The sequence below is a fragment of the Bradyrhizobium sp. LTSP885 genome (assembly GCF_000938305.1).
Taxonomy (GTDB): Bacteria; Pseudomonadota; Alphaproteobacteria; order Rhizobiales; family Xanthobacteraceae; genus Bradyrhizobium.
Window position 1 is genome coordinate 86033 of record NZ_JYMT01000002.1, and the last position, 57671, is coordinate 143703.

Annotated in this window: 45 protein-coding genes and 1 other RNA gene (1 of these 46 cut by a window edge); 32 read left to right on the forward strand and 14 right to left on the reverse strand. The window is 65.1% G+C overall.

Features of this window, described 5'->3' with window-relative positions; genetic code table 11:
* On the forward strand, nucleotides 1-1125 hold a 1125-nt coding region (locus tag UP09_RS38365; protein WP_044536032.1), incomplete at its 5' end, for an alpha/beta hydrolase.
* Nucleotides 1126-1297: 172 nt separating this feature from the next.
* Here the strand turns inward: UP09_RS38365 and UP09_RS00475 are convergent.
* Nucleotides 1298-1939, reverse strand: a complete 642-nt coding sequence (locus tag UP09_RS00475; RefSeq protein ID WP_044536033.1) for a TetR/AcrR family transcriptional regulator — start codon at nucleotides 1937-1939, stop codon at nucleotides 1298-1300.
* A gap of 191 nt (nucleotides 1940-2130) precedes the next feature.
* On the opposite strand from UP09_RS00475, the gene UP09_RS00480 reads away from it, so the two are divergent.
* The 4 genes from UP09_RS00480 to UP09_RS00495 all read left to right on the forward strand — a co-directional run bounded on the left by UP09_RS00480 (nucleotide 2131) and on the right by UP09_RS00495 (nucleotide 8709).
* Nucleotides 2131-3444 (forward strand): HlyD family secretion protein, encoded by a 1314-nt coding sequence (locus UP09_RS00480; protein ID WP_044536034.1) that lies wholly within the window; start codon nucleotides 2131-2133, stop codon nucleotides 3442-3444.
* A 51-nt stretch (nucleotides 3445-3495) separates the two neighbouring features.
* Entirely contained in the window at nucleotides 3496-5085 is a 1590-nt protein-coding gene (locus UP09_RS00485; RefSeq protein ID WP_044536035.1) for a DHA2 family efflux MFS transporter permease subunit, read from the forward strand.
* A gap of 342 nt (nucleotides 5086-5427) precedes the next feature.
* Nucleotides 5428-7230, forward strand: a complete 1803-nt coding sequence (locus tag UP09_RS00490) for an ABC transporter ATP-binding protein (RefSeq protein ID WP_044536036.1) — start codon at nucleotides 5428-5430, stop codon at nucleotides 7228-7230.
* A gap of 75 nt (nucleotides 7231-7305) precedes the next feature.
* Nucleotides 7306-8709 (forward strand): MATE family efflux transporter, encoded by a 1404-nt coding sequence (locus UP09_RS00495; protein ID WP_044536037.1) that lies wholly within the window; start codon nucleotides 7306-7308, stop codon nucleotides 8707-8709.
* Here the strand turns inward: UP09_RS00495 and UP09_RS00500 are convergent.
* Together UP09_RS00500 and UP09_RS00505 are read right to left on the reverse strand one after the other, a co-directional pair.
* Nucleotides 8654-9565: a DMT family transporter gene (locus tag UP09_RS00500; protein WP_044536038.1), complete on the reverse strand. Its 912-nt coding sequence runs from the start codon at nucleotides 9563-9565 to the stop codon at nucleotides 8654-8656. The two genes, UP09_RS00495 and UP09_RS00500, sit on opposite strands and share 56 nt — an antisense overlap.
* 74 nt (nucleotides 9566-9639) lie before the next feature.
* Nucleotides 9640-10383, reverse strand: coding sequence for a sulfite exporter TauE/SafE family protein (locus UP09_RS00505; RefSeq protein ID WP_044536039.1), 744 nt, complete (start codon nucleotides 10381-10383; stop codon nucleotides 9640-9642).
* A 209-nt stretch (nucleotides 10384-10592) separates the two neighbouring features.
* Here UP09_RS00505 and UP09_RS00510 point away from each other — a divergent pair, with 209 nt between their 5' ends.
* A complete protein-coding gene (locus UP09_RS00510; protein ID WP_044536040.1) occupies nucleotides 10593-11309 on the forward strand; it encodes an alpha/beta fold hydrolase in 717 nt (238 codons plus the stop codon).
* 87 nt (nucleotides 11310-11396) lie between these two features.
* Nucleotides 11397-12251, forward strand: coding sequence for an SDR family NAD(P)-dependent oxidoreductase (locus UP09_RS00515; protein ID WP_245301720.1), 855 nt, complete (start codon nucleotides 11397-11399; stop codon nucleotides 12249-12251).
* A 183-nt stretch (nucleotides 12252-12434) separates the two neighbouring features.
* Here the strand turns inward: UP09_RS00515 and UP09_RS00520 are convergent, their stop codons facing one another.
* Both UP09_RS00520 and rnpB read right to left on the reverse strand, forming a co-directional pair.
* Nucleotides 12435-14090: a tetratricopeptide repeat protein gene (locus UP09_RS00520; protein WP_044536042.1), complete on the reverse strand. Its 1656-nt coding sequence runs from the start codon at nucleotides 14088-14090 to the stop codon at nucleotides 12435-12437.
* A 200-nt stretch (nucleotides 14091-14290) separates the two neighbouring features.
* Nucleotides 14291-14719, reverse strand: an RNA gene (gene rnpB / locus UP09_RS36180) — RNase P RNA component class A.
* A gap of 147 nt (nucleotides 14720-14866) precedes the next feature.
* Between rnpB and UP09_RS00525 the strand changes: the two genes are divergently transcribed.
* Both UP09_RS00525 and UP09_RS00530 read left to right on the forward strand, forming a co-directional pair.
* Nucleotides 14867-15220 carry a YciI family protein gene (locus UP09_RS00525; RefSeq protein ID WP_044536043.1) on the forward strand — a complete coding sequence of 118 codons (354 nt, stop codon included), beginning with the start codon at nucleotides 14867-14869 and terminating at the stop codon, nucleotides 15218-15220.
* Between the two features lie 123 nt (nucleotides 15221-15343).
* A complete protein-coding gene (locus UP09_RS00530) occupies nucleotides 15344-16579 on the forward strand; it encodes an RNA polymerase sigma factor (RefSeq protein WP_044536044.1) in 1236 nt (411 codons plus the stop codon).
* Between the two features lie 110 nt (nucleotides 16580-16689).
* On the opposite strand, the gene UP09_RS00535 is transcribed toward UP09_RS00530, so the two are convergent.
* Nucleotides 16690-17547 carry an N-acetylmuramoyl-L-alanine amidase gene (locus UP09_RS00535; RefSeq protein WP_082069914.1) on the reverse strand — a complete coding sequence of 286 codons (858 nt, stop codon included), beginning with the start codon at nucleotides 17545-17547 and terminating at the stop codon, nucleotides 16690-16692.
* Between the two features lie 471 nt (nucleotides 17548-18018).
* Between UP09_RS00535 and rsmH the strand changes: the two genes are divergently transcribed.
* The 20 genes from rsmH to ligA all read left to right on the forward strand — a co-directional run bounded on the left by rsmH (nucleotide 18019) and on the right by ligA (nucleotide 44570).
* Nucleotides 18019-19011 (forward strand): 16S rRNA (cytosine(1402)-N(4))-methyltransferase RsmH, encoded by a 993-nt coding sequence (gene rsmH / locus UP09_RS00540; RefSeq protein WP_197082576.1) that lies wholly within the window; start codon nucleotides 18019-18021, stop codon nucleotides 19009-19011.
* Nucleotide 19012: 1 nt separating this feature from the next.
* Nucleotides 19013-19450, forward strand: a complete 438-nt coding sequence (gene ftsL / locus UP09_RS00545; RefSeq protein WP_044536047.1) for a cell division protein FtsL — start codon at nucleotides 19013-19015, stop codon at nucleotides 19448-19450.
* An 11-nt stretch (nucleotides 19451-19461) separates the two neighbouring features.
* The gene (locus tag UP09_RS00550) at nucleotides 19462-21231 is read left to right on the forward strand and encodes a peptidoglycan D,D-transpeptidase FtsI family protein (protein WP_044536048.1); all 1770 of its coding nucleotides are present in this window, start codon (nucleotides 19462-19464) and stop codon (nucleotides 21229-21231) included.
* Nucleotides 21232-21307: 76 nt separating this feature from the next.
* Entirely contained in the window at nucleotides 21308-22768 is a 1461-nt protein-coding gene (locus UP09_RS00555; RefSeq protein WP_044536049.1) for a UDP-N-acetylmuramoyl-L-alanyl-D-glutamate--2,6-diaminopimelate ligase, read from the forward strand.
* Nucleotides 22765-24198 carry a UDP-N-acetylmuramoylalanyl-D-glutamyl-2,6-diaminopimelate--D-alanyl-D-alanine ligase gene (locus UP09_RS00560; RefSeq protein ID WP_044536050.1) on the forward strand — a complete coding sequence of 478 codons (1434 nt, stop codon included), beginning with the start codon at nucleotides 22765-22767 and terminating at the stop codon, nucleotides 24196-24198. Before UP09_RS00555 ends, UP09_RS00560 begins: the two co-directional genes overlap by 4 nt.
* A gap of 10 nt (nucleotides 24199-24208) precedes the next feature.
* A complete protein-coding gene (gene mraY / locus UP09_RS00565) occupies nucleotides 24209-25315 on the forward strand; it encodes a phospho-N-acetylmuramoyl-pentapeptide-transferase (RefSeq protein WP_044536051.1) in 1107 nt (368 codons plus the stop codon).
* A 7-nt stretch (nucleotides 25316-25322) separates the two neighbouring features.
* Entirely contained in the window at nucleotides 25323-26723 is a 1401-nt protein-coding gene (murD, locus tag UP09_RS00570; protein ID WP_044536052.1) for a UDP-N-acetylmuramoyl-L-alanine--D-glutamate ligase, read from the forward strand.
* Between the two features lie 345 nt (nucleotides 26724-27068).
* Nucleotides 27069-28223 (forward strand): putative lipid II flippase FtsW, encoded by a 1155-nt coding sequence (gene ftsW, locus UP09_RS00575; protein WP_044536053.1) that lies wholly within the window; start codon nucleotides 27069-27071, stop codon nucleotides 28221-28223.
* Nucleotides 28224-28258: 35 nt separating this feature from the next.
* Nucleotides 28259-29389: an undecaprenyldiphospho-muramoylpentapeptide beta-N-acetylglucosaminyltransferase gene (gene murG / locus UP09_RS00580; protein WP_044536054.1), complete on the forward strand. Its 1131-nt coding sequence runs from the start codon at nucleotides 28259-28261 to the stop codon at nucleotides 29387-29389.
* A complete protein-coding gene (locus tag UP09_RS00585) occupies nucleotides 29386-30213 on the forward strand; it encodes a class I SAM-dependent methyltransferase (protein ID WP_044536055.1) in 828 nt (275 codons plus the stop codon). The genes murG and UP09_RS00585 overlap by 4 nt, the downstream gene beginning before the upstream one ends.
* A gap of 179 nt (nucleotides 30214-30392) precedes the next feature.
* Nucleotides 30393-31796, forward strand: coding sequence for a UDP-N-acetylmuramate--L-alanine ligase (gene murC, locus UP09_RS00590; protein ID WP_044536195.1), 1404 nt, complete (start codon nucleotides 30393-30395; stop codon nucleotides 31794-31796).
* A 2-nt stretch (nucleotides 31797-31798) separates the two neighbouring features.
* Nucleotides 31799-32722, forward strand: a complete 924-nt coding sequence (gene murB, locus UP09_RS00595) for a UDP-N-acetylmuramate dehydrogenase (RefSeq protein WP_044536196.1) — start codon at nucleotides 31799-31801, stop codon at nucleotides 32720-32722.
* Nucleotides 32722-33708: a D-alanine--D-alanine ligase family protein gene (locus UP09_RS00600; protein WP_044536056.1), complete on the forward strand. Its 987-nt coding sequence runs from the start codon at nucleotides 32722-32724 to the stop codon at nucleotides 33706-33708. The genes murB and UP09_RS00600 overlap by 1 nt, the downstream gene beginning before the upstream one ends.
* A 329-nt stretch (nucleotides 33709-34037) precedes the next feature.
* The gene (locus UP09_RS00605) at nucleotides 34038-35039 is read left to right on the forward strand and encodes a cell division protein FtsQ/DivIB (RefSeq protein ID WP_044536057.1); all 1002 of its coding nucleotides are present in this window, start codon (nucleotides 34038-34040) and stop codon (nucleotides 35037-35039) included.
* Nucleotides 35036-36352, forward strand: coding sequence for a cell division protein FtsA (gene ftsA, locus UP09_RS00610; RefSeq protein ID WP_044536058.1), 1317 nt, complete (start codon nucleotides 35036-35038; stop codon nucleotides 36350-36352). The genes UP09_RS00605 and ftsA overlap by 4 nt, the downstream gene beginning before the upstream one ends.
* Before the next feature lie 89 nt (nucleotides 36353-36441).
* Nucleotides 36442-38235, forward strand: a complete 1794-nt coding sequence (ftsZ, locus tag UP09_RS00615) for a cell division protein FtsZ (RefSeq protein ID WP_044536059.1) — start codon at nucleotides 36442-36444, stop codon at nucleotides 38233-38235.
* Nucleotides 38236-38584: 349 nt separating this feature from the next.
* Nucleotides 38585-39547, forward strand: coding sequence for a UDP-3-O-acyl-N-acetylglucosamine deacetylase (gene lpxC / locus UP09_RS00620; RefSeq protein ID WP_044536060.1), 963 nt, complete (start codon nucleotides 38585-38587; stop codon nucleotides 39545-39547).
* Between the two features lie 269 nt (nucleotides 39548-39816).
* Complete coding sequence (locus tag UP09_RS00625) at nucleotides 39817-40731, forward strand: outer membrane protein assembly factor BamD (protein WP_044536061.1); 915 nt, start codon at nucleotides 39817-39819, stop codon at nucleotides 40729-40731.
* 6 nt (nucleotides 40732-40737) lie between these two features.
* Nucleotides 40738-42408 carry a DNA repair protein RecN gene (gene recN, locus UP09_RS00630; protein WP_044536062.1) on the forward strand — a complete coding sequence of 557 codons (1671 nt, stop codon included), beginning with the start codon at nucleotides 40738-40740 and terminating at the stop codon, nucleotides 42406-42408.
* 8 nt (nucleotides 42409-42416) lie between these two features.
* A complete protein-coding gene (gene ligA, locus UP09_RS00635) occupies nucleotides 42417-44570 on the forward strand; it encodes an NAD-dependent DNA ligase LigA (RefSeq protein WP_044536063.1) in 2154 nt (717 codons plus the stop codon).
* 93 nt (nucleotides 44571-44663) lie between these two features.
* Here the strand turns inward: ligA and UP09_RS00640 are convergent, their stop codons facing one another.
* Together UP09_RS00640 and UP09_RS00645 are read right to left on the reverse strand one after the other, a co-directional pair.
* The gene (locus UP09_RS00640; protein WP_044536064.1) at nucleotides 44664-45941 is read right to left on the reverse strand and encodes a multidrug effflux MFS transporter; all 1278 of its coding nucleotides are present in this window, start codon (nucleotides 45939-45941) and stop codon (nucleotides 44664-44666) included.
* A gap of 285 nt (nucleotides 45942-46226) precedes the next feature.
* Nucleotides 46227-48056, reverse strand: coding sequence for an aminopeptidase P family protein (locus tag UP09_RS00645; RefSeq protein ID WP_044536065.1), 1830 nt, complete (start codon nucleotides 48054-48056; stop codon nucleotides 46227-46229).
* 283 nt (nucleotides 48057-48339) lie between these two features.
* Between UP09_RS00645 and UP09_RS00650 the strand changes: the two genes are divergently transcribed.
* On the forward strand, nucleotides 48340-48525 hold the full coding sequence (locus UP09_RS00650; RefSeq protein ID WP_044536066.1) for a hypothetical protein: 186 nt from the start codon (nucleotides 48340-48342) through the stop codon (nucleotides 48523-48525).
* On the opposite strand, the gene UP09_RS00655 is transcribed toward UP09_RS00650, so the two are convergent.
* From UP09_RS00655 to UP09_RS00665, 3 genes are all read right to left on the reverse strand, one after another.
* The gene (locus tag UP09_RS00655) at nucleotides 48526-49050 is read right to left on the reverse strand and encodes a hypothetical protein (RefSeq protein ID WP_044536067.1); all 525 of its coding nucleotides are present in this window, start codon (nucleotides 49048-49050) and stop codon (nucleotides 48526-48528) included.
* 122 nt (nucleotides 49051-49172) lie between these two features.
* Complete coding sequence (locus tag UP09_RS00660) at nucleotides 49173-50057, reverse strand: 50S ribosomal protein L11 methyltransferase (protein ID WP_044536068.1); 885 nt, start codon at nucleotides 50055-50057, stop codon at nucleotides 49173-49175.
* 299 nt (nucleotides 50058-50356) lie between these two features.
* Nucleotides 50357-51958 carry a phytoene desaturase family protein gene (locus UP09_RS00665; protein ID WP_044536069.1) on the reverse strand — a complete coding sequence of 534 codons (1602 nt, stop codon included), beginning with the start codon at nucleotides 51956-51958 and terminating at the stop codon, nucleotides 50357-50359.
* A 178-nt stretch (nucleotides 51959-52136) separates the two neighbouring features.
* On the opposite strand from UP09_RS00665, the gene UP09_RS00670 reads away from it, so the two are divergent.
* A complete protein-coding gene (locus UP09_RS00670) occupies nucleotides 52137-54401 on the forward strand; it encodes a fused MFS/spermidine synthase (RefSeq protein ID WP_044536197.1) in 2265 nt (754 codons plus the stop codon).
* Nucleotides 54402-54414: 13 nt separating this feature from the next.
* On the opposite strand, the gene UP09_RS00675 is transcribed toward UP09_RS00670, so the two are convergent.
* Complete coding sequence (locus UP09_RS00675; protein WP_044536070.1) at nucleotides 54415-55278, reverse strand: alpha/beta fold hydrolase; 864 nt, start codon at nucleotides 55276-55278, stop codon at nucleotides 54415-54417.
* Between the two features lie 263 nt (nucleotides 55279-55541).
* Entirely contained in the window at nucleotides 55542-56378 is an 837-nt protein-coding gene (locus UP09_RS00680; protein ID WP_044536071.1) for a L,D-transpeptidase, read from the reverse strand.
* A 304-nt stretch (nucleotides 56379-56682) separates the two neighbouring features.
* Between UP09_RS00680 and UP09_RS00685 the strand changes: the two genes are divergently transcribed.
* Nucleotides 56683-57015, forward strand: a complete 333-nt coding sequence (locus UP09_RS00685; protein WP_044536072.1) for a hypothetical protein — start codon at nucleotides 56683-56685, stop codon at nucleotides 57013-57015.
* A 10-nt stretch (nucleotides 57016-57025) separates the two neighbouring features.
* Here the strand turns inward: UP09_RS00685 and UP09_RS00690 are convergent, their stop codons facing one another.
* Nucleotides 57026-57671: the 3' portion of an ABC transporter permease gene (locus UP09_RS00690; RefSeq protein WP_044536073.1), read on the reverse strand. The gene runs 116 nt beyond the window's last position; only the last 646 of its 762 coding nucleotides appear in the window; its start codon lies beyond the right edge, outside the window; it ends in the stop codon at nucleotides 57026-57028.

The window sequence follows — 57671 nt, forward strand, 5'->3', positions numbered from 1 at the left end:
AAGCCGCAGGGCGTGATGCCCTACACCGGCGGTGTCGGTCCGTACCGCAGCATCTGCAACGAGGTCGCGAGCCGCGGCATGCTGGGCTTCAAGCTGAGCGGTCCCGGCGTCGCCGCGCAATGCAATGACGGCGAGGTGGTGCAGCTGCAGCCCGACGTGCGGCTGGTGCTCAACATGCTCGGAGAGATGAACCTGCCGCCGATCGAGACGATGGGTGCGCAGGGCGCGCGCGAGTTCCTCAACGAGTTCAACAAGGGCCGACCCGCCGGACGGCCGGTCGGCGAGGTCGGCACCGGCATGTTGCAGGGCGCCGAAGGCCCGCTGCCTTACAAGCTCTATCGGCCGGCGACGCCGGGGCCGCATCCGGTTCTGGTCTATTTCCACGGCGGCGGCTGGGTGCTCGGCGATGAACTCTCCGACGATCCGTTCTGCCGCGACATCTGCCGGCGCACCGGCATGATCGTCGTCAGCGTCGGCTATCGCCACGCGCCCGAGCATCGCTTCCCGGCCGCGGCCGAAGACGGCTACGCCGCGACGCGCTGGATCGCCGCGCACACCGCCGAACTCGGCGGCCGCGCCGGGCCGGTGTTGGTCGCGGGCTGGAGTGCCGGCGGCAATATCGCCGCCGTCACCTGCCAGCTCGCGCGCGATCGCGGCGGCCCCGACATCGCGGGACAGTTGCTGGTCTGTCCGGTCACCGACTGCACCTATGATCGGCCGTCCTATGTCGACAATGCGACGGGTTACTTCCTGACGCGCGGGCTGATGTTCTGGTTCTGGGACATGTACTGCTCGCCTGCCGATCGCACCGATCCGCGCGCCTCGCCGCTGCGCGGCAAGCTCGAGGGCCTGCCGCCGGCCTATGTCGTGACCTGCGAGTTCGATCCGCTGCGCGACGAGGGCATCGCCTATGCCGAGGCGCTCGCAAAGGCCGGCGTGCCGGTCGAGCAGCTCAAGGCGCACGGCCAGTTTCACTCGTCCTACACCATCGTCGACGTCATCATCACCGGCGTCGGCGGCCGCGTGAAGATGGCGCGTGCGCTGCGCCGCTTTGCGGGGCTGCCCGAGGAGTTGGAGCAGGGCGAACGCAGCGAGGCGCCGAAGATCAACGCGGCGGCGATGTAGGCAACTCTTAGCTCGTCATTGCGAGCCAACGGGTCGCGCGAACGCGCGCCCGATGACAGGCTCCGCGAAGCAATCCATGGCGCCGCAAGCGGAAACATGGATTGCTTCGTCGCTAACGCTCCTCGCAATGACGACTGAGAGTATGCGCATCTCGCGCAATGACGTTGCGAGATCAACCAACCTTCGGCCGGTACGCCGCGAAGAACACGCGCGTGGCGCTGTCGACCACGCTGGAGATCTGTTCGGGCGACGGCGACGGCTTGGCCTGGAAGATGAACGCCTGGAACAGCGTCGCCTGGCACATCTGCATGAACTGGGAGGCTGCGAGTTGGCAGTCATCGATCGCAAGTTCGCCGAGCGTTGTGCGCGCTTCGAGATAGGCGGCGAAGCGATCGATGGTGTGAGCGATCACGTGCTCATAGAACCGGCTGCCGAGCTCGGGCATCCGCTCGGCGATCGCCATCACGGTGCGGACCGCCGAGCCACCGCCGGGACGGCAGAGCACCGCGACATAGGCGCGGCCGAACTCGGGGAGGGTGGTGTCGACGTCGCGTTCCGGATCGAAGTTGAAGGCGGTCTTGCTCTGCTCGAGCTTCTCTTCCTCGACGATCGCCGCGAACAGCCCGGCCTTGTCGGGGAAGTAAACATAGAGCGTGCCCTTGGAGACTCCGGCGGCACGCGCGATCTCGCCCATGCTGGCGCCGTCAAAACCGAGGTCCATGAAGACCTTGCGGGCGCCATCCAGGATCTGGCGGCGCTTCGAGGAGTCTTCCTCGCCGACGAGCTGGAGGGGCTTTGGGGACGGTGCAATCATTGGTTTAGCTTCTCGGGAAAGAATTCAACCCAGAATACGCGGGGTAAGAATCGAAGCATTATAGTGCGCTGCACGGGAATATAGATTGACCGAACCGTTCGGTCAATGCTACCTTTCGACGCGACGATGTCCCGCGAAGCTGGAGTTTCGGCCGTGCGCGCATCGGGATTTATTTTGTGGGGAAGCCAATTATGGCCGCAGCGAGAGACCAGGCCGCGCGCATCGTCCGTTCCGGGCCGGAGACGGCCGAGGACGCGTCGCACCGCGATGCCTCCGCCAGTCCAGGCGAGCAGGCCAAAGCTCAAATTGCGGGTCATGCTGCCGAAGAAGCCAAGCGTGGTCCCGCCGAGGCGCCGACCGTGCCTGCGCCCGACGACAAACCAGCGGCTGCGCCTGCTGCCGTCGCCGCGCCGAAATCCGGCAAGCGCAAATTCGTCATGATCGGCGTGATCGGCCTGCTGGCGCTCGCCGCCGCGAGCTACGCCGCCTATTACCTGATGGTCGGACGCTTCTACATCGCGACCGACGACGCCTATGTCCGCGCCAACAACACCATGCTCGGCGCCCGCGTCGCGGGCCACATCGCCGCGATCCTGCCGGGTGACAATGCGCTGGTGCGTGCCGGCGACGTGGTCTTGCGGATCGATGATGGCGACTATCGCATCGCGGTCGACGCCGCGCGCACCAGGATCGCAACCCAGCAGGCAACCATCGAACGCATCGGCCGCCAGATCACGGCGGCCGAGAGCGCGGTCGAGCAGGCCAAGGCGCAGCTCGTCTCTGCGGAAGCCGGCATGAAGCGAGCTGATCTCGATTTCGATCGCCAGCAGGCGCTAAGCAACAAGGGCTTTGCGTCGCGCGCGACCTTCGAAGTCTCCGAAGCCGGCCGTGACCAGGGCGCGGCCGCGGTGCGGTCGTCGCAGGCGGCTTACGACGCCGCAAACAGCAATGTCGATGTCACCAAGGCGCAGCAGGTCGAGGCTCGCGCCCAACTCGCCGAACTGCAGACCCAGCTTGCCAAGGCCGAACGCGATCTCGGTTTCACCGCGGTCCGCGCCCCGGTCGACGGCACCTTCTCCAATCGCCTGGTCAATACCGGCGACTACGTCACGCTCGGCCAGCGGCTTGGCAACGTGGTGCCACTCGAGGGCGTCTATATCGACGCCAACTACAAGGAAACCCAGCTCAAGCGCATTCGCCCGGGCCAGAGGGTGACCATCAAGGTGGACGCCTACGGCTTCCGCAAATTCACCGGTATTGTGGACAGCATCTCCCCGGCGGCTGGCTCGGTGTTCACGCTGCTGCCGCCCGACAACGCCACCGGCAACTTCACCAAGATCGTGCAGCGCCTGCCGGTGCGTATTAAAGTGCCGGCAAGCGTCGCGAAACAGGGCATGTTGCGTGCCGGCATGTCGGTCTACACCGTCGTCGACACGACCGAGGGCGCGACCGACGCTGACAGCAGCAGCGATCTCGACGCGCCGATGATGATCCATCCGCAGTGATTGCCTTGAAGCTTCGAACCATCGGTTTGAAGCTCGGAGCCCGATGAGCCCATGGCCAACGCGACCGCTGCTTCCCCTTCGATGATGACCGGCGCCTCGGAGTCCGAGCGCATTCAGCCGAAGCGCCTGGTTGCCTTCATCATCATGGTGTTCGGGATGTTCATGGCGATCCTGGACATCCAGGTCGTCTCGGCCTCGCTCAGCGACATCCAGGCCGGCCTGTCGGCAAGCTCGACCGAAGTGTCGTGGGTGCAGACCGCTTACCTGATCGCCGAGGTGATCGCGATCCCGCTGTCCGGCTTCCTGTCGCGCGCGCTCGGCACACGGCTGCTGTTTGCGATCTCGGCCTTCGGCTTCACCGTAGCGAGCCTGTTGTGCGGCTTCGCCTCCTCGATCGAGCAGATGATCCTGTGGCGCGCGCTGCAGGGATTCCTCGGCGCCGGCATGATCCCGACCGTGTTCGCCTCGGCCTACACCATCTTCCCGCGCAGCAAGTTCTACATCGTCGCGCCGATCATCGGCCTGGTCGCGACGCTGGCGCCGACAGTCGGCCCGACGGTCGGCGGCTACATCACCGACCTGATGTCGTGGCACTGGCTGTTCTTCATCAACGTCGTGCCGGGCATCGGGATTACCATCGGCGTGCTGGCGCTGATCGATTTCGACCAGCCGAACTTCGCGCTGCTCGACCGTTTCGACTGGTGGGGCCTGATCTTCATGGGCGGCTTCCTCGGCGCGCTCGAATATGTGCTCGAGGAAGGCCCGCAATATGAGTGGCTGCAGGACACCTCGGTCGCGGTCTGCGCCGCCGTCTGCTTCCTCTCGGGACTCGCGTTCTTCTGGCGCGTGCTGACCGCGGAGGAACCGATCGTCGATCTCTATGCCTTCGCCAACCGCAACTTCGCGATCGGCTGCGTGCTGCAATTCTGCATCGGCATCGGGCTTTACGGCCTGACTTACGTCTATCCGCGCTATCTCGCGGAAATCCGCGGCTACAGCGCGTTGATGATCGGCGAGACCATGTTCGTGTCGGGCGCCACCATGTTCTTGATGGCGCCGGTCGTGGGACGGCTGATGCAGAAGGTCGACCTGCGCTACATCATCGCCTTCGGCCTCGTCACCTTCGCGATGGGCTCCTGGCAGATGACCTGGATCACCCGCGACTACGATTTCTACGAGCTGATGGTGCCGCAGATCCTGCGCGGCATCGGCATGATGTGCGCGATGGTGCCGACCAACAATATCGCGCTCGCCACGCTGCCGCAGGACCGGGTCAAGAACGCCTCCGGCCTGTTCAATCTGATGCGCAATCTCGGCGGCGCGGTCGGGCTTGCCGTCATCAACCAGGTGCTCAACGACCGCACCGACCTGCACATCTCGCGGCTGCAGGACCGCGTCACCTGGGGCAACGCCACCGCGGTCGAGACGCTCAACAATTTCGCCCAACGCATGCAGGGTATGGGCGATTCCGCCGTCATGGCGATGAAGCAGCTCTCGCAGATCGTGCACCGCCAGGCCGCGGTGATGGGCTATGGCGACGCCTTCTTCATGCTGTCGCTGTTCTATGTCGGCCTCAGCCTCCTGGTGCTGCTGGTCAACAAGCCGCCGTCAATGGCCGCAGGCGGCGGCGACGCGCATTGAGTCCTGGCGGCCACACTCGCGCGGTTTGAATCGCGAGATGACGTGCTCACGCCGATGTCATCTTGCAAATCGCGCGTGACGCATTTATAAGCAGCGCATTATCACTCGAACCGGGGAGATGTGCATGATTTCGTCGTTTACACAGATCGCGCGCCCGCGTTCGAGGCTCTTGCTGGACGCCGTCGCGTATTGAGCACCAGCTCTGATCGGGCCTGATCCCCGATCGTCAAGACTTCCAACACGTTACCGATTGTTTTCAACGACGCTCGTGGCCGGATTCCGCCCGCGCGTCACTTCAGATGGGAGCCGGCCGGCGCTGCTGATGCGTGGCCGGAATGTGCCATGACCGTTCAAACCACCAAACGACCCGCCGCGATCCGAATCGTGCTGCCGTTCGTGTTCCGCCACTGGCTGAAGCAGCCGCTGCTTGGTTCCGCGATGATCGCGGGATTCCTCGGCGCGACCGTCGCTGACCTTTTGATGCCGGTCTATTCCGGCCATCTGGTCGATGCGCTGACCTCCGGCGCCTCTGATACCGCCGCGCGCCATGCGGCGACGATCGCGTTCGCCGCGATCGTCGCGCTAGGCCTGATGTCGGTGATCCTGCGCATGTGCGGGCTGCAGGCGATCGTGCCGTTCACGTTGAAGACGATGGCCGACGTCGCACAGCAGACCTTCATGCGCGTGCAGCGCTTTTCGACCGACTGGCACGCCAATTCGTTCGCCGGTTCCACCGTGCGCAAGGTCACGCGCGGCATGTGGGCGCTCGACCTGTTGAACGACACGATCCTGATGGCGCTGCTGCCCTCGATGGTGGTGCTGCTGGGCTCGATGATCCTGCTCGGCCTGCACTGGCCGCAGTTAGGGGCGGTGATCGCGATCGGATCGGTGATCTATGTCACGATGACCGTCACGCTGTCGATCGGCTACGTCGCGCCGGCCGCGCGCATCTCCAACGCGTGGGACACCAAGGTCGGCGGCACTCTGGCGGATGCGTTGACCTGCAACGCCGTCGTGAAATCGTTCGGCGCGGAAGCGCGCGAGGACGCGCGGCTCGGCGGCGTGATCGGGCGCTGGCGCAGGCGGGTGCGGCGGACCTGGTTCCGCTACAACTACACCTCGGCTGCGCAATTGATGGTGCTGCTGTGCTTCCGCGCGTCGGTGATCGGCGGCGCGATCCTGCTGTGGGCGGCGGGCCGCGCCACGCCGGGCGACGTCACCTATGTGCTGACCAGCTACTACATCATCCACGCCTATTTGCGTGACGTCGGCATGCACATCAACAATCTGCAGCGTTCGGTGAACGACATGGAGGAACTGGTAGCGATCCATGGCGAACCGCTCGGCATTGTCGACGTTGATGATGCCGCGCCGATCGACATCCAGGGTGGTCGCATCGTGTTCGACGACGTCACGTTCCATTATGGCGGCCATCGCCTGCCGCTCTATGACGGGCTGTCGGTCGACATCCGTGCGGGCGAGCGCGTCGGCCTGGTCGGGCGCTCCGGCTCCGGCAAGACGACCTTCGTCAAGCTGGTGCAGCGGCTCTACGACGTCTCCGGCGGCACAATCCTGATCGACGGTCAGGATATCGCCAAGGCGACGCAGCAATCGTTGCGCAGCCAGATCGCGATTGTGCAGCAGGAGCCGATCCTGTTCCACCGCTCGCTGGCGGAGAACATCGGCTACGGCCGGCCGGGAGCCAGCATGGAGGCGGTCGAACAGGCGGCGCGGCTGGCCAATGCGCACGACTTCATCATGCGGCTGCCGAAGGGCTACGGCACGCTGGTGGGCGAGCGCGGCGTCAAGCTGTCGGGCGGCGAGCGGCAGCGCGTGGCGCTGGCGCGCGCGTTCCTGGCCGATGCGCCGGTGCTGATCCTGGACGAGGCGACCTCGAGCCTCGACTCGGAATCGGAGGCGTTGATCCAAGAGGCGATGGAGCGGCTGATGAAGGGCCGGACCTCGATCGTGATCGCGCATCGGCTGTCGACGGTGCGCAGCATGGACCGGATCCTGGTGTTCGATCGCGGCGCGATCGTCGAGCAGGGCACGCACAAGACGCTCGCGGCGCGGACAAGCGGCATCTACCGCGGCCTGTTCGAGCTTCAGGTGACCGAGTTCGGTCGGATCGACGCGGCGGAGTGAAAATTATGGCGCGTGGCTGACGATCGCCACGCGCCAGCAATGGATTTTGAGATTGGAATTGAGACTGGAATTGTAATGAAAGACCTGACGCACGGCTCCATCGTGAGCCACATCCTGGCGATGGCGCCACCGATCGTGGTCGGCATGATCACGATCATGGTCTGCCAGCTCGTCGATCTGTATTTTGTCGCCAACCTCGGCGACGCCGCTGTCGCCGGCGTAGCGGCGGCCGGCAACGCCGGATTCCTGATCAACGGGTTCATGCAGGTGCTGGGCGTCGGCTCGGTCGCGCTGATCGCGCAGGCTGTCGGACGCAAGGACCGGTTCGACGCCAATCTGGTGTTCAACCAGGCAATCGTACTGTCGGTGCTGTGCGGGCTGCTGACCCTGGTCGCGGGCGCCATGCTGTCGCGGCCTTATATGCGCGCGGTTGCCGCCGACCAGGCGACGATCGCGGCCGGCACCACCTATTTGCTGTGGTTCATGCCGGCGCTGGCGCTGCAATTCATCACGCAGGTGATGGGCTCGGGACTCCGTGCCACCGGCATCGTGCGGCCGAGCATGCTGGTGCAGGTGCTCGCGGTGCTGATCAATATCGCGCTGGCGCCGGTCCTGATCGCCGGCTGGGGCACCGGCCATCCGCTCGGCGTCGCCGGCGCAGGCTTCGCGAGCTCGATCGCGGTGCTGGTCGCCGTCATGATGCTGTTCGTGTACTTCCACATGCTCGAACGCTATGTCGGCTTCGATCCCGCGCAGTGGCGTCCGCAGCTCCTGGTGTGGAAGCGCATCCTCAATGTTGGCCTGCCGGCCGGCGGCGAATTCGCGATCATCTTCGCCTGGATGGGCGTGATCTATTATGTGCTGCGCGATTTCGGCCCGGCGGCCCAGGCCGGATTCGGTATCGGAACGCGTGTGCTCGGCCTGATCCAGATGCCGGCGCTGGCGGTGGCGCTCGCCGCCGGGCCAATCGCCGGCCAGAACTTCGGCGCCGGGAATTTCGCGCGCGTGCGGGAGACGTTCGTCAAGGCGGCCTTGACCGGCACCGTCGTGATGATCGGCTTCACGATCCTGGCGCAGTGGAAGCCGGAATGGTTGCTCGGCAACTTCTCGAATGACCGCGAGACGATGGCGGTTGCAGCCCAGTTCCTGCGGCTGGTCTCGCTCAATCTGGTGGCGCAAGGAATGGTCTTCACCTGCAACTGCATGTTCCAGGGACTCGGCAACACCAGGCCGGTGGTCATCAGCTCGGCGACGCGCCTGCTCACCTATGCGGTGCCGGCGGTCTGGCTCTCGACGCTGTCAGGCTTCCGGATCGAGCACGTCTGGTATTTGTCGATCGCGACCACGACGCTGCAGGCCACATTGAGCCTGTGGCTGCTGCGCCGCGAGTTCGGCAAGCGCCTGGTGCCGCCGGTGCGCGAGGTTACTCCGGAACGAGCTGGGCCGGAGGCGGCACCTGCTGCGTCCGCGTCCGTGTAGAGATCGCCACCGTCGCCACCACGGCGGCGGCGAACAGCACGATCTGCCAGGTGATGGTCTCGCCATTGAACAGGGCGGCAAGCGCGAAGGTGACGAAGGGCTGCAGCAACTGCACCTGCGACACCCGCGCGATGCCGCCCATCGCCATGCCGGCGTTCCAGGCGAAGAACCCGATCCACTGCGAGAACAGCGCGACATAGAGCAGGCCGAGCAGCGGCTTGAGCGGAAGCTGCAAAAGATCGGCGGGCATGGTGAGCAGGGCGGCCGGCACGGAGAAGGGCAGCGCGATCACCAGGACCCAGCTGATGACCTCCCAGCCCGGCATCGAGGCGGTGAGCTTGCCGGAGAAAGCGTAGCCGACCGCAGCGACCGCAACCGCCGCGAACAGGAAGAGGTCGCCGCTCGACAACGTGCCACCGCCTTGCCGCAGCGCAAAGGCGACGACGAGTGCGGCGCCGACCAGCGATGCGATCCAGAACAGCGGCCGCGGACGTTCATGGGTGACCGCAACGGCGACCAGCGCCGTTCCGATCGGCATGCCGCCGAACACCACGCCGCCATGCGAGGCGTCGACGCGTTGCATGCCCATGGCCATCAGCAGCGGAAACAGCACGACGACGCAGACCATCGTCAGCAGCAGCTGCGGCCATAGCGCGCGCGGCGGCAGCGGACGCCGCAACGCAATCAGCACCGCCAGCGAGCAGACACCGGCGATCGCGGCGCGGATCGCGGTCAGTGCACTCGGATCAATGGCCGAGACCGCAAGCCGTGTGCCCGGCAGCGTGCCGCCAAAGATCACCATGCCGACAAAGCCGAGCAGCAGGCCGAGACGTTCGCGCGAATGGGAAGTGGACATAGTTTAGGTGGTTAGCTGCTTTGTCGGGGCTTCGACAAGCAACGCGCTCGGAGCACATGGCGGCTATGCGCGCGCTATCTCGGAGCAATTCCGCTCCACACCAATCCGATGCCGGACAGGAACAGCAGCACCAGCACGACGTCGGAGAAATTGCGGTCGTTCAGCGCGTGATAGACCCGTGCGCCAAGCCAGGCGCCGAGCAGCGTTCCCGGAAATGCGCAGATCGTCAGCCAGACGATCTCTGGCTTCACCAGGCCGCTGCCAATCTGGACGCAGAGCGCGACGGCGAGGATCGTGAAGTTGAAGGTCTGGAACACGCCGCGGCGCTGCTCCTTGCCCCAGCCGCGCACGCTCGCCCACAGGATCGGCAGCGGGCCGGACAGTCCCGCGAGCCCGCCGAGGATGCCGCCGGCAAATCCGATTCCCGCGTCGGCCCATTTGCCGCCAAGGGTGATCGACATCGGCTTGCGCTGCAGGAACAGCGCGACGGGAAATACCAGAAGGAAGATGCCGATGGTCAGCTTGAAGACGGTCGGGTCGGCGCGGGCGACCAGCAGGATGCCGATCGGTACGCCGGCAAGGCCGCCGACAATAAAGGGCAGGACCAGGCGAAAATCGATCGTCTTCCAGATCGACGGCAGCGTCGAGACCTGGGCGATGACCGAGCAGATCAGCACCAGCGGCACCGCAAGCGTCGGCGGCAGCACATAGAGCCAGATGCCGAGCGCCATCAGTGCGGTGCCGAAGCCGGCGAGGCCGGAGACGAAGCCGCCGGCCAGCGCGCCGAAGAACAGAAGCGCATAGCTTGCCGCGGTCATTCGTTTCTCTCTTTCGTCATTCCGGGATGGTCCGAAGGACCAGACCGCAGGTGCGCAATTGCGCACCGGGGAATCTCGAGATTCCGGGTTCGATGCTTCGCATCGCCCCGGAATGACGGGTGTGTTTGCCGTGACGTTTACACGACGTTGGCAGCAGGTACACTTCGAAATCGCCACTCTTCAACGACAATCGAAATGGAAGCATCCCCATGACTGCGCGTTCGTCCAAAACCTTTCTGGTCTGTCACGGCGCCTGGTCGGCGGGATGGGCCTGGAAGAAGATGCATCCCTTGATGCAGGCCGCCGGCCACCGGCTGGTGAGCCCGAGCTACACCGGGCTCGGCGAGCGGGCGCACCTTGCCAATCCATCGATTGACCTGGAGGCTCATATCCAGGACGTGCTCAACGTCATCACATATGAAGACCTGCGCGACATCGTGCTGATCGGCCACTCCTATGGCGGCATGGTCGCGACCGGCGTTGCCGATCGCGCGCGCGACCGCGTCGCGCAACTGATCTATCTCGATGCCTTCGTGCCGCGCGACGGCCAATCGCTGTTCGACCTCAACGAAGTCGCGATCGACAAGATGCGCGAGGTCGCTCGGAACGGCGACGGCTGGCGCATCCCGCCGATGCCGACGCCGCCGGACACGTCGCCGGTCGACGGCGAATGGCTGACCGCGCGCCGTGTCGACATGCCGATCAAATGCTTCGAGCAGAAATTGAAGCTGCAGCGCGGCGAGACGACTTTGCCGCGCAGCTATATCTACGCCACGCGGATCACGCAGGCAGACACGTTCGGTCAGTTTGCGACGCGCGCCAGGAGCGAGGCCGGCTGGCGCTCTTTCGAGATCGACGCCAACCATTCGCCGAACGTCACGGCGCCGGAGGCGCTGATGGCGCTGCTGGAGACGATCGTCGCCTGACGCTTCCCAATCGCTCGAAAACGCGGTCATATGGCGTCCGGTGACACTTGGCGTTTTGGGGCGAGCGTGTCCGCTTCCACGGGGGGAATGCGCGTGAAGGAACTCGCTGGAAAGACTGTGTTCGTGACCGGTGCAGCGTCCGGCATTGGACTGGGGATCGCGACCGCCTTCGCCCAAGCGGGGGCGAAGGTCATGCTTTGCGACATTGAAGAAGCGGCTCTGTCCGCAGCGCTCAAGCAACTGAGGCTCACCAACGTCGATGTCGACGGCGTGAAAGCGGACGTTTCACTCAAAGCCGAACTCGTGGCGGCCGCCGAAGCCACGACTGCCCGCTATGGCAACGTGCATATCCTCGTCAACAACGCAGGCGTCGGCGGCGGTGGGCCTTATGGCGCCTGGACCGAGGCGTCGTGGAACTGGACCATGGGCGTCAACCTGATGGCGACCATTTGGGGGATCGAGATTTTCGGGCCGTTGATCGAGGAGCATGGGGAGGGTGGACACATCGTCTCCACAGCCTCGATCGCTGGCCTTATTTCAGGGGAGAGCAATGCGTACAACGTTTCCAAGTATGGCGTTGTCGCGCTGTCCGAGGGCCTGCGGCGTGAACTCGCGCCCCGCGGGATTGGCGTATCGGTGCTGTGTCCAGGGTTCATCCGCACTCAAATCATGAACTCAAGACGCAATCTCCCCAAGCGCTTCAAGGGGGCGGTCCGTGCCTTGCCGACTTCGGGCCCACGTGCCCTGCAAATCAATATGGTCCAGGCACGCATCTCTCAGGGCATAGAACCCAATTATGTCGGTGAACTCGTCCGCGAAGGCGTCGAAAAGGACTTGCCATATATCTTCACCGACCTCGAATTTGAGCCGATGATCGAAGCGCGCTTCGCCGCAATCAAGCAGGGCTTTGACCACATCCGCGGGCGCAACCCGAAACGTTGAGCGCGCAGCCCTTCCACCAGCCTGATTGAGTCCGCGTCCTAGAGCACTTTCGGTTCTGATTGAATCAGAACCGAAGCTCTAGATTCTTGTTTTGACGCGTTTTCTTGACGCGAACCGGTGTCCACTTCGCTCGAAAACGCTCTAGTTTGCCGCGAGACTGATTCAACCTGACTTCATCATCGTCTACGCCGCCAACGCTGTCCGGCGACAGAAGCAGGAGGCCTTGATCGGGATCTCCGCGCGCGCTTGCGCGAGATCGAGCCGCTGCTTGATCAGGACGCTCTCGACTTTTTCGCCGCGGCGAACCAGGCATTCATGCAGCCCGTGCAGCGACCACAGATTGTCGGGATGCTGGCAGGCCCGGCTTAGCCTGCCGTCGAGACCGAGATCGGAACGATAGACCGCCTCGGCCTCCGCGAGGCGGCCCTGCTCGAGCAGCAGCGCGCCGAGCGCATGGCGGGGCGGCTGCATCCATCCCCAGGGCTCGTCATAGGGCAAGGCGTCGCTGAGCTCGACCGATTTGCGCAGGTGAGTGAACGCCGTGTCATAATTGCCCTTGCGGTAGTCGAGCTCGCCGTTGAGCATCGCCTCGGCGACGTTGAGCAGGTTCACAACCTTGTTGTTGTGGACCAGCCGGCTGTCTGGCACGCGGGTCTTCGCCGCCGCGAACAGATCCTTCTCGGCCTCGGCCTCCGTGACATTGCCAAGCGCCGAATGCGCGACCGCCTTGGCGTAATGGATCATGGCGGTCACCGAGCAATAGAGGTCGCGATCCTGCGGCAGCTTTTGTTCGATGATCTCCCGCCATTTGCCGAAGCGCACGAGAACGTGCTGCTTCATCGTCAGATAACCCTCGAGGAAATCCGCCATCGGCGGCGATGTAACGCGCAACACCGGCTCGGGGACTGTCGCGATCAACTCCTCGGCTGCCGCGATCGCGGGCGTATACTGGCCGAGGAACATCGCGCCGTAGATCGCGAAGTGGAAGTCGTGGATGACGTAAACCAGGTAGACGCCGGGATCATCGGAATAGGCGAGGAACCTGCGGTCGGTCTTCAGCGCCTTCTGATTGTAGAGCAGGACGTCGTTGTACTGCCCGCACAACACATCGAGATGGGTCGGCATGTGGATCAGGTGACCGCCGTCGGGGACGATCTCGCGTAACCGGTCGCCGACCCGCAGCGCGCGCTGCGGGAACGGCGACATCTCCATCAGGTGGACATAGAGGTGCAGCAGGCCCGGGTGGTCCCACGCCGCCGAAATGCGTTCGAACGCCTGTTCGAGGACCGCCCTGCATTCCTCGGTGCCGGCTCCCGCGGCGGGCTTGCCGGAGGGCAGGTCCCACATCTGCCACGGGGTCTCGTTCATGATGGATTCGGCAAAGACCGCGCGGACCTCGAGATCATCGGGAAAGGCTGCGAAGACCTTGCGCATTTCTTCTGTATAGGCCTTGTCCCACGGCGCCATGTCCTCGACCGCCTCGCGCTGCGGATAGCGCGCCGGCAGTGCCTTGATCATCGCCTGTTCGACCGGACTTGCTTTCGCTGCATGCGCGAGCGCTTGCTGCATGGCGTCCCAGGATGCCGACAGCGCCATCTGCCGGCCCTGCGGGTCATAGCGAACCCAGGGCAAATTGTAGTTCGGTCCCGCGGCGTAGCTGATGCCCCAATGCGCCATCGCGCATCCGGTGTCGTGCCGGAGTGCCTTCTGGAAGCACTTGATCGCCTCGGCATGGTTGAACCCGAACAGCCAGTTCAGCCCTCGGTCGAACCAAAGCTGCGCGTCTGATGACGATGTGGTGACTTTGCGGCTGTGCGGCCCGAGATCAAAATAGGTCATGCCTTTTGTCCTCTTTGGGCAAACGCCGGTTCGGCAATCTACCAAAAAGGCCGGCACCATGACAGCGCGGGAGTGCGACTGTGGCACCGCCAAAAAGGCGAAGGGCTCGGCGTGGTGCGCCGAGCCCTTCATGACTTTTCTAGTAAGACGCGTTTTCTTCACGCGAACCGGAATTCCACTTCGCTCGAAAACGCTTTAGAAGCATCAGCCGGCCTGTAAGCCGGGTTTTGTAGGGCACCATTCTTGCGAATGGTACGTGACGGCCATTCCTCTGGGACAAGGTTTGCACCTTGCCTCGAGCAACCTACCCGGACGGCGAGCCTGACATCGCCCTGCGGTGTTATCGCGCGTTTGCGCGAACTGACCGCGTTGCCGTCCCTATTCGGTTTTGCTCCCGGTGTGGTTTGCCATGCCGTCTCCGTTGCCGGACACGCGGTGCGCTCTTACCGCACCTTTTCACCCTTACTTGCCCTCTCCCTTTCGGGTCGGGGCGAGCGGTTCGTTCTCTGTGGCACTTTCCCTGGGGTCGCCCCCGCCGGACGTTATCCGGCACCGCATGTCGATGGAGCCCGGACTTTCCTCCCCCGCGGCCTTTCGACACTTGCGGGAGCGGCCGTCCGGCCGACTGACGCCCATGGCATGGGGGTTTCCGCGCGATCCGTCAAGCGGATAACGCCCACGAAAGCGCTCAAAATAAACTATCCTGACGATGTCGTTTTGCCTGTCGCCCGTTCGACTGGGTGTCGGCGATCCAGCCGATCACAAGGAGATGTCAGATGCAGTACCTGTTGTTGATCTATCGGAGCGACGCGGAATATGGCGGCATGACCGCTGAAGACCGCAAGCAAGTGACGGCCGAATACGGCGCCTACACCCAGTCCATCATCCAGAGCGGCCATTTCAAGGCCGGTGACGGGCTGCAGCCCGTAACGACCGCAACCACGGTGCGGGTCCGCGACGGCAAGACGTTGACGACGGATGGTCCGTTCGCGGAAACCCGCGAGCAGCTCGGCGGCTACTATCTGGTCGATGCCAAGGATCTCGACACCGCGCTCGGCCTCGCCGCGCGGATCCCCGGCGCCAAGACCGGTTCGATCGAGGTCCGGCCGGTGATGATTTACAACAATTGACGGCCGGCTCGTCATTCCGGGGCGATGCGAAGCATCGAACCCGGAATCTCGAGATTCCCCGATGCGCAATTGCGCATCTGAGGTTCGTCCTTCGGACGCCCCGGAATGACAGTGTGGAAGCCCATGGCTCCGAGCGACATCGAAAAAATATTTCGCGACGAGGCGGGGCGGGCGCTGGCCACGCTGATCCGTCTCGTCGGCGATTTCGATCTGGCCGAGGATTCCCTGCAGGATGCCTTCGCGGTGGCGCTGCAGCGCTGGCCGATCGGTGAACTGCCGTCCAATCCGCGCGCCTGGCTGGTCAATGTCGGCCGCAACAAGGCGATCGACCGTGTCAGGCGCGCGGTGACATTTCGCGGCAAGGAGCAGGAGCTGACGCATCAATTGCTGCTCGATGCGGCACCGTCGGCCGAACCGTCCGATGCGACGCTCGACGACGACATGCTGCGGCTGATCTTCACCTGCTGTCATCCGTCCTTTGCCGTGGAGGTCCAGGTCGCGCTGACCTTGCGCACGGTGTGCGGCCTCACGACCGCGCAGGTCGCGCGCGCCTTCCTCGCCAGCGAAGACGCGATGGCGCAGCGGCTGTTGCGCGCCAAGCAGAAGATCAAGCTTGCCGGCATTGCCTACGAGGTGCCGGAGCGCGAGGCGCTGCAGCCGCGGCTCACCGGCGTGCTCGCAGTGATCTATCTCGTCTTCACCGAAGGCTATGCCGCGACATCAGGCGAGGACCTGATGCGGCCGGATCTGGCGCGCGAGGCGATCCGGCTGGCGCGGCTGCTCGATGCGCTGGTCCCTGCACGCGGCGAGATCAAGGGCCTGCTGGCGCTGATGCTGCTGCATGATTCGCGCCGCGCCGGGCGACAGACCGAAGGCGGCGATATCGTGTTGCTCGAGGAGCAGGACCGCACGCTGTGGGATTTTCAGCAGATCGCCGAGGGCCTCAAGCTGGTCGAGCAGGCGCTGACGATGCCGGGTCGGCCGCAATCCTACGCGGTGCAGGCCGCGATCGCCGCGCTGCATGCGCGCGCGCCTAACTTTGAGGATACCGACTGGCCGCAGATCGCCGGCCTCTACGAGGTGCTGCTGCGGATCAGCCCGTCGCCGGTGATCGAGCTCAACCACGCCGCCGCGGTGTCGATGGTCGACGGCCCGGCGCGCGCCCTCGATCTGATCGATGCGCTGGCCGCGCGCGGCACCTTGAAGGGCTACGACCAGCTTCCCGCGGTGCGCGCCGACCTGCTGCGCCGGCTTGGCCGGAAGCCGGAGGCGCGCGAGGCGTATCTCGCGGCGAGCGACGCGACGCAGCTCGAGCCGCTGCGCCGGCTCTATGCGCGAAGGATCGCGGAGATGGGGTGACGCTTTCCGTCATTGCGAGGAGCGCAGCGACGAAGCAATCCATGCCTCCACTTGCGGCGAAATGGATTGCTTCGCTTCGCTCGCAATGACGGTGGAGAGGCCGCTGTTGCCTACTTCGTAGCCACCACCGGCATCACCGCATCTTCCGGCAGGCTCGCCAGCAGCGCGTGTAGCGTCGCCATGGTGGAGTAGTCGGCGGCGCCGTCGACGCGCTCGGGGCGGAAGTGGCGCTGGAAGGCGGTGATCACCTCCATCGTCGGGCCGTCGAACTTGCCGTGGGTCGGGATTCCGTAGCCGTAGCGCGCGAACGCCGTTTGCATCTTGGCGACGTCGTCGCTGATCGCGCCGAGCTTCAGTGCATCGCCGCGCACGAGCGGCGCTGGCTGCACCCAGTGGCCGACGCCGGAATTGGCCAGCGAATGCCACGGAAATTTTTCGCCGGGATCCTTCTTGCGGCCAGGCGCAACGTCGGAATGGCCGAGCACGCGATGCGAGGGCACCTTGCGCCGCAGCATGATGCCGCGGCACAGCGCGATCACGGCCGCAATCTGGCGCAGCGGAAAATCCGGATAGCCCCAGTCGTGGCCGCGGTTGATGATCTCGACGCCGATCGAGCAGGAGTTGATGTCGTCTTCGCCGGCCCAATGCGACACGCCGGCGTGCCAGGCGCGCTTGCTCTCGGGCACGCTCTGCACGATGCGGCCATCCTCGAGCACGATGTAGTGCGCGGAGACTTCGGTGCCGGCGGTAACGAGCTGCGCGATCGCGCCCTCGACATCGGGCATGCCGGTGTAGTGCAGCACGATCATGTCGGGCTGCCGGCCGCCGGCGCGCTCGCCGAAATTCGCCGACGGAATCACGTCCGAGGCGATCGAGGAATCGGGCGTGAACGTCTTCATGTCGGCAACAGCCCTTGGAATGGGAAGGGCGCGTTGACGCTTCGAATCAGAGTCGGCACCAGATGCCATTGGATAACCTAAACCCGGCAAGAGAGCGGCAATATGAGCGGCAATACGATTGGTAAACGATATGCGTTTACTATTCCTTTACCCTGTGCCCCGCGCAATCGGCCGCCGGTTCCGCAGTGCGCATTTTGGCCGGGGTGTGTGCCGAGCGCATCACCCCGGGGAACGGCTAAAAGGCGCCGGATTTCGCTAACGGATCATCAACGTTTTCTTAACGCTAAGTGCCGTTACTGAGGGGTGAAGAGCCGAACCGGTTTGGGGACGGCGAGGTCCGCTTTTGCGCGAAATTCCATGGAAGCCCAGCAAATTCCGGTCGGACATCAGGGTTTGCCGCCGACGATGGGAACCAGCGCATGCATCTCGCGGCGGCTTTCTGACCGGAACGGCCTGGCAAGGCGCGAGGATTCGAGGCGCAATGAGCCTGCGCGCGTCCATTTTCGATCTGATCCGCGTAGCCCCGGTGGGGGGCGGCGCATGAGCGCCCATGCCCGTCATGTTCCCGTGCTCGGCCGCGAGGCGGTGGATTTTCTCGCGCCGCGCACCGGCGGCATTTATGTCGATGCCACCTTCGGCGCCGGCGGCTACAGCCGTGCGATCCTCGATATTGCCGGAACACGCGTGATCGGTATCGACCGCGACCGCACCGCGATCCTCGATGGATTCGATCTGGTCGACCGCGCGGGCGGCCGGCTGACGCTGGTCGAGGACCGCTTCTCAGATCTCGCCGATGTCTGCGCCGCGCAGGGGTTGGAGGCGGTCGACGGCGTCGTGATGGATGTCGGCGTCTCCTCGATGCAACTCGACCAGGCGGCGCGCGGCTTTTCGTTCCGCCTCAGTGGTCCGCTCGACATGCGGATGGCGCAGAGCGGTCCGACCGTTGCCGACGTGGTCGCGAAGGCCTCCGAGAGCGATCTCGCCAACATCATCTACATCTTCGGCGAGGAGCGCCATTCGCGCGGCGTCGCGCGCGCCATCGTCGCTGCGCGGAAAGAGGCGCCGATCGCGACGACCGAAGCGCTCGCCGGCATTGTCGCCAAGGTGGTGCGTGCCAAGCCGAACGAGATCCATCCGGCAACGCGGACCTTCCAGGCGCTGCGCATCTTCGTCAATGAAGAGCTTGACGAGCTGCATCTGGCGCTGTCGGCGGCCGAGCGCGTGCTGAAGCCGGGCGGCCGGCTGGTGGTGGTGTCGTTCCACTCGCTGGAAGACCGCATCGTCAAGAATTTCTTTATCGCGCGCGGCAAGGCAAGTACCGGATCGCGGCATCGGCCCGAGGTCGCGCAATCAGCGCCGAGCTTCCAGATCCTGACCAAGCGCCCGGTCACGGCAGATGATGCCGAGGTCGCGGCCAATCCGCGGTCGCGGTCGGCAAAGCTGCGCGCCGCCGAACGGACCGACGCGCCGGTGCATGAGGCGGACACCTTGCCGTCATGGCCGCGTCTCGCCGACGTGATGCGGGGAGGCTGACATGCGCATCCTCCATATCCTCGTCATCGGCATGCTGATCTTCGCGGCGTCCTACGTCTATCGTATCAAGATGGAATCGACGGCGCGCGTCGAGCGCGTGCTGCGGCTGAATGCGGAGATCCGCGAGCAGCGCGACGCGATCGCGACATTGCGCGCGCAATGGGCCAGGCTCGATGCGCCGCTCCGGCTGCAAGGGCTTGCCGAGCGGCATCTGCCGCTCAAGCCGGTCAATGCGAACCAGTACGACAGCCTGAAGAACCTGCCCGAGCGGCCGCCGAACTTCACCCGGCCCGGTGCGCGCGATCCGATCGGCGCGATGCTCGACACCATCGAGGCCGTCGCCGAGCCCGACAGCGCGACCGGCTCGATTGCCGCGCCCGCGACGCAGCAGCCGGCACAAGCGGCAGAGCCCGAGCAGGACCCGGGAGACCAGCAATGACCGGATCAGCAATGACCGATCCGGCAGCCGCCAAAAAGCCCGCCGGGAAGCCCACTGAGAAGCCCGCTGAGCCTTGGCGCCAGCGGCTGATCCGCACCTTGCTGTACGGGCGCAATGTCGACCGTGCCGCGAAGGCGCGCGCCCGCGTCGGCTTCGCGATCCTGGCCTTTGCCGCCATCTATGCCGTGCTCGCCGGACGCCTCGTGCTGTTCGCGGTCGGCGCCGACAGCCATGGCGCGCGCCGCGCTGCCTCGCAGGATGCGATCGCGACCGCGCGGCCCGACATCATCGACCGCAACGGCGCGGTCCTCGCCACCGACGTCAAGGCGCCGAGCCTGTTCGCCGAGCCGCGCCGCATCATCGACAAGGACGAGGCGATCGAGCTTCTCACCGCGACCTTGCCCGATCTCGACACCGGCGAGGTGCGCGACCGCGTGGCGTCGCGCAAGGGCTTCGTCTGGCTGAAGCGCGAGATCACGCCGAAGCAGCAGCTCGACATCCATCGCCTCGGCATTCCCGGCATCGGCTTCGTGCGCGAGAACAAGCGCGTCTATCCGACCGGCTCGGAAGTCGCCCATCTGATCGGCCTGGTCAATATCGACAACCAGGGCATCGCCGGCATGGAGAAGTGGCTGGACAATAACGGTCTGGCCGATCTGCATCGCGCGGGCTTCGCCACCGACCGGCTGCAAAAGCCGATCGAGCTGTCGGTCGACCTGCGTGTCGAGCACGCGCTGCGCGACGAACTGCTCAAGGCCAAGGAAAAATTCCACACCAAGGCGGCCTCAGGTCTGGTCTCCAATGTCAGGACCGGCGAAATCGTTGCGATGGTGTCGCTGCCCGACTTCGACCCGAACGATCCGAAAGAAGCGCACGACCCCGATCGCATCAATCGCCTGACCACCGGCGTCTACGAGATGGGTTCGACCTTCAAGGCGTTCACGCTGGCGATGGCGCTGGATTCCGGCAAATCCGATCTCAACTCGCTGTGGGACGCGCGCGGGCCGCTGCACTACGGCAAGTTCACGATCCATGACGACGAGCCGAAGGGTCGCTTCATCAGCATGAAGGAGGTCTTCACGTTTTCGTCCAACGTCGGTGCGGCGCGCATCGCGCTGTCGCAGGGCGTCGAGGCGCACAAGGCGTTCCTGCGCAAGATGGGCCAACTCGATCGGCTGCGCACCGAGTTGCCGGAGAGCGCATCGCCGATCCTGCCGAAACGCTGGAGCGAACTGAACACGGTGACCATCGCGTTCGGCCACGGCGTGGCGGTCGCGCCCTTGCAGGCGGTGATGGGCATCGATGCGCTGGTCAATGGCGGCTATCTGATTCCGCCGACCTTCATGAAGCGCACCGAGCAGGAAGCGATGGCGATCGCCAAGCGGGTCATCAAGCCTGAAACCAGCGAGAAGATGCGATTCCTGATGCGGCTGAACGCCGAGGTCGGCACTGCGCGGAAAGCCGATGTGAAGGGCTATTATATCGGCGGCAAGACCGGCACCGCCGAAAAGGTCATCAACGGCCGCTACGCCAAAAAGAAGGTGCTCACGGCCTTCACTGCGATCCTGCCGGCCGACAATCCGAAATACCAGCTCTTGATCATGCTGGACGAGCCGCAATCGTTGAAGGAAACCTACGGCTTCATCACCTCGGGCTGGAACGCGGTGCCGACCGGCGGCAAGGTGATCGCCCGAATTGCGCCGCTTTTGGGCATCGAGCCGCGATTTGACCTGCCGCCGTCCGACCGCCTTATTCTTGCGACATCCAGGACAACCCAGTAAGGCGTACCCCGGAGCATGATCCGGAAACGTTCATGCTCGAACCACGGCGCCAGCAGCGCCAGCCAACTGGAAGATCATGAGACTTCGCGACCTTTTCAGCGATGACGCCACGATCGATCCGAGAGCCGGCACGGTTGCGGTCGAAGGACTTGCGGTCGACAGCCGTGCGGTGAAGCCGGGCGATCTGTTCTTTGCGCTGGCCGGCAGCCGGACCGACGGCGCGCGCTTCATCGACGCTGCGATCAAAGCCGGCGCGGTCGCTGTCGCAAGCGACCATCTGCCGCAAGGCGAGGCCCATGTGCCCTTCGTCATCACGACGAATGCACGCCGCGCACTGGCGCTGGCCGCGGCCAAATTCTATCCGCGGCAACCGCAAACGATCGCGGCGGTGACCGGCACCAGCGGCAAGACCTCAGTCGCGGCCTTCACGCGCCAGATCTGGCAACAACTCGGCCAGGTGTCGGCAAGCATCGGCACCATCGGCCTGGTGTCGGACAAGCGCACTGTTTACGGCTCGCTGACCACGCCCGATCCAATCGCGCTGCATCGGCAGCTGGACGAGATCACAGCCGACGGCGTCACCCATCTGGCGTTCGAGGCGTCCTCGCATGGCCTCGACCAGTACCGTCTCGACGGTGTGCGCATCGCGGCCGGCGGCTTCACCAATCTGTCGCGCGACCACATGGATTATCATCCTGACGTCGCGCATTACCTCAACGCAAAGCTGCGGCTGTTCCGCGACCTCGTCGCCGACGGCGGCGCCGCGATCATCTCGGCCGATCATGATTGCTCGCAGGCCGTAATCGATACGGCGCGTGCGCGAAAACTTCGCGTCATCGCGGTCGGACGCAACGCCGACGGCGCCGGTGATGGCATTCGACTGGTCAACGCCACGATCAAGGGCTTTTCGCAGACGCTCGTCATCGAGCATCGTGGCCGCACGCACACGATCCGGCTGCCGCTGGTCGGCGAATTCCAGATCGAGAACGCGCTGGTCGCGGCGGGCCTTGCGATCGGCACCGGCAGCGTCGCTGATAACGTCATCGGCAGCCTCGAGCATCTCGAAGGCGCCAAGGGCCGGCTGGAGCATGTCGGCGAGCACAATGGCGCGCCGATCTTCGTCGATTACGCGCACAAGCCCGATGCGCTCGCCAAGGCGTTGCAGGCGCTGCGGCCCTATGCGAAGCGCAAGCTGGTCGTGATCTTCGGCGCCGGCGGCGACCGCGACGCCGGCAAGCGCCCGATCATGGGCGCAATCGCGACCGAGAATGCCGATACCGTCATCGTCACCGACGATAATCCGCGCAGCGAAAAGCCAGAATCGATCCGCGCCGCCATCCTTGCGACTGCGAAGGGCGCGCGGGAGATCGGCGATCGCGCCGAGGCGATCCGCGCCGGCATCGCGCAGCTTGAGCCCGGCGATGCGCTGCTGGTCGCCGGCAAGGGCCACGAGATCGGGCAGATCATTGGCGACAAGACGTTGCCGTTCAGCGATCACGATGCGGTTGCTGCCGCACTCGCAGCGAGGGGCGCATGAGCAAACTACTGTGGACGTCGGATGCGATAGCGCAGGCGATGCGCGCCGCCACCCAAGGCGCGCTGCCGGAGGGCGTCACTGGTCTCTCGATCGACAGCCGCACCATCGGGCGCGGCGAGGCCTATTTCGCGATCAAGGGCGACGTCCATGACGGCCACAATTTTGTCGAGGCCGCGCTGAAGGCCGGCGCCGGGCTCGCGGTCGTCGAGGCCGCGCAACGCACGAAATTTCCTGCCGATGCGCCGCTGCTCGTGGTCGATGACGTGCTCGCCGCGCTGGTCGAGCTCGCGCATGCCTCGCGCGCGCGGCTCGGCGCGCAGATCATCGCGGTGACCGGCTCGGTCGGCAAGACCTCGACCAAGGAGGCGCTGCGCTGCGTGCTGTCGGCGCAGGGCGAAACGCATGTCTCCGCCGCCTCGTTCAACAACCATTGGGGCGTGCCGCTGTCGCTGGCGCGCTGCCCGGCGGACGTACGCTTTGCGGTGTTCGAGATCGGCATGAACCATGCTGGCGAGATCACGCCGCTGGTCAAGATGGTGCGGCCGCATGTTGCCATCGTCACCACGGTCGAGCCGGTGCACCTGGAGTTCTTCGCCGGCATCGAGGCGATCGCCGATGCCAAGGCGGAGATTTTTACAGGCGTCGAACCCGGCGGCGCGGTCGTGCTCAACCGCGACAATGCGCAGTTCGCGCGGCTGCAGCGGCGCGCCAAAAAGGCCGGCATCATCCGCATCGTGTCGTTCGGGACTCACAAGAAATCCGAGGCGCGGCTGATCGACGTCTCGCTGCATGCGACCTGCTCGGCAGTGCATGCCGACATCCTCGATCACGACATTACCTACAAGCTCGGCATGCCCGGCCGCCACATGGCGATGAATTCGCTCGCCGTGCTGGCGGGCGCCTCGCTGCTCGGCGCCGACATCGCGCGTGCGGCGCTGTCGCTGTCGCAGCTCGAGGCGCCGTCGGGACGCGGTGTCTGCCGCGCGCTCGAGGTCGGCCAGGGCGAGGCGACGCTGATCGACGAAAGCTACAACGCCAATCCGGCTTCGATGGCGGCTGCGCTCAACGTACTTGGCCAGGCCCGGATCGGCCCGCACGGCCGCCGCATCGCCGTTCTCGGCGATATGCTCGAACTCGGGCCGACCGGTCCCGCGCTGCACCACGGCGTGCTCGAGGCCATCACCGTCAACCGTATCGATCTCGTATATTGTTGTGGTCCGCTGATGCGGAATCTGTGGGATGCCCTTTCCAGCGGCAAGCGGGGAGGCTATGCCGAGAGTTCGGCGGCGCTTGAGGCGCAGGCGGTCGCCGCGGTCCGCGCCGGTGACGCGATCATGGTGAAGGGATCGCTGGGTTCGAAGATGAAAATCATCGTCAGCGCGCTGGAAAAGCGTTTCCCCGGCAAAGCCGCGCACGAAGAAGCGGTATAGGGCTTTTTGAATGTTTTACTGGCTGATTGATCTCTCCAACACCGTTCCAGGTTTCGGGGCATTCCGCAGCGGTTTGAATGTGTTCCGCTACATCACGTTCCGCACCGGCGGGGCGATGGTGACAGGCGCGCTGTTCGTGTTCCTGTTCGGGCCCTGGATCATCGACCATCTGCGGCTGCGGCAGGGCAAGGGCCAGCCGATCCGCACCGACGGCCCGCAGTCGCATCTGATCTCCAAGAAGGGCACGCCGACCATGGGCGGCCTGATGATCCTGTCGGGTCTGGTGGTGTCGACGCTGCTCTGGGCCAATCCGCTCAATCCCTACGTCTGGATCGTGCTGGCGGTGACGCTCGGCTTCGGCTTTGTCGGCTTCTATGACGATTATTTGAAGGTCACAAAGCAGTCACACAACGGCTTCGCCGGCAAGCTGCGGCTGCTGATCGAGGCGGTGATCGCGCTCGCCGCCTGCTATGCGCTGGTCCGGCTCGGGCGCGACGTGTCCTCGACCTCGCTTGCGATCCCGTTCTTCAAGGATACCGTGATCAATTTCGGCTGGTTCTTCGTGATCTTCGGCGCCTTCGTGATGGTCGGCGCCGGCAATGCGGTGAACCTGACCGACGGCCTCGATGGCCTTGCCATCGTGCCGGTCATGATCGCGGCGGCGAGCTTCGGCATGATCTCGTATCTGACCGGCAACGTGGTATTCTCGGACTATCTGCAGATCAACTATGTCGCCGGCACCGGCGAGCTCGCGGTGCTCTGCGGCGCGGTGCTCGGCGCAGGCCTCGGCTTCCTCTGGTTCAACGCGCCGCCGGCCTCGATCTTCATGGGCGATACCGGATCGCTTGCGCTCGGCGGCATGCTGGGTGCCATCGCGGTCGCGGTGAAGCACGAGATCGTGCTCGCGGTGATCGGCGGCCTTTTCGTGCTGGAGGCGGTCTCGGTGATCGTGCAGGTCGCGTCGTTCAAGCTGACGGGCAAGCGCGTGTTCCGAATGGCGCCGCTGCACCATCATTTCGAACAGAAGGGCTGGACCGAGCCGCAGATCGTGATCCGGTTCTGGATCATCGCGGTGATGCTGGCGCTCGCCGGCCTCTCCACCCTCAAGCTGCGCTGAGCGGCCGATGATCCCCGTCACCTCCTTCGCGGGCAAGACGGTCGCAGTGTTCGGCCTCGGCGGCTCCGGCCTTGCGAGCTGCCATGCGCTGAAGGCCGGCGGCGCCGAGGTGATCGCGGCCGACGACAATGCCGACAATGTCGCCAAGGCCGCCGCGGCCGGCTTCACCACCGCCGATCTGCGCACGGTGTCGTGGGCGAATGTCGCCGCGTTGATCCTGACTCCCGGTGCGCCGCTGACCCATCCGGCGCCGCACTGGAGCGTGCTGCTGGCGCGCCAGGCCGGCGTCGAGGTGATCGGCGACATCGAATTGTTTTGTCGTGAGCGGCGGCGTCACGCGCCGAATGCGCCGTTCGTCGCCATCACCGGCACCAACGGCAAGTCGACCACCACAGCGCTGATCGCGCACCTGATGAAGGTCGCCGGCTACGACACCCAGATGGGCGGCAATATCGGCACCGCGATCCTGTCGCTGGAGCCGCCGCGGATGGGACGGGTGCATGTCGTCGAGATGTCGTCCTACCAGATCGATCTCGCGCCCTCGCTCGATCCGTCGGTCGGCATCCTGCTCAATGTCAGCGAGGACCATATCGACCGCCACGGCACGCTGGAGCATTACGCCGCGGTCAAGGAGCGGCTGGTCGCCGGCGTGCAGGCGGACGGCACAGCAATCGTCGGCGTCGACGACGGCTGGTGCCGCGATATCGCCGACCGGCTCGATCGCAATGGCAAGCGCGTAGTGCGCATTTCCGTGAAGAACCCGCTGCCCGACGGCCTCTATGTCGAGCACGAGACCATCGTGCGCGCATCGGGCGCGGCGCGCAGCGAGGTGGCGCGCCTCGGCGGCATCGGTTCGCTGCGCGGCCTGCACAATGCGCAGAACGCGGCGTGTGCCGCGGCCTGCGCGCTCGCGATGGGAATCTCCACCGAGGTGCTGCAGAAGGGCTTGCGCAGTTTTCCCGGCCTCGCCCATCGCATGGAGCAGGTCGGCCGCCGCGGCAATGTGCTGTTCGTCAACGACTCCAAGGGCACCAATGCCGATGCGACCGCGCATGCGCTGTCGTCGTTCGCCGACATCTTCTGGATCGCTGGCGGCAAGCCGAAGGCCGGCGGCATCACGGGCCTGGCAGGATATTTCCCGCGCATCCGCAAGGCCTATCTGATCGGCGAGGCCGCGCCGGAATTCGCCGGCACGCTCGGTGGCCGCGTGCCGCACGAGATGTCTGTTACGCTCGACGTCGCAATCGCCAGCGCCGCGCGCGACGCGGAGGCCTCGGGGCTCGCCGACGCGGTCGTGCTGCTGTCCCCGGCCTGTGCCTCGTTCGACCAGTACCGCAATTTCGAAATCCGCGGCGCCGCGTTTCGCGATCTGGTCAACGCGCTGCCGGGCGTCAAGCCGGTGGTGTAACGCGCGCACTGCGTAGGATGGGTAGAGCGCAGCGAAACCCATCAATTCATATCCGCGGCACGAACGATGGGTATCGCTGCCCTCCACCCATCCTACGGATTTTTTCCCACCGTCACCCTGAGGAGCGCGCTCTTGCGCGCGTCTCGAAGGGCGATGGCCCGGCTGGTGGCCGTGCATCCTTCGAGGCTCGCTCCGCTCGCACCTCAGGATGACGGAGCTGCTGGCAGCGTTCCCAGCTGGTGAGAGTCCAAAACCCACCTCCCTCAAAAGTTATCCATTCCGTTAACTCCTTGGAAACCAACCTGCGCCACGAATGGACCCCACCTCTGCCATCTGGGGACGCCCATGCTCGCCCGTGACCAACGCACCCCGTTCTCGGACTGGTGGTGGACCGTCGACAAGCTGTTGCTTGCCGCGATCGCCGCGTTGATGCTGGCCGGGGTGATCCTGTCGCTGGCGGCAAGCCCGCCGGTCGCAACCCGCATCGGGCTCGATCCCTTCCATTTCTTCAACCGGCACGTCATGTTCCTGGTGCCGTCGCTGATCGTGCTGATCGGGGTGTCGTTCATGACGCCGCGGCAGATCCGACGCACCGCGGTGATCGTATTCGCGGTCTCGATCGCGCTGATCGTGGCGACGCTGCTGATCGGGCCCGAGGTCAAGGGCTCGCGGCGCTGGATCACGCTGATCGGGGTCAACATCCAGGCTTCCGAATCCGCCAAGCCGGCCTTCGTGATCCTCGCGGCGTGGCTGTTTGCGGAGTCGACGAAGCGGCCGGAGATGCCGGCGACCTCGATGGCGCTGGTGCTGCTGATGACGCTGGTTTCGCTCTTGGTGATGGAGCCTGACTTCGGCCAGACCATGCTGATCTCGATGGTGTGGGGCACGCTGTTCTTCATCGCGGGCATGCGCATGATCTGGGTGCTTGGGCTTGCCGGCGCGGCCAGCGCGGGGCTGTTCACCGCCTATCTGCTGGTGCCGCATGTCGCCGGCCGCATCAAACGCTTCATGAACCCGGCCTCCGGCGACACCTTCCAGGTCGACACCGCGATGGAGGCGTTCTGGAACGGCGGCTGGTTCGGGCTCGGTCCCGGCGAAGGCATTGCCAAACGCAGCCTGCCGGACAGCCATACCGACTTCGTGTTTGCGGTCGCCGCGGAGGAATTCGGCATCATCCTCTGCCTGATGCTGGTGGCGCTGTTCGCCTTCGTCGTGATCCGCACGCTGACGCGGGCCTATTCCACCGACGATATGTTCGCGCGCTTTGCCGCGTCGGGCCTTGCGATCCTGTTTGGCGTGCAGGCCGGCATCAACATGGCGGTCAATCTGCAGCTGATCCCGGCCAAGGGCATGACGCTGCCATTCATCTCCTATGGCGGCTCCTCGTTCGTGTCGCTGGCCTATGGCGTCGGCATGATGCTGGCGCTGACGCGGCAGCGTCCGCGTACCGAAATCGAATCGGCGGAAGGCGCCAGCAGCGCCTTGCGCGCCTACGCGTAGGTGACTGCAATGGTCGCGTCGGCTATCTGGACACCATGGACAACGCGCCCCTGATTCTGCTGGCGGCCGGCGGCACCGGTGGCCATCTGTTCCCGGCCGAAGCGCTCGGCGTGGAATTGATCCGGCGTGGCCTGCGCGTGCGGCTTGCGACCGATGGCCGCGCGCTACGCTACAGCGGCCTGTTCCTCAAGGACAGCATCGACGTGGTGCCGAGCGCAACGGTGCGTGGCCGCAATCCGGTCTCGCTGGCGCGCACCGTGCTGATGCTTGGTTACGGCACCATGGTCGCCGCCAATGTGGTGCGGCGGCTGAAGCCATCAGCCGTCGTCGGCTTCGGCGGCTACCCGACCTTGCCGCCCCTGATCGCGGCGCGCCTGCTTGGCGTCCCCGGCATCATCCACGACGCCAATGCGGTGCTCGGCCGCGCCAACCGCTTCCTCTCCAGCCGGGTCGACGCGATCGCGACGTCGTTGCCCGGCGTGCTCGATCGCGATCCCGCGCTCGCGAGCAAGGCGACCACCGTCGGCACGCCGATGCGCCCGGCGATCCTGGCCGCCGCGGCGGTGAAATATGGGTCGCCCGAAATGGGCGGCTCGCTGCGCCTGCTCGTGGTTGGCGGCAGCCAGGGCGCGCGGGTGATGAGTGACATCGTGCCGCCGGCGATCGAGAAACTTGATCCCGTATTGTGGGGCCGCCTGATCGTCACCCAGCAGGTGCGCGAAGAGGATATGGCGCGGGTGCGCGCCGTCTATGACCGGCTCAAGATCAATGCCGAGCTGGCGCCGTTCTTCCCTGACTTGCCGGCACGGCTGGCCTCGAGCCAATTGGTGATCTCGCGCTCCGGCGCCGGCACCGTCGCCGAACTCGGTGCGATCGGCCGGCCCTCGATCCTGGTGCCGTTGCCAGGGGCGATCGATCAGGACCAGTTCGCCAATGCCGGCGTGCTGTCGCAGGCCGGCGGCGCGATCCGCATCGCGCAGGGCGACTTCACGCCTGATCGCCTGGCGACCGAGATATCGGCCTTCGCCGCTGATCCTGCGAAGCTGACCGCGATGGCGCAAGCCGCGTGCGGCGTCGGCCGGCTCGATGCCGCCGAGCGGCTCGCCGATCTCGTCATGAAGGTCGCCGGGATCGCGGCGGCAGGCAGGGCGGAGTCTTCACCATGACGGGCCTGCTGATTCATTCCGTTTCGGAATTCTCCGATCTGATCATGACGGCACTTCGCCTCGCGGAGGCGCGCGACATCGTCGAGATCGGTGCCGAGTATGGCGGCATGTCGGCGCTGCTTGCCGAGCACTGCCGTGTCAGCAACGGGCAACTCACCAGCATCGATCCCGCGCCGAAGCAGGAATTCCGCGATTGGCTGAGCACCAATCTGCATGTCCGCCATCTCGCCAAGACCAGCCTCGAGGCGTTCGGCGAACTGGAGGCGGCCGACGCCTGGATCGTCGACGGCGACCACAATTGGTACACCGTCTATCACGAGCTGAAGCAGATCGCGGCGATCAGCCGCCGCGCCGGAAAGCCCGTGCTGGCCTTCCTGCACGATATCGGCTGGCCCTGCGGGCGGCGCGACATGTACTACGCGCCCGAGCAGATTCCTTTGGAGTACCGCCAGCCGCATCGCTATGACGCGGGCGCCATCCTGGATCAGCCGTCGCTGGTTCCGGGGCGCGGCTTTCGCGGCATGGGTCAGTCGGCGTTCGCAACGCTTGCCGGCGGCCCGCGCAACGGGGTGATGACCGCGATCGATGATTTCCTCGCGGACGCGCTCCGCGAGGGGACCGAATATGGCTTTGCCGAAATCCCCGCGGTGTTCGGCCTCGGTGTGCTGTTCGACATGAACGCTGTTTGGAGCGAGAGGCTTGCCGAGCTGGTGCTGCCCTTTCACCAGAACAAGCTGCTGCGCGCGCTCGAGACCAACCGGCTGCGCAACTATCTCCGGGTCATCGAGATGCAGGATGAGGCCGCAGCGCGCGGAACGGGGTAGGGCCATGATACGGGCATTTCTGCGTCCCGAAGCTCGGAAAAAGCGCTTGTCATGCCCGGCAAAAGCGGGGCATCCAGTGTCGTGCGGAGCTGATTTTGATGTCGCGCTGCGCACACGAGGAGATCATCCGCCAGGCGCGCAAGCGCGCGCAAGGGGTCGATGACGTCAGGAACCGGATCATGAGACTGCCGCGCGAGATCGGACCTATTCATTTCGTCGGGATCGGCGGCATCGGCATGAGCGGCATCGCCGAGGTGCTGGTCAATCTCGGCTATACCGTGCAGGGCTCGGACGCTTCTGACAATTATAACGTCGAACGGCTGCGCCAGAAGGGCGCGAAGGTGTCGGTCGGCCACAAGGCCGAGAATGTCGACGGCGCCGACGTCGTGGTCGTCTCGACCGCGATCAAGCGCGACAATCCGGAGCTGATGGCGGCGCGCGCGCAGCGCATCCCGGTGGTGCGGCGCGCCGAGATGCTGGCGGAATTGATGCGGCTGAAGAGCTGCGTCGCGATCGCCGGCACCCATGGCAAGACCACGACGACCACGATGGTGGCGACACTGCTCGATGCCGGCGGGCTCGATCCGACCGTGATCAATGGCGGCATCATCAATGCCTATGGCTCCAATGCGCGTCTCGGTGGCGGCGACTGGATGGTGGTCGAGGCTGACGAGAGCGACGGCACCTTCCTGAAGCTGCCGTCCGACGTCGTCATCGTCACCAATATCGACCCCGAGCATCTCGATCACTTCAAGACCTTCGAGGCGATCCAGGACGCATTCCGCGACTTTGTCGAGAACGTGCCGTTCTACGGTTTCGCCGTGATGTGCACCGATCATCCCGTGGTGCAAACCCTGGTCGGCAAGATCGAGGATCGCCGCATCATCACCTATGGCCAGAACCCAGAGGCCGATGCGCGGCTGATGGATCTGACGCCGATGGGCGGCGGCTCGAAGTTCAAGGTCGCGATCCGCAACCGCGCGACCGGCGCCATCCACGAGATCGCTGATATCACGCTGCCGATGCCGGGCCGCCACAACGCATCGAACGCGACGGCGGCGATTGCGGTCGCGCATGAACTCGGCGTTTCCGATGAAATCATCCGCGAGGCGATGGCCAGCTTCGGCGGCGTCAAGCGGCGCTTCACCAAGACCGGCGAGTGGAACGGCGTCGCCGTGATCGACGATTACGGCCATCACCCGGTCGAGATCGCGGCGGTGCTGAAGGCGGCACGGGAATCCACCAACGGCAAGATCATCGCGGTGGTGCAACCGCATCGCTTCACCCGCCTGCAATCGCTGTTCGAGGATTTCTGCACCTGCTTCAACGACGCCGATGCGGTTGTGGTCGCCGAGGTCTATGCGGCCGGCGAGGCGCCGATCCCGGGCATCGACCGCGATCATTTCGTCACCGGCTTGCGCGCCCATGGTCACCGCGAGGTGATGCCGCTGCCGAACGCCGGCGAACTCGCGAAGATCGTCCACGGTCTTGCGAAGTCCGGCGACCTCGTCGTCTGTCTCGGCGCCGGCAACATCACGCAATGGGCCTACGCGCTGCCGGACGAATTGAAGGCGCTGGGGTGATGGTGGCGTTCCCCGACATCACGCCCGATCTAAAAGCCGCGATGCCGGAGTTGCGCGGGCGGTTGCTTGCCAATCAGTCGCTGGCGGAGCTGACCTGGTTTCGCGTCGGCGGTCCGGCGCAGGTGCTGTTCACGCCGGCGGATGAGGACGATCTCGCGTACTTCCTGACAAACCTGCCGAACGAGCTTCCGGTCTATGTCGTCGGCGTCGGCTCCAATCTGATCGTGCGCGACGGCGGCATGCCGGGCGTGGTGATCCGGCTCGCGCCGCGCGCCTTCGGTGAGACGAGTGCGGCCGGCGATATCGTCACCGCAGGGGCCGCTGCGCTCGACAAGCGGGTGGCGGAAACCGCGGCGAGCGCCAATATCGGCGGCATGGAATTCTTCTTCGGCATTCCCGGCACCGTCGGCGGTGCGCTGCGCATGAATGCCGGCGCCAACGGCGGCGAGACCAAGGACGTGCTCGTGGCTGCCACCGGCATCGGTCGCGACGGTGCCAAACATACATTCAGCAATGCCGACATGAAGTTCGTCTATCGCAACAGCGGCGTCGATCCGTCGGTGATCTTCACCTCCGCGCGGTTTCGCGGGACGATCACGGATGCCGATGCGATCCGCGCCCGCATGACCGAGGTGCAGACCCATCGCGAGACCGCGCAGCCGATCCGCGAAAAGACCGGCGGCTCGACCTTCAAGAATCCGCCTGATAACAGCGCCTGGAAGCTGATCGATGCCGCCGGCTGCCGCGGCCTCAAGATCGGCGGCGCGCAGGTCTCGGAGATGCACTGCAATTTCCTGATCAACACCGGCAACGCCACCGGGCACGACATCGAAACCCTCGGCGAAACGGTGCGTGAACGGGTCAAGCAAAGCAGCGGAATCGAGCTACACTGGGAAATCAAGCGGATCGGAATGGAGCAGACCTGATGCGGGCAACCATTCTCTTCGGCGGCACCAATAAGGAACGCCTGGTCTCGGTGGCGAGTGCGCAGGCGCTGCACCGCGCGCTGCCGGATGCGGATCTGTGGTTCTGGAACGTCGACGACACCGTGCATGCGGTGACGTCGGAAAAGCTGCTCAATCACGCGCGGCCGTTCGAGGTCGACTTCAAGCCCGACGATCGCGGCATTGGTCTCGCGGCGGCGCTCGACGACGCGAAGATCGAGGAGCGCGTGCTGGTGCTCGGCCTGCATGGCGGCCGCGCCGAGAATGGCGAGTTGCAGGCGATGTGCGAGATGCGCGGCATCGCCTTTACCGGCTCCGGTTCGGCGTCGTCGAATCTTGCCTTCGACAAGGTCGCGGCCAAGCGGTTTGCTGCGATCGCAGGGCTGAATGCGCCGCAGGGCGTGGCGCTCGAACAGATCGATCAGGCCTTCGCCGCGCACGGCAGGCTGATTGCGAAACCGGCGAAGGATGGATCGAGCTACGGGCTGATCTTCGTCAACGCGAAGCAGGACCTTGTCGCTGTCCGCAATGCCGCCAAAGCCGAGGACTATCTGATCGAGCCGTTTGTATCGGGCGTGGAGGCGACCTGCGGCGTACTCGAGCAGTCCGATGGCACGATGTTCGCGCTGCCGCCGATCGAGATCGTGCCGGCGGAGGGCGCCTTCGACTACACAGCCAAATACCTCCTGAAGTCGACGCAAGAAATCTGCCCCGGCCGCTTCGCGCCTGATATCAGCGCCGCGATCATGGACCACGCATTGCGGGCGCACCGTGCGCTGTCCTGCTCCGGCTACTCACGCAGCGACTTCATCGTGTCGACGACAGGACCGGTCTATCTCGAGACCAACACGCTGCCCGGGCTCACCGCGGCGTCGCTGTATCCGAAGGCGCTGAAGGCGCAGGGCATCGCGTTTGCCGATTTCCTGCACGACCAGGTCGAACTCGCCCGGCGCCGCACGCAGAGATAGGGCTGGGGAGGGAGCCCAGGAGCCGCAGTGCCCTGAGGGAACCCGCACTGTTGCTAAAATGCAAACGAGTTCGCGGCAAAGTACTCTCAACGTTGATCAAAACACGCCATGGGCGGGCCCCGTTTACCGTTTGTTTACCAGCAGGCCCGAAGGTTAACGCTGGCGGCGCATGTAGCGCTTGGCTGCCGGGGCGTGAGCGTTGCGGAATACCGCTTCGAGGAACGCAACCAGGGAACAGGGGGTCACTCTATCCCACCGGTATCGTCGAGACGTCACCTGCGCCGGGACCCGCGATGTGCTGCGGGCACAACGTATGACGAGCTCGTGCAATGGATGGAGCAGGACGCCTCACTCGATCGCTGCGATCGCAGGGGCCTCAAGCTGACCTGAAAGCAGCCGCTATTGGAGCGGCGGTGCTGCTGCGCGAGTATATCGGCGTGCATCTCGCCCGCCGCCGGCGTCCTGCCAGGCAGAACGTCATCGATCGCGAGCCGCCCAACCGTTTCATCCAGCTGGTCGAGCGCTATCTGCCACGCCGTGTCGGCCTCGCCGCGACGCTTGCGATCCTGTTCGGCAGTGCCGGCTTCGGCATCGTCAAAGGCGGCCATGTCGACGAGTTCGTCGCCACGCTGAGCGATACCCGCAACGCGCTGGCCAATACCGCGGGCTTCCGTATCACCACCGTCGGCATTAACGGCCGCAAGCAGCTGAGCCAGGACGAGGTCCTCGCGATCGGCGGCGTCAACGGCCGCTCCTCGCTGTTGTTCCTCGACGCCGAGACCGTGCGCGACCGGCTGAAGGCCAATCCCTGGATCGCCGATGCGACGATCCTGAAGCTCTATCCGGGCCGGCTGCAGATCGACATCGTCGAGCGCACCGCGTTCGCCCTGTGGCAGCAGGACGGCCGGCTCTCGGTCATCGCCGCCGACGGCGCCGTGCTCGAGCCTTACGTGTCACGACGATTCCTCAATTTGCCGCTGGTGGTGGGCAAGGGCGCCGACAGCCGGGCAAAGGATTTCCTGGCCCTGCTCGACCGCTATCCGCAGGTCCGCTCGGTGACCAAGGTTGCGATCTTCGTCGGCGAACGGCGCTGGAACCTGCGCCTGAAGGACGGCCTCGACATCCGCCTGCCGGAAAACGACGTCGGCAACGCACTCGCTGCGCTCTCCAAGCTCGACAAGGACGACAGGCTGTTCTCGCGCGACATCGTCGCCGTCGACATGCGCCTGCCCGACCGTCTGGTCGTGCAATTGTCCGAGGACGCCGGCAAGGCGCGCGACGATCTGTTCAAGGACAAGAAGCCCAAGAAGAAGCCGGGTGATTCCGCATGACCGGCCTCGACCGCAATCTGACCCCGAAGACGCGCCCGATGCAGAAACGCACCGCGCTGGTGGCCTCGCTTGACGTCGGCTCCAGCAAGATCGCCTGCATGATCGCGCGGCTGAGGCCGTCGCCGCCGAACGAGGCGCTGCGCGGCCGCACTCACGCGGTCGAGCTGATTGGCTACAGTCAGATCCAGTCGCGCGGCGTCAAGGCCGGCGCCGTTGTCGATTTGGCCGAATGCGAAAAGGCGGTGCGCCATGCCGTGGCGCTGGCCGAGCGCATGGCCAAGGTCCGCGTCGAGTCCGTCCTGCTGTCGGTGTCCGGCGGCCGGCTGCACGGCCAACTGGTTGAAGCCGCTGCCGATATCCGCGGCGGCTCGGTGACCTCGGATGATATCAGCCGCGTCACGTCGGCCGGCATGCGCCATGCCACTGGCGAGGGCCGCACGGTTCTGCATGCGCTGCCGGTCGGTTACGCGCTCGACGGCGTCAAGGGCATCCGCGACCCCAGAGGCATGGTGGCGCGGCAGTTCGGCGTCGACATGAACGTGGTCACATCGGATGCGACGGTCGCCAAGAACCTGATGCTGGTGGTCGAGCGCTGCCATCTCAACGTCGAAGCCATGGCGGCGAGCCCCTACGTCGCCGGTCTGTCGATCCTGACCGATGACGAGGCCGACCTCGGCGCCGCCGTGGTCGAGATGGGCGCAGGCACGACGACGATCGCGACCTATTCCGGCGGCCGCTTCGTGCATGCATCCGGATTTGCGCTCGGCGGGCAACACATCACGATGGATCTTGCACGCGGCATCGGGGCGTGCATTGCGGATGCCGAGCGAATCAAGACTTTATACGGCACGGTGCTGACCGGCGGCTCGGACTCGCGCGAGCTGATGTCCGTTCCGACCGCAGGCGATGATCGGGAGACTCCGCAGATCGTGTCCCGCGCCACGATCGCGAATATCGTCCGGCATCGCGCCGAGGAGATTTTTGAAATGGTCCGGGACCGGCTCGCGGATTCCCCCTTTGCGGCTGAGCCGAGGGCGCGAGTGGTGTTGAGCGGCGGCGCCTCGCAGCTCGCCGGCACCGTCGAGCTCGCCACCCGCATCCTGAACCGCCCGGTCCGCATCGGCCGCCCGCTCGGCTTCGGCCGGCTGCCCAACGAGGCGAAGGGCGCCTCGTTCGCGGTGCCCGCGGGCCTGCTGGTCTATCCGCAATACGCTCATCTTGAACATGTCGAACCGCGGCGTACGCGGCAGCTCAGGACAGGGACTGACGGTTACTTCGGAAAGGTCGGACGATGGCTTCGCGAGGGCTTCTGATGACCGCATCCCGGCTCACACGATTTTCACCAACTCCCGCGGCCGCCGGCCGGGGCGAACCAACGCGCGCGTAATCCAGAGAGGCAACCATGGCACTCAATCTGACCCCCCCAGACATCAGCGAGCTGAAACCGCGGATTACCGTCTTCGGCGTCGGTGGCGCGGGCGGTAACGCCGTCAACAACATGATCACCGCCGGGTTGCAGGGTGTCGACTTCGTCGTCGCCAACACCGACGCCCAGGCGCTGACCATGTCGAAGGCGCAGCGGATCATCCAGATGGGCACCCAGGTGACCCAGGGCCTCGGCGCCGGTTCGCAGCCCGATGTCGGCGCAGCCGCCGCGACGGAGGTTATCGACGAGCTCCGCGATCATCTCACCGGCGCCAACATGGTGTTCGTCACCGCCGGCATGGGCGGCGGCACCGGCACGGGCGCTGCGCCCGTGATCGCCAAGGCCGCGCGCGAGATGGGCATCCTCACGGTCGGCGTGGTGACCAAGCCGTTCCACTTCGAGGGCCAGCGCCGCATGCGCACCGCCGAGGCCGGCATCGCCGAACTGCACAAGGTGGTCGACACGCTGCTGATCATCCCGAACCAGAACCTGTTCCGGGTCGCCAATGAGAAGACCACCTTCGCCGACGCCTTCGCGATGGCCGACCAGGTGCTCTATTCGGGCGTCGCCTGCATCACCGACCTGATGGTCAAGGAAGGCCTGATCAACCTCGACTTCGCCGACGTCCGCGCCGTGATGCGTGAGATGGGCAAGGCGATGATGGGCACCGGCGAGGCCACCGGCGAGAAGCGCGCGCTGACCGCCGCCGAAGCCGCAATCGCCAACCCGCTGATCGACGACTCATCGATGAAGGGCGCCCGCGGCCTGCTGATCTCGATCACCGGCGGCAAGGACCTGACGCTGTTCGAGGTCGACGAAGCCGCGACCCGCATCCGCGAAGAGGTCGATGCCGACGCCAACATCATCGTTGGCGCGACCTTCGACGAATCGCTTGATGGCGTCATCCGCGTTTCGGTGGTCGCGACCGGCATCGAGCAGGCCGCGATCGCGCGGGCTGCCGCTCCGGCCGCTGCGCCCGCCGCCGCCGCCGGCTCGCCGGAAAGCCGGCTGGCCGATCTGACCGCGCGCCTGCGCGCCGACAATCAGCGTCTTGCCGAGCGCACCCAGAAGATGGAACCGCCGACCGGCGTGACCGTCGCTCCGATTGCCGCGCCTGCCGCCGCCGCGCCGCAGCTGCGTCCCACTGCGAACAACGTCGAGCGCGCCGCGCTCGCCGCGATCGCCGCCGCGGTTGCTCCGGACAATTCGGCGCCGATGCAGCCGGGGTCCTACGGTGACGTGACCGTGCGCCCGATCGCCCAGAAGCCGACGCTGTTCCCCGATCATGACGCGGTCCGTGCCGAGCAGCACGAGCCGATGCCGCCCGAGACCTTCATCCCTCAGGCGGCCGAGCGTTCGCCGGTCCGCGCCCCGCGGATGCCGAAGTTCGAGGACCTTCCGATGCCGGCGCAGGCCGAAATCCGCCAGGCGCGCGGCGAGGGCGAGGAGGAACACCCGCAGAAGACCCGGCTGTCGCTGTTGCAGCGCCTGGCCAATGTCGGCCTCGGCCGCCGCGACGAAGAGACCGAGCCGCCGATCGCGGCGCGCGCCTCCGGCCCGGCACCCTCAATGCCGCCGCTGCCCGACCGCCGGCCGGCCCGCAGCGTCGCGCAGCAGATTGCGTCGAACGAATCGCCGGTGTCGGAGTATGCGAAGCGCCCCGCGCCACAGGGGTTGGACGTTCATGGGCGTCCTGCACCTGTTGCGCCCGCGCCACAGGGCGACGACCATCTTGATATCCCGGCCTTCCTGCGCCGGCAGGCGAACTGAAGTTTGTTACAAATCTGGCGACCAAAGAAGGCCCCGGCGAGAACCGCCGGGGCCTTCGTCTTTAGTCGGATTGCCGTTCACGGTCCGGTGAGCAAGCAACTGATTTTAAATGATTAATTATTCTTCTCGTGATCAGATGCCGGTCCCGAAATGGCGTTTTTCGCTGCCGCAATTTGGTTAACCTTGGGCGTGAATGCGGCAGAGATGGGGTAACAATCGGTAAAGAAGCGTGAGTTGGCGCGGTTTAGGGCAATGACTATGGTCTGCCCGGACTTGGGGAGCTCGGACGAATCGGCCTTGGGGAAATTGGCCGCTTGTTTGGGCGAAGTCGGGTAGTGGGCATTAACGCATGAAGTTCAGTCGCCAAACAACGCTTCGGTCGCAAGCCACCGTGACGGGCGTCGGCGTTCATTCTGGTCTTCCTGTTCATCTCACTTTGGGACCTGCGCCTGTTGATGCAGGTTTTATTTTTGTCCGCACCGGTCTCGACAGTGCCGACCGTGAAATTCAAGCCGTCGCCGATGCCGTGATCGCAACCGATTTTGCGACCGTGCTGGGTGACCGCGAAGGGCCGCTGGTTTCCACCGCCGAGCATGTGCTGGCCGCGCTGCGCGGCATGGGCGTCGACAACGCCACCATCGAGGTCGATGGTCCCGAAGTTCCGATCATGGATGGCAGCGCCGCAGCTTTCGTCGCTGCGATCGACCAGGCCGGCATCGTTACCCAGCCCGCCGTCCGCCGCTTCATCCAGGTGTTGAAGCCGGTGCAGGTCAAGATCGGCAATTCCATCGGCGAGCTGCGTCCGTTCGCCGGCGGGTTCCGCGCCGAGGTCGAGATCGATTTCACCAACCCGGTAATCGGCCGTCAGAGCTTCTCCTTCAATCTGTCGCCGGAAGGTTTCCGCCGCGATATCGCGCGCGCCCGAACCTTCGGCTGCGTGGGTGACACGGCGCGGCTCTGGAGCGCCGGCTTCGCGCTCGGCGCGTCGTTCGAGAATACGGTGGTGTTCGACGAAACCCGCCTGCTGAACCCCGAGGGGCTGCGCTACGGCGACGAATGCGTCCGCCACAAGGTTCTGGACGTGATCGGCGATCTCGCACTGGCCGGTCTGCCGCTGCTTGGCAGCTACCGCTCGACGCGCGGCGGCCACAAGCTGAACCACGCGGTGCTGAAGGCGCTGCTCGCCGACCGGAGCGCCTGGCGGGTGGTCGAAGCAGAGACCGCACGGCGCCCCGCTCGCGGCCATGTGGAAGCTGGCGCAGGCACGGTGGGCGGCATGATCGCCCCGGCCTACGGTCCGGACGTGTCCTGATCGTCGCAACCGGCGTCATTCGTTCTGACTAGCTTCATTCGCCCCGGATTTCGTAGGTACCACAGCCGTTAGCAGGTGTGTCCGGCCGCCTTAATCCGGGCGGAATGGCTACGTATTCGATTGGTCGAGGACCATTTTTCGGCTAGACAGGCCTGAGGTTGCACGACACTGCGCCAATGGCACGGGGAATATTGTATCCATGATCGCGGTTCATGGATGGAGTGGGGCTTCGCCGTTAACCGCATCAAAGGCGTCAGGTTTTATATTTCATGTCGGCAAAGCGGATGGCGCTCGAACCACGCAATTCTTCTGACGTCTCCGGCCTGAAGCAGGCCGGTCGCGCGCTGCGTCTCGCGGCGGGCCTGATCGTGCTGGCACTGCCGCTGAGCGGCTGCGGCACCGGCGCGCTCTGGGACAAGTTCATGGCCAAAGACGATACCTTCGTCGATGAGCCCGCGGACAAGCTCTACAATGAGGGCTTGTACATGATGAACCAGAAGAAGGATCTGAAGGCTGCCTCGAAGAAGTTCGAGGAAGTGGACCGCCAGCATCCCTATTCGGAGTGGGCGCGCAAGTCGCTGTTGATGTCGGCCTATTCCTATTACCAGGCCGGCGACTACGACAGCTGCATTGGCTCGGCGACCCGCTACGTCACGCTGCATCCCGGCAGTCCGGATGCGGCCTATGCCCAGTACCTGATCGCCGCCTCGCATTACGACCAGATCCCGGACATCTCCCGCGACCAGGGCCGGACCGAGAAGGCGATCGCGGCGCTGGAAGAGGTGGTGCGCAAGTATCCGACGTCGGAATATTCCACCACCGCCAAGTCCAAGATCGAAGCCGCGCGCGACCAGCTCGGCGGCAAGGAAATGGCGGTCGGGCGCTATTACATGGAAAAGCGCGACTTCACTGCCGCCATCAACCGGTTCAAGACGGTGGTCACGCAGTACCAGACCACGCGCCATGTCGAAGAGGCGCTCTTCCGGCTCACCGAGGCCTATATGGCGGTCGGGATCGTCGGCGAGGCGCAGACCGCGGCCGCCGTGCTGGGGCACAATTTTCCCGATAGCCGCTGGTACAAGGACGCCTATAATCTAGTAAAGTCGGGCGGTCTCGAGCCGAATGAAGACACCGGCTCTTACATCTCCAAGGCCTTCAGGAAACTGGGTCTCGCTAGGAACTGATCCCGCATGCTGGCGCGTCTGTCGATCCGTGACATCGTCCTGATCGAACGGCTCGATATCGAATTTTCCCGTGGCCTTGCGGTGCTGACCGGCGAAACCGGCGCGGGCAAATCCATCCTGCTCGATGCCTTTGCGCTGGCGCTCGGCGGCCGCGGCGATGCTGGCCTCGTCCGCCACGGCGCGGAGCAGGGGCAGGTCACCGCGATGTTCGATGTGCCGAAGGGCCATCCCGCGACAAGGATCCTCGCCGAAAATGGCCTGGACGATACCGGCGAGATGATCCTGCGCCGCGTGCAACTCGCCGACGGCCGCACCCGCGCCTTCATCAACGACCAGGCGATCAGCGTGCAGACCCTGAAGGCGGTCGGCGCCGCGCTGGTCGAGATCCACGGCCAGCACGACGAGCGCGCGCTGGTCGACGCCTCCACCCATCGCCGGCTGCTGGATGCGTTTGCCGGGCTGGAAAAGGATGTCGCGGCGCTGGAAGGGCTGTGGGACTCGCGTCGCGTCGCCTATGCCGCGCTCGATGAGCACCGCGCCGGCATGGAGCGGGCGGCACGCGAGGCGGATTATCTGCGCCATTCATCCGATGAGCTGAAAAAGCTGAAGCCAAAGGACGGCGAGGAGACCGCGCTGGCCGAACGCCGCACCACGATGATGCAGGGCGAGAAGATCGCCAGCGATCTGCGCGAGGCGCAGGAGGCGGTCGGCGGCAATCATTCGCCGGTCGCGGCCTTGTCGGCGGCGGTGCGCCGGCTGGAGCGTCGTGCGGGAAATATGCCAGCGCTGGTCGAGCCGGCAGTGAGGGCGATCGACGTCGCCATCAATGCGCTGGAAGAAGCCGACCAGCACCTCAACGCCGCGCTGCGCGCGGCCGATTTCGATCCGGCCGAGCTGGAGCGAATCGAAGAACGGCTGTTTGCGCTGCGTGCCGCCTCGCGCAAATATTCGACCCCGGTCGATGGCCTGGCCGCGCTGGCCGCCAAATACGCTGCCGACGTGGCGCTGATCGATGCCGGTGCCAACCAGTTGAAGAAGCTGGAGGCCGCTGCTGCCGAGGCCGACCAGCGCTACGGCGCCGCCGCCGCAAAACTGTCGGCGGCGCGCGTGAAGTCGGCCGAAAAGCTGAACAAGGCCGTCAACGCCGAGCTGGCGCCGCTGAAACTCGAACGCGCCAAGTTCATGACCCAGGTCGAGACCGACGCGAAGTCACCGGGCCCGCAGGGCATCGACCGCGTCGAGTTCTGGGTGCAAACCAATCCAGGTACCAAGCCGGGGCCGCTGATGAAGGTCGCTTCCGGCGGCGAGCTGTCGCGCTTCCTGCTGGCGCTGAAAGTGGTGCTGTCCGATCGCGGTTCGGCGCCGACCCTGGTGTTCGACGAGATCGACACCGGCGTCGGTGGTGCCGTGGCCGACGCGATCGGCGCCCGGTTGGCGCGGCTCGCCGGCAAGGTGCAGGTGATGGCGGTGACGCACGCGCCGCAGGTCGCCGCCCGCGCCAGCCAGCATCTCTTGATCTCCAAGGACGCGCTCGACAAGGGCAAGCGGGTCGCCACCCGCGTCAACGCCCTCGCCGCCGACCACCGCCGCGAGGAGATCGCGCGGATGCTGGCGGGTGCCGAGATCACCGCGGAGGCACGCGCTGCGGCGGAACGACTGCTGCGCGCGGCGAGTTAGTTGCTCCGATGGCCACCAAGGCGAAGAAAGCGCTGGTCGACGTCGCCAAGCTCACAAAGGCTCAGGCCAAGGTCGAGCTGACGCGGCTGGCGCTGGAAATCGAGGGCCACAACGAGCGCTATTATCAGAAGGATGCGCCGACGGTGTCGGATGCGGCCTATGACGTGCTGCGCCAGCGGCTGGAGGCGGTCGAGGCAAGGTTTCCCGATCTTGTCGCCAAAGATTCTCCGTCGCAGAAAGTCGGCGCCGCGCCCGCGCGCGGTTTCGCCAAGGTGCAGCACGCCGTTCCCATGCTGTCGCTCGGCAATGCCTTCAGCGACGAGGACGTGACCGAGTTTGTCGAGCGCATCAGACGCTTCCTCAAGCTCGATGCCGAGCAGATTCCAGCGCTCGTCGCCGAGCCGAAGATCGACGGGCTGTCGCTGTCGTTGCGCTACGAGAACGGCGAACTGGTCCGTGCGGCGACGCGCGGCGACGGCTTCACCGGCGAAGACGTCACCGCCAATGTTCGCACCATCAAGGACATCCCGCATCATTTGAAGGGCCGGAATATTCCGGCAGCCTGCGAAATGCGCGGCGAAGTCTACATGCTCAAGACGGATTTTCTCGAGCTGAACAAAAAGCAGGCCGAAGCCGACGACACCATCTTTGCCAATCCGCGCAATTCGGCGGCGGGATCGCTGCGCCAGAAGGATGTCTCGATCACCGCCTCGCGCCCGCTGAAGTTTTTTGCCTATACCTGGGGCGAGATAAGCGAGCGGCCCGCCGATACCCAGCACGGCATGCTGGCATGGATGGACAAAGCCGGCTTCGTCGTCAATCCGCTGATCACGCTGTGCAAGGATGTCGAGGATGTCCTGGCATTCTACCGCAAGATCGGCGAGGAGCGCGCCACGCTCGGCTACGACATCGATGGTGTGGTCTACAAGGTCGACCGGCTCGATTGGCAGGATCGCCTCGGCTTCGTGTCGCGCAGCCCGCGCTGGGCGATCGCGCACAAATTTGCGGCCGAGCAGGCCACCACTGTTCTCAACGGCATCGACATCCAGGTCGGACGAACCGGGGCGCTGACGCCGGTGGCGCGGCTGGCGCCGGTCACGGTCGGCGGCGTGGTGGTGCAGAACGCGACGCTGCATAACGAGGACTACATCAAGGGCACCGGCAATGACGGCAGCCCGATCCGCGATGGCGTCGATATCCGCGAGGGTGACACGGTCGTCGTGCAACGCGCGGGCGACGTGATTCCGCAGGTCGTCAGCGTGGTGCTCGACAAGCGGCCGAAAAGCGCAAAACCGTACAAGTTTCCGGACACCTGTCCGGTCTGCGGCAGCCATGCGGTGCGCGAGGAGGACGAGGTGGTGCGCCGCTGCACCGGCACTCTGATCTGCCCGGCGCAAGCGGTGGAGCGGCTGAAGCATTTCGTGTCGCGGTTGGCCTTCGATATCGATGGCCTCGGCGACAAGCAGATCCAGGAGTTTTACGAAGACGATCTCGTGAAGTCGGCCGTCGACATCTTCACGCTGCGCGAACGGGACAAGCGTTCGACCAGCAAGTTGATGGAGCGCGAAGGCTACGGCGAGACCTCGGTGCGCAACCTGTTCGACGCGATCGACGCGCGTCGCAACATCGAACTGCATCGGTTAATCTTTGCGCTCGGCATTCGCCATGTCGGTGAAGGCAATGCCAAGCTGCTCGCACGGCACTACCACACGATCGAGAATTTCCGTGAGGCGATGCTGGCCGCCGCCAAAGGCAGTACGGACGAAGAGAACACAACCGAGGCCTATCAGGACCTCAACAATATCGGCGGCATCGGCGAGATCGTCGCGGACGCCGTGGTCGAGTTCTTCGCCGAGCCGCGCAACGTCAAGGCGCTCGGCGAGCTGCTGCGCGAGATCGAGGTGAGGCCGGCCGAGCAGCCGCGCAAGAGTTCGCCGGTCTCGGACAAGACCGTGGTGTTCACGGGCTCGCTGACCAAGTTCACCCGCGACGAGGCCAAGGCGGTGGCGGAACGCCTCGGCGCCAAGGTCGCGGGCTCGGTGTCGAAGAAGACGGATTATCTGGTGGCCGGTGAGGAAGCCGGCTCCAAGCTGACCAAGGCGCGTGAGCTTGGCGTTGCGGTGCTGACCGAAGACGAGTGGCTGCAGCTGATTGGGGAGTGATATGGCGTCATTCCGGGATGGTCCGCAGGACCAGACCCGGAATCTCGAGATTCCGGGTTCGATGCTTCGCATCGCCCCGGAATGACGAACAAGTCACATCATCCCCTGTTCTTCCTCCTCCGCCTGCTCGATCAGCTCCTCGCTGACCACGATAGTTCGCCGTGGCACGATGAAGATCATCGTGCAGGCGCAGGCGATCGAGATTGCGAACAGCGCCGATGTCAGCGGCAGCGTGGTGGCGGAGTGGCCGCCGAGATAGGCGCCGAATTGCGAGATCAGCGAGCCGATGCCCTGCTGCAGGAATCCCATCGTGCCCGACGCGGTGCCGGCGGCCTCGGGGCGGATGCTGATGGCGCCGGCGGCGGAATTGGCCATCACGAAGGCGTTGGCGACCATCACGATCATCTGGGTGCCGAACAGCCAGAGCGGCGCCTGATTGAATCCCGTCAAGCTCCAGATCAGGTTCAACAGGCTGCCGCCCAATTGCAGCGCCAGGCCGAACCAGATCAGCCGCTCCAGCGAATGCCGCGGCGCAAAGCGCACGCACAGCAGATTGCCGACGAGGTAGGCGAAGCCCGTGCACGCAAACCACGCGCCATATTCGGCGCTGGTGCGGCCCATCTGCGTCACCACGATGTAGGGGCCGCCGCCGGCGAAGGCGAAGATGATCTGCGACGCCAGCACCTGGCACAGCATGTAGCCGACGAAGGCGCGGTTGCGCAGCAGCTTGCCGAGATCGCCGCGAAAGCTGGAACTGTCGGCGCGGTCGCGACGGGTTTCCGGCAGCGCCAGCGCGATGAAGATCGTGATCGTCAGCGACGCGCCGGTGATGAAGAACAGGATCGCGCGCCAGCCGAACGCGGTCTCCAGCAGGCCGCCGGTCAGCGGGCTCACCATCTGCGCGATCATCAGCGCGGCGACGACGAGGCTGATCATGGCCCCGACCCGCTCGCGCGGATAGAGATCGCGGATGATGGCGCGGCTGATCACCATGCCGCTGGCGCCGCCGAGCGCCTGGAAGAAGCGCGCCGCGATCAGCTGCGGCAGGGTCTCGGCGAACACCGAGCCAACACCAGCCACGACCATCAGGCCGAGCCCGGCGAGCAGCACCGGACGGCGGCCGAACTTGTCCGACAGCGGCCCCATGATCAGCTGCGACAGGGCGATGCCAACCATGTAGAGCGACACCGTCATCTGCGCGACGGAGATGTCGCGGCCGAACGTGGTCGCGAGCACCGGCAGCGCCGGCACCAGCATATAGAGCGAGATCGGCGCCACGCCCGTCATCACGACGAGCATCAGCAGCATGACCTTCGAAGTGGCGAGGTTATCCGTACCCGCGTCGGGCGGCTTGCCCATCACGCCGTGCATTCAGGTCCGATCCAATGTTGTTAGTCGGACTGTAGCGATCTCGTTCGCGCGGAATACGCGTGTTTCGGCATGCGGCCATGCGTTTCGGGAGGCTGCCGTCTCATTGTCTCGTGAGGCAACACGCGTTGCGCAACAACCTCCGCTGTCGTCCTCCGCGAAAGCGGAGGACCCAGTATTCCAGAGGCAGTGTGCGAGCACGTCATTCCGGGATGGTGCGCAAGCACCAGACCCGGAATCTCGAGATTCCGGGTTCGATGCTTCGCATCGCCCCGGAATGACGGAAAGCTACGTCAGCACCGCCGTCGCCTCGTCGAGCCACAGCTTGGTGGCGTTGTCGTCGAGATGCGGGCGTACCACGCTGACGACGCGGGCGTGGTAGTCGTTGAGCCAGTTCAGCTCGCCTGCGCTCAGCATGCTGGTATCGATCAGCCGGCGGTCGATCGGCGCCAGGGTCAGCGTCTCGAATGCGTTGACTGGCTTCTCGGCGCCCGCGATGTCGGTGCCGATGACGAGTTCGAGGTTCTCGATCCGGATGCCGTAGGCGTCGGTCTTGTAGTAGCCGGGCTCGTTGGACAGGATCATGCCGCGCTTCAGCGGCGTGGTGCCGAGCTTTGATATTCGCGCCGGCCCTTCGTGGACGCTAAGATAGCTGCCGACGCCGTGGCCGGTGCCGTGCTCGAAATCGACGCCGGCCTGCCAAAGATATTGCCGCGCCAGCGTGTCGAGTTGCGCGCCGGTGGTGCCGTCGGGGAAGATCGCGCGCGCGATCGCCATGTGGCCGCGCAGCACCCGGGTGAAGCGGTCGCGCATCTCGTCGGTCGGCTTTCCGATCGCGATGGTGCGGGTGACGTCGGTGGTGCCGTCCTGATATTGCGCGCCGGAATCGATCAGCAGCAGATCGCCGGGCTCGATCCGGCGGTTGCTCTTGCGCGTAACACGATAATGCACGATCGCGCCGTTCGGTCCGGTGCCGGAGATGGTCGGGAACGAGACGTCCTTCAGCGCGCCGGTCTGGCGGCGGAACGTCTCCAGCGCCTCGACGGCGTCGATCTCGGTGAGCCCGCCGGAAGGCGCCTCGCCGTCGATCCAGGCGAGGAAGCGCGTCAGCGCCACCGCGTCGCGCTGGTGCGCGGTGCGGGTGCCGTCGATCTCGGTGAGGTTCTTGACTGCCTTCAACAGGCTGACCGGGTCATTGCCGCGCACCGGCTTGCCGCCGGCGCCTGAGATCAGGCGGCTTAAGGCATCCGCCGCCGTCGCGCTGTCGAGCGCGATCGAGGCGCCGCGTTTGGCGAGCTCGGTGAGTTTTGTTGTCAGTGCCGCCGGCTCCTCGACATCGGCGGATTGCTCGAGATGGTCGCGCGTCGCATTGGAGAGCTTGCGGTGATCTATGAACACCAGCGGTCGGCCCTCCTTCGGCACCAGCGCGTAGGACAGCGGCAGCGGCGTATGCGAGACGTCGGCGCCGCGGATGTTGAAGGCCCAGGCCACCGCATGGCTGTCGGAGAGCACCAGCGCATCGGTGCCGAGCTTGTTGATCTCGAGCCGGATGCGCTTGAGCTTTTCGGCTTCGATCTCGCCGGCGAATTGCGCGCCGTGGATCGTGACCGGGCCGAGCGGCGGTGCCGGCCGTTCGGTCCAGACCGTGTCGACCGGATTGCTGTCGACCGCGACCAGCTCCGCGCCGGCCTTGGCGCAGGCGGCGGCGAGACGTTCGGCTGCTGCTGATGTGTGCAGCCACGGGTCAAATCCGAGGCGGTCGCCGCTCGCGAGGTGCCGCGTCAGCCAGTGCTCCGGGGGCGGATCGACCAGCGGTTCGACCTCCCAGGCCTTGCGGTCGACCTGCTTGCCGGCCTGCAGGGTGTAGCGGCCATCGACGAAGATTGCAGCTTCCCTGGTCAGCACGATCGCCAGCCCCGCCGATCCCGTGAATCCGGTCAGCCAGGCCAGCCGCTCCTCGGCGGGGGCGACATATTCATTCTGCTGCTGGTCGGCGCGGGGAATCACGAAGCCCGTCAGCTTGCGGCGCGCCAGCTCCTCGCGGAAGGCGCTCAAGCGCGCGGTCAGCGCCACACCGCTTTCGGGTTCTTCGAATGTCTGGAAATGGGCTTCGAACATCGCTCTCGCACTCTCTTGGGATCGAGCATGATCATCGCGCAAACTCTCTGCGTTTGTCGCGAGGGAAAACCGGTTTCCACTGTTCCGGTTCATGCCTTCAGGTGGACTTGGCTTCAGGTGGACAAGTTCCACAATACGGGCGGCATGACCACAATTTGGCATAACTTATGCTTGAATCGTGGCATAACCATTAGAGAAGACGGAACGCTTTCCCTGGCAAGTCGTTCGTCTAGAGTACTGAAGTGTCCAGGAGTGTCTCAACTCAACGGCGAGGAGATACACAGTGCCTGCTTTCACATTTGAGAAGATCCCGCCGCCGGTTCGCCGTGGCCCGATCGCACCCATCGAACAGAAGCAACGCGGTGTCATCGTCCAGATCCTGGACCGATTTGTCGAGGCGCGCGTCCGGCGCTCGCTGAAGCAAGGCAAGGTTGTGATCCTTCCCCGCGATCCGGCGAAGTCCAAATAGTTATCCCCGCAGGTCGCAAATACTGCCCAGATCGGACGCCTTCACCACAGTCGCATTGACGACCTTTGTCCCCTCAAATTCCCGCACGATCCGCTCGTCAGGGCCGACGATTCCAAGATCGAACTCGCGGTCGGGCGTCAGCAGCGTCATTCGCTGGCCGACGATGACGACGATGGTCATGTCGAGCGGCCCGCCGGACACCGCCCATTGATGCATCTCGCTGCGGAACGGCTGCTTGCGCCAGGCGTCGGGGAAACCGGGGTCGCATCTGACCTCGAGGCCATCTTCCGACGTCGTCAGGACAAGCTTGGATCGGCTTGGTTTCCAGTGCTCCTCCAGCCGGTCATTGACCAGCCAGACGCAGCCGAAGGACCGGCATTCCGCCGGCCGGTTCGCGTAAGTCTGGCAGCCGCGCCCCGGCTTGCAATGCGGGCACCACGCGTTGGCCGGCTTTGCCAGTTGCTCGATCGCCATCACCTTGCAGCAGAGCGTGCAGTCGCCGCACTGTCTGCCGGTTGAGGTCATTTAGAGCATGATCCGGAAAAGTGGGACCCGGTTTTCCCTCGCGACAAACGCGGAACGCGTTTGCGCGGAGATCATGCTCCAACAAGGAGATAAGATCATGATGCGATTTCCTCTTAATCGCATCATGATCTTGAGCGCAGCAACAGGCTGCTCCAGCCCTCGATTCTGACATGCCGCAGCGGCACCAGCCCGCGGGCGCGGTAGGCGGCGATGACCGCCGGCGCCTGGTGCGTCAGCAGGCCCGACAGGATGACCTGCCCCGATGCCGCAAGGTGCCGCGTCATCGGGCCGGCCAGTTGCCGCAGCGGATTGGCGAGGATGTTGGCGAGCACGAGATCGAACGGCCCGTCCGCGGCGAACTGCGGCGCCGCAAAGCCGGTGGCGCTGATCACATCAACCAGATGTCCTGCTCCGTTCAGCCCGGCATTCTCCTCAGCGACCCGCACCGATAGCGGGTCGATGTCGCTTGCCAGCACTTTGGCGTGCATTGCCTTGGCGGCGGCGATCGCCAGCACGCCGGTCCCGGTGCCGAGATCGAGCACGCGGCGCGGCTGATAGGCCTTCAGCACATGGTCGAGCAGCAACAGGCAGCCGCGCGTGGTGCCGTGATGGCCGGTGCCGAAGGCGAGCGCCGCCTCGATCTCGATGCCGATCTTGTTCGACGGTATCCGCGTCCGGTCATGCTGGCCGTGGACGACAAAACGGCCGGCCGGGACCGGGACGAGGTCTTCCAGAGACGCCTTCACCCAGTCCTTTGCCTCCACGGTATCGAAGGTCATGGCGGCCGCGACATCCCGTCCCACCGCCTGTCCGACCAGTTCGCGCAAGTGCGCCTGGTCCGGCGCGTCGGCAAAATAGACGGTGACATCCCAACGGCGGTCAGGCCGTTCGAAGGTCGAGAGAGCCGCTGAATCGTCGAAAAACGCCTCGGAAAGCGCGTCAATCACGCGTCTTCCGGTCGATTCGTCTGCCAGCGTGACGCTGGCGCGATGCGTGGAGGGTGTCATCGCATGCCGGTAGCGCGGTTTTTGTTACAATTTCAACTGAGATTTCATTCGATTATCGCGAGAATTGGGTAGTGCATCAGCTGACACTACCGAGTGTCCACAAAGCCGACCCCAACCTATCAACAGGATACCAAGGGCGTTGTGGCGAGGTTATTGGCCAGCATTCCACAGCCGATCCACAGTGTTTTCCACCACTCCTCCGGGGAAACTCCAGAGACCTATACAGGGCCAATCCACCGCTTCTCCACAAGCTATCCACAGCTTGCCGCGGGCTGCGGTGGCGTCTCCGAGGGCCTGCCCTACGAGAACAGCCTCCGGTGATCCGCCAGGATCACCCGCGCGGAATTGTGGCCGGGGGCACCGGTGACGCCGCCGCCGGGGTGGGCGCCGGAGCCGCAATGGTAGAGGCCCTTCAGAGGGCCGCGGTAGTCGGCATGACCGAGCATCGGGCGGGCCGAGAACAGCTGGTTCAGCGTCAGCGCGCCATGGAAGATGTCGCCGCCGAGCAGGCCGAACTGCCGCTCGAGGTCGAGCGGCGACAGCATCTGGCGGCCGATTACGGTGCTTGCGAAGCCGGGGGCGTAGCGGTCGACGGTCGCGATCATGAGATCGGCGACCTCCTCGCGATGATCGTCCCACGACTTGCCGTCAGGCAATTGCGGCGCGACGTGCTGGCAGAACAGGCTGGCGACATGCTGGCCCGGCGGGCTCAAGCTGTCGTCGAGCGTCGAGGGGATCAGCACCTCGACGACAGGTGCGCGGCTCCAGCCGAAATCGTGCGCGTCGCGCCAGGCGCGATCCATGTAGCCGAGATCAGGCGCGATGATGATGCCGGCGGTGAGGTGATCGCCGGGGCCGGGCAGCGCGGTGAACGAGGGCAGGGTATGAAGCGCGACGTTCATCCGGAACGTGCCCGAGCCGTTCTGCCAGCGTGAGATCCGCGTGAGGAATTCGCCCGCCAGCGCGCCCGCCGGCACCAGCCGCGTATAGAGCAGTTTTGGATTGACGTTGGAGACGACATATTTCGCGCGGATGGTCTCGCCATTGTCGAGGATGACGCCGCAGGCGCGATCCTTCTCGACGATCACCTCGCGCACGCCGGCGTCGGTCTCGATCTCGGCGCCGTGGCCGCGTGCGGCACGCGCCATCGCCTGCGTGATCGCGCCCATGCCGCCGATGGCGTGGCCCCAGACGCCCTTCTTGCCGTTCACCTCGCCAAAGGCGTGATGCAGCATCACGTAGGCCGAGCCGGCCGCGTAGGGGCTGGCATAATTGCCGACGATGGCGTCGAAGCCGAACAGCGCCTTGACCAGATCGCTCTCGAAGCGCTCGTCGAGCATCTCGCCGGCCGAGCGCGTGAACAGATCGAGCAGGCTGCGCTGTTGCTCGAGCGACAGCCGCCGCAGCCTATTGGCGCTGCCGAGCGCGTTGAAGGCTTCGCTCACCGCGCCGATGCCAAAGCCTTCGACGACATTCGGTGGCGCGCGCAGCACGAACTGGCGCAGCACATCCGCGATCGCCTCGAGCTCCCGCGAGAACACACCGATCTCAGTGGCGTCGCGTTGGCTCAATCTTGCAACCGACTCTTCTGTGCGGCCCTCGCCGGTCAGGAGATAGCTGCCGTCGGGCGCGGGCAGGAAGTTCTGGGCGCGACGCTCGACGATCCGCAAGCCCTGATCGGCAAGTTTCAGGTCAGCAATAATCTGCGGGTTGAGCAGGCTCACCGTGTAGGCGGCGACCGAATTGCGGAAGCCCGGAACGAACTCCTCGGTGACGGCGGCGCCGCCGACCACCTTGCGCCGCTCCACGACCCGGACCCGCAGTCCTGCCATCGCGAGATAGGCCGCGCAGGTGAGGCCGTTGTGCCCCGCGCCGATGATGACGACGTCCGTTTCGTTCATGTCCGCTTCAAGAAGGAGTGATGACAACCTGTCGTCGCGCCGCAGCGGCGCTTCGTCAAGTCCGCGCTATCGGCGGTTTCTTGCCCGTGCTGATGCCATATGCTCAACTCAGACCGTCCGGCGCGCTGCCGCCGGACCATCCGTGTCCGGCGCCCGCCGGGTCCATGCCGGAGCTTTCATGATTTCTGAGCCGTCCGCCTCGCGAAACCGGCTGGTGCTGGTTGTCTACACCGCCGCGATCTTCGTCAGCGCCCTTTTGCTGTTCTCGGTGCAGCCGCTGTTCACCAAGATGGTACTGCCGCGGCTCGGTGGTTCGCCGGCGGTGTGGTCGGTGGCGATGGTGTTCTTCCAGTCGCTGCTGCTCGGCGGCTACGCCTATGCGCACCTGCTGATGAAGCTGCGCAATCGCGTGGTTCCGGTCGCGGTGCATCTGGTGCTGCTTGTTATCGCGCTGCTGACGCTGCCGCTAGCGATCAAGAGCGGCTGGGGCGAACCGCCAACCTCGGGTTATGCGTTCTGGCTGCTCGGCCTGTTCGCGGTCTCGATCGGCCTGCCGTTCTTCGCGCTCGCCGCCAACAACCCGCTGCTGCAGGCCTGGTTCGTGCGCACCGGCCACCCCAACGGGCCCGACCCCTATTTCCTCTATGCGTCGTCGAATATCGGCAGCTTCCTGGCGCTGTTGTCCTATCCGGTGCTGCTGGAGCCGATGTTCACCCTGCGCACCCAGAACCTGATCTGGACCGGCGGGTACGGACTCCTGATCGTCCTGATCGCGGGCTGCGGCGCGCTGCTGCTGCGCTCACCGGCCAATGCAGGCGCGCTCAACCTAGGGGTTGACGATGCCAACGCGCCGGCACCGTCCTGGGCTCTGCGCGCACGCTGGATATTCCTCGCCGCGGTGCCGTCGGGTCTGCTGATCGCGGTCACCGCGCATATCTCGACCGACGTTGCCGCCGCGCCGCTGCTCTGGGTGCTGCCCCTGTCGCTGTATTTGCTGACCTGGGTGCTGGTGTTCCAGTCGCGGCCGCTGCTGCCGCACAAATGGATGCTGCTGGCGCAGCCGCTGGCGCTTGCCGGCGTCGTCATCCTGCTGGCGGTCGGTGGCGAGCAGAATCTGCTGCTGACGCTCGGTGGCCACCAGCTCTGCTTCTCCATCATCGCGATGGCCTGTCACGGCGAACTGGCGCGCACGCGCCCGGCGGCGAAATATCTCACCGGCTTCTATGTCGCGTTGTCGTTCGGCGGCATGGTCGGCGGCATCTTCGCAGGACTGATCGCGCCGTTCACCTTCTCATGGGTCGCCGAATATCCCATCCTGCTGGCGCTGGCGGCGCTGTGCCGGCCGCCCGGCGGCGCCGAGCGGCTGCCGCGCTGGAGCGCCTGGTACTGGCCGTTCCTCGCGGTGCTGGCGGTTGGGTTGATCGCGCCGTCCTATTCGGCCGGCAGCGTCTTCAACTGGCTCGACGATTGGCGGGTCTGGGTGATCGGCGCGGTCGGCGTGCTCTCCGCGCTGCTGGCGCTTGCGCTGAACGCCAGCCGCTGGAAGATCTTTGCCACGGTCGCCGTCGCGCTGGTGCTGCTGCGCGCCTATCCCTCCGACGACGGCCGCGTCGAAACGGTGCGCAGCTTCTTCGGCGTCCACAAGATCGTGGTGACGCCGAACGGGCAGTATCACGTGCTGATGCACGGCACCACGATCCACGGCGCCGAGAAATTCAAGAACGACGACGGCACGCCGGTCACCGGCCGGCCGGAGCCGATCAGCTATTATCACAAGGACGGCGGCATCGGGCAGGCGATCACGGCGATCCGCGAGCGCAAGGGCGCGCCGCTGAAAGTGGCGGTGATCGGGCTCGGCTCGGGCACGCTGACCTGCGCGTCACAGCCGGGCGAAGACTGGAAGTTTTTCGAGATCGACCAGTCGATGGTCGACACCGCGCGCGATCCGAAATACTTCACCTACATCCAGAACTGCGCGCCCGACCTGAAGCCCGTGATCGGCGATGCGCGGCTGACCTTCGCCAAGGAGCCCGACGGCGTCTACGACCTGATCATCGTCGATGCCTATTCCTCGGACGCGATCCCGATCCACCTCGCGACCGAGGAGGCGATGGCGATCTACAAGCAGAAGCTGGCGCCGCAGGGCGCGGTGGTGATGCACGTCTCCAACCGGCATCTCGAGCTTGCCAGCGTCATCGTCGGCATCGCCGACGCCAACGAGATGAAGAGCTGGGTCTACAGCGAGGATTCCGGCCGCGACAACGAGTACATCTTCGCGACCTCGGTGGTGGTTTCCGCGCGCGAGGAGGCCGATGTCGGCAAGCTCGCATCATCGGACGTCTGGGCCGAGACCGAGGCCGACGAAAACCAGCGGGTCTGGACCGACGACTATTCGAACGTGCTGGGTGCGGTCTACCGCCGCCTGCGTGACGGCGAACAATAGCTTCGACCGTCGGTCATTTGTTGCCGACGGTCGTGGGCTTGTCTTGGCTTGGTAGGTGGTCCTGGCTTGGCGCCGCCGCGGTCAGCAACGGCATCGTCAGTTGCTGGCCCTCGTCCTCGTCGAGGAATTCCTGCACTTTCGCCTGGATCGACGACTTGACGTTGTCAGGACCGCGATCGCTGAGATCGTTGTGCTGAAACTCGGTTCTGACCACCTTGATGCCGGCCTTGGCGCAGATCTCATCGTCAGGCACGACGCCCGGGTCGGCCTTGAACACCGGATCCTTCGAGCGGAATGAGAGGATCTTGATCTTGCCGTCGGTGATGAAGGGGACGCGCAGATTGTCCAGCGTGACGACCTTCTTGACCAGGTCGGGATGCTGCTTGGCGAAGAACATCGAGATGTCGCCGCCGTTGGAATGGCCGATCATCGTCAGGCGCTGATAATTCGCGTTGGGATAGAGCTTCTTGATCTCGTCGACCGCAGCCATGATGTTGAAGACGCCGCGATTATATTGCATGCGGCGGCCGGCATATTCCTCGCCGGCCTTGGTCACCATCGGAGCATCAGTGTCGAGATCGTGCTGAATGCTGACCACGAGGTAGCCGCGCGAGGCGAAGACGTTGGTGAGGAATGAATACTCGGTGTTCTTGACGGTGTTGCCATGACTCAATATCGCGACCGGCAGTTCGATCATCTCGGCCAGGGCCTGCATTTCCTTGTCGCGGCGTACCGCGATGTCGACGGTCACGTCGCGGTCGTCGCGCAGGACGTCATGAAATGTCAGCGTCGTGTGGCGGATGGCCCAGCGGTCCGCCGAATAATAGGCGGCGATCGCCACGGTGCACAGGCAAAGGACGACGATGCCTCGTTTCATTGTGACCTCTGATCTTGCGTAGCGTGGACGCGCTCTGGCTCTGATTCAACAGGCACTCCGCATCACATGGCCTCCCAAAAAGGCCCAGCGGCGCTATCGCTGCCGATTAAAGGGCTATTTTTACAATCCGATGACAACGCGACGACGAGCCACGGCGTGTGACCGCGGCAACGGGTGTGAAGGGTCACAAGCAGGTGAACGGGGCGGGAGGAACTGACGGCGCGCTGTCGTCACGGCGCCGTCAGCTGGGGAGCGGTCGCGTCTCAGTCCTGATAGAAGCCGCGCTGCTGCTGATAAGTGGGCCGTGGCTGGTAGTAGCCCTGCGGCGCAGGCGCATAGCCCTGGTTGCCGTAGTACTGCTGCTGGCCGTAGTAGCCTTGCTGGCCGTAGCCTGGCTGAGCGTAGCCCTGCTGACCGTAGGCCTGTGCGTCGTAGACCCGACGGGTCGTCCGCGACGACGGCGGCGCCGGGTAGCGCTGGTCGCTCGAGCCGCCGTCGGCCGGATAGATATAGCCGTCGTCGGTGCGCGGCTGCGCCGGATAGACGCGCGGCTGCGGCGTCAGCACCACCGGCTCGCCGTTCGCGCTGTATTGCTGATCAACCTGCTGCTGCGGTGCGCTGCGGGCGACGGCAGTGCCGTTGCGCGGACGCGGATTACGCGCCAGCGCGACCTGCGCCGAACCGGTCAGTGTCACCGTGGTGTTGAGCACGCCTTCCTTCTCGACCAGCGCGTACAGCGTGGTTGCATTATCGCGCGACAACCGCACGCAGCCGTGCGAGGCTGGCGTGCCGAGGCGGTTGACCGAGTCCGTGCCGTGGATCGCGTGCCCGACCTTGGTGAAGAAGATCGAATGCGGCATCGGCGCGTCATCGAATTCCTTGGAGTAGTGATCCTCCTCCATGCGGAAAGCGCGGAAGCTGCCGTTCGGCGTTTCGCGGGAGGGGATGCCGCTCGAGACCGGCCAGTGATAGCGCTCGATGCCATCGACCGCGACAGTCATCTGCTGATTGTCCTTGTCGATGGTGATATCGACCTTCGCCTGCGCTGCGCCGGCGGTGAAAAGCATCAAACTTGTGACAGCAACGAGGAACGAACGCATTTTACCTTTGGCCTCCAGGCCTGATCGCGGCGCCGCGGCTCTCCGTCCCCCGGCATCCAATATGGACGGAATCCGACTTTGGTTCCAGTGGCGTGCAAAGCCATCCTTAATCGAGCCATCGTTAATCCGGCGCGCGGCGCAAACAAGGCCGAAGACGGGCTTGTCGGTCGCGGCGTCCTGACTTTTTCGCGAGCGGGGCCGCGACATCGGCCTCGATTGGTCGCGAACGCGCAACCATTTGGCCGCAAGGGCGTTTCATGATCCCGCCCGGCGGCGTCATCGCGTCGCGTTGCAAGGAATCAAGATGAACAAGACCAAGGTTAAGACCGCGGCCGTCGAACCAGCCGGCCCTTCCGCGCGGCTCCTGCTTGCCGGTGCGGCCCTCGCTTTGGCGCTGCTGGCGCTCCCCCATGCCGGCCATGCCCAGGGCATCGTCCGCGGCGCCCAGGAGGGGGCCTACGAAGGCGACCGGGCTGCTGGACCAGTTGGCCGCGTGGTCGGCGGCGCCGTCGGCGCCGGTGTCGGAGGAGCCATGGGCGCGGTCAACGGCGTTCTCGGGCTCCCGAACCACGGCTGGCGGCGCCACGGCTGCCGTGGCTACTACAACAGCTACGGTCATTTCCGCTGTTATGGGTAAGGGATGTTCGTCAATTCTTCAGCCGATATCCGGTCTTGAAGATCCACGCCACGGCGGCCATGCAGACGACCAGGAAGCCGATCGTCACGCCGAGGCTCAGCGCGACGCTGACATCGGCGATCTCGTAAAAGCTCCAGCGGAAGCCGGAGATCAAATAGACCACCGGATTGAGCAAAGTGAGAGTCCGCCAGCCCGACGGCAGCATGTTCACCGAATAGAAGCTGCCGCCGAGGAAGGTCAGCGGCGTCACCACCAGCATCGGGATCATCTGCAGCTTCTCGAAGCCGTCGGCCCAGATGCCGATGATGAAGCCGAACAGGCTGAAGGTGACGGCGGTCAGCACCAGGAAGGTCAGCATCCAGATCGGGTGGTTGATATGTAACGGCACGAAAAGTCCGGCAGTGGCCAGGATGATCAGGCCGAGGATGATCGACTTGGTGGCGGCGGCGCCGACATAGCCGATCACGATCTCGTAGTAGGAGATCGGCGCCGACAGGATCTCGTAGATCGTGCCGACGAATTTCGGGAAGTAGATGCCGAACGAGGCGTTGGAGATGCTCTGCGTCAACACCGACAGCATCACGAGCCCCGGCACGATGAAGGTGCCGTAGCTGACGCCCTCGACCTGGGTGATGCGCGAGCCGATCGCAGCGCCG

Excerpts from the sequence above, each read along its gene's own strand:
- UP09_RS00560 (WP_044536050.1), top strand. The coding sequence starts at position 22,765 with ATGAGCAAACTACTGTGGACGTCGGATGCGATAGCGCAGGCGATGCGC.
- UP09_RS00530 (WP_044536044.1), top strand. The coding sequence starts at position 15,344 with ATGGCTCCGAGCGACATCGAAAAAATATTTCGCGACGAGGCGGGGCGG.
- UP09_RS00675 (WP_044536070.1), bottom strand. The coding sequence starts at position 55,278 with ATGAAACGAGGCATCGTCGTCCTTTGCCTGTGCACCGTGGCGATCGCC.
- ftsW (WP_044536053.1), top strand. The coding sequence starts at position 27,069 with ATGCTCGCCCGTGACCAACGCACCCCGTTCTCGGACTGGTGGTGGACC.
- UP09_RS00685 (WP_044536072.1), top strand. The coding sequence starts at position 56,683 with ATGAACAAGACCAAGGTTAAGACCGCGGCCGTCGAACCAGCCGGCCCT.
- ftsA (WP_044536058.1), top strand. The coding sequence starts at position 35,036 with ATGACCGGCCTCGACCGCAATCTGACCCCGAAGACGCGCCCGATGCAG.
- UP09_RS00605 (WP_044536057.1), top strand. The coding sequence starts at position 34,038 with ATGGATGGAGCAGGACGCCTCACTCGATCGCTGCGATCGCAGGGGCCT.
- UP09_RS00510 (WP_044536040.1), top strand. The coding sequence starts at position 10,593 with ATGACTGCGCGTTCGTCCAAAACCTTTCTGGTCTGTCACGGCGCCTGG.
- mraY (WP_044536051.1), top strand. The coding sequence starts at position 24,209 with ATGTTTTACTGGCTGATTGATCTCTCCAACACCGTTCCAGGTTTCGGG.
- UP09_RS00475 (WP_044536033.1), bottom strand. The coding sequence starts at position 1,939 with ATGATTGCACCGTCCCCAAAGCCCCTCCAGCTCGTCGGCGAGGAAGAC.
- ligA (WP_044536063.1), top strand. The coding sequence starts at position 42,417 with ATGGCCACCAAGGCGAAGAAAGCGCTGGTCGACGTCGCCAAGCTCACA.
- UP09_RS00625 (WP_044536061.1), top strand. The coding sequence starts at position 39,817 with ATGTCGGCAAAGCGGATGGCGCTCGAACCACGCAATTCTTCTGACGTC.
- UP09_RS00500 (WP_044536038.1), bottom strand. The coding sequence starts at position 9,565 with ATGTCCACTTCCCATTCGCGCGAACGTCTCGGCCTGCTGCTCGGCTTT.
- murD (WP_044536052.1), top strand. The coding sequence starts at position 25,323 with ATGATCCCCGTCACCTCCTTCGCGGGCAAGACGGTCGCAGTGTTCGGC.
- UP09_RS00665 (WP_044536069.1), bottom strand. The coding sequence starts at position 51,958 with ATGAACGAAACGGACGTCGTCATCATCGGCGCGGGGCACAACGGCCTC.
- UP09_RS00515 (WP_245301720.1), top strand. The coding sequence starts at position 11,397 with ATGCGCGTGAAGGAACTCGCTGGAAAGACTGTGTTCGTGACCGGTGCA.
- murC (WP_044536195.1), top strand. The coding sequence starts at position 30,393 with ATGAGACTGCCGCGCGAGATCGGACCTATTCATTTCGTCGGGATCGGC.
- ftsL (WP_044536047.1), top strand. The coding sequence starts at position 19,013 with ATGCGCATCCTCCATATCCTCGTCATCGGCATGCTGATCTTCGCGGCG.
- UP09_RS00490 (WP_044536036.1), top strand. The coding sequence starts at position 5,428 with ATGACCGTTCAAACCACCAAACGACCCGCCGCGATCCGAATCGTGCTG.
- UP09_RS00680 (WP_044536071.1), bottom strand. The coding sequence starts at position 56,378 with ATGCGTTCGTTCCTCGTTGCTGTCACAAGTTTGATGCTTTTCACCGCC.
- UP09_RS00555 (WP_044536049.1), top strand. The coding sequence starts at position 21,308 with ATGAGACTTCGCGACCTTTTCAGCGATGACGCCACGATCGATCCGAGA.
- UP09_RS00670 (WP_044536197.1), top strand. The coding sequence starts at position 52,137 with ATGATTTCTGAGCCGTCCGCCTCGCGAAACCGGCTGGTGCTGGTTGTC.
- lpxC (WP_044536060.1), top strand. The coding sequence starts at position 38,585 with ATGAAGTTCAGTCGCCAAACAACGCTTCGGTCGCAAGCCACCGTGACG.
- UP09_RS00640 (WP_044536064.1), bottom strand. The coding sequence starts at position 45,941 with ATGCACGGCGTGATGGGCAAGCCGCCCGACGCGGGTACGGATAACCTC.
- UP09_RS00655 (WP_044536067.1), bottom strand. The coding sequence starts at position 49,050 with ATGACCTCAACCGGCAGACAGTGCGGCGACTGCACGCTCTGCTGCAAG.
- ftsZ (WP_044536059.1), top strand. The coding sequence starts at position 36,442 with ATGGCACTCAATCTGACCCCCCCAGACATCAGCGAGCTGAAACCGCGG.
- UP09_RS00505 (WP_044536039.1), bottom strand. The coding sequence starts at position 10,383 with ATGACCGCGGCAAGCTATGCGCTTCTGTTCTTCGGCGCGCTGGCCGGC.
- recN (WP_044536062.1), top strand. The coding sequence starts at position 40,738 with ATGCTGGCGCGTCTGTCGATCCGTGACATCGTCCTGATCGAACGGCTC.
- UP09_RS00485 (WP_044536035.1), top strand. The coding sequence starts at position 3,496 with ATGGCCAACGCGACCGCTGCTTCCCCTTCGATGATGACCGGCGCCTCG.
- UP09_RS00600 (WP_044536056.1), top strand. The coding sequence starts at position 32,722 with ATGCGGGCAACCATTCTCTTCGGCGGCACCAATAAGGAACGCCTGGTC.
- UP09_RS00550 (WP_044536048.1), top strand. The coding sequence starts at position 19,462 with ATGACCGATCCGGCAGCCGCCAAAAAGCCCGCCGGGAAGCCCACTGAG.
- rsmH (WP_197082576.1), top strand. The coding sequence starts at position 18,019 with ATGAGCGCCCATGCCCGTCATGTTCCCGTGCTCGGCCGCGAGGCGGTG.
- UP09_RS00645 (WP_044536065.1), bottom strand. The coding sequence starts at position 48,056 with ATGTTCGAAGCCCATTTCCAGACATTCGAAGAACCCGAAAGCGGTGTG.
- UP09_RS00525 (WP_044536043.1), top strand. The coding sequence starts at position 14,867 with ATGCAGTACCTGTTGTTGATCTATCGGAGCGACGCGGAATATGGCGGC.
- UP09_RS00480 (WP_044536034.1), top strand. The coding sequence starts at position 2,131 with ATGGCCGCAGCGAGAGACCAGGCCGCGCGCATCGTCCGTTCCGGGCCG.
- UP09_RS00585 (WP_044536055.1), top strand. The coding sequence starts at position 29,386 with ATGACGGGCCTGCTGATTCATTCCGTTTCGGAATTCTCCGATCTGATC.
- UP09_RS00535 (WP_082069914.1), bottom strand. The coding sequence starts at position 17,547 with ATGGCATCTGGTGCCGACTCTGATTCGAAGCGTCAACGCGCCCTTCCC.
- murG (WP_044536054.1), top strand. The coding sequence starts at position 28,259 with ATGGACAACGCGCCCCTGATTCTGCTGGCGGCCGGCGGCACCGGTGGC.
- UP09_RS00495 (WP_044536037.1), top strand. The coding sequence starts at position 7,306 with ATGAAAGACCTGACGCACGGCTCCATCGTGAGCCACATCCTGGCGATG.
- UP09_RS00520 (WP_044536042.1), bottom strand. The coding sequence starts at position 14,090 with ATGACCTATTTTGATCTCGGGCCGCACAGCCGCAAAGTCACCACATCG.
- UP09_RS00660 (WP_044536068.1), bottom strand. The coding sequence starts at position 50,057 with ATGACACCCTCCACGCATCGCGCCAGCGTCACGCTGGCAGACGAATCG.